Source organism: Helicobacter suis (genome assembly GCF_902196125.1).
In the GTDB taxonomy this organism is placed as follows: domain Bacteria; phylum Campylobacterota; class Campylobacteria; order Campylobacterales; family Helicobacteraceae; genus Helicobacter; species Helicobacter suis_B.
In genome coordinates, this window is record NZ_CABIKG010000005.1 from 56,729 (window position 1) to 100,800 (window position 44,072).

Sequence of the window (44,072 nt, forward strand, 5' to 3'; positions counted from 1 at the left end):
AAACAACTCTACCAAGATAACCAAGAACTAGGTAAAGTCTTTGAGCAATTTATTACATTCCACTCTTTTTCTGGGGGCGTTTTAAGGTGGCATTCTAGCGCAGATGAGCCGGCTAAAAAGATTTTTAAGCAACATTACCATAGTTTGATCGAACCATGTATACAAAAATTCTATGGTAAAGAAGTTAAAATAGAAGCTATTAAAGTGCAAGCTAAGCCAGAAGCAGAGATTAGCCATGCATTTATGCAAGATCACCAAGACCTCATGAAAGCCATGCAGGAGAATTTGGGCACTACAGATTGTGAGGTTGAAGATAGTTAATGTTAGACATGCAGGCTAATTTAGATCAAATCAATCAGGTTGTACTAGCTTTAGGGGAGTACACCCAATCTCTTCCCTGTATTTTTTTATTACAAGGCGATCTAGCCAGTGGCAAGACGACTTTAATCCAGCATTATTGCAAAGCCTTAAACGCCCCTCTAGCCACTTCGCCTACTTTTACTCTTTTACATGTCTATCAATCCCCCACTCTTTGTATCTACCATTATGATTTTTACCTTAAAAAAGTAGAGGAATTATTCACTCTAGGCATTTTAGAAAATTTAGAATTACCCGGAGTGCATTTTATTGAGTGGGGAGGGGAGGCTCTATATTCTTTATTGCACTCTTTTGGATTTGATCCTTTTATTTTGAGTTTAAAGCGTACACAACACACATGCCATTATAAGTTAAGACATGGATAAATTAAGAGCGGAAAATCTAAGCAAACAAATTAAGAAAACAAAGATCGTCTTTGATGTTTCTTTAGAAGTAGAAAGCGGGCAGGTGGTGGGTTTATTAGGCCCCAATGGTGCGGGTAAAACCACAACCTTTTATATGATTTGTGGTTTGTTACAGCCAAGCGGAGGCAAGGTGTATTTAAACGATCAAGACCTTTCAAATTACCCTTTGCATCAGCGATCTAACATGGGCATAGGCTATTTGCCCCAAGAGTCTAGTATTTTTAAAGATTTAAGCGTACAAGATAATTTAATGCTAGCAGCCCAAACCACCTTTAAAACCTCTAAAGAGGCTTCTTCTAAGATTGAGGAAATGTTAGAGGCCTTTAATATTCAAGGGATTAAAGATCGAAGGGGCATGTCTTTAAGCGGAGGGGAGCGGCGGCGGGTAGAAATTGCTAGGGCGTTGATTAAAAACCCCAAATTTATTTTACTAGATGAGCCTTTTGCGGGGGTTGATCCCATTGCTGTACTAGATATTCAAAAGATCATTGAGCATTTAGTGGAGAGAAAAATAGGGGTACTCATCACCGATCACAATGTACGCGAAACTTTAAGCGTGTGCCACCGCGCGTATGTGATTAAAAGCGGTACTTTGCTAGCTAGTGGCAATAGCGCCCAGATTTATGAAAATGCCTTAGTGCGTAAATATTATTTAGGCGAGCATTTTAAGGCTTAAGATGGGCTCTTTACGCGCCAGACCTTCGCCTAAAAATAAACTTTCTGCAACTCTTAAAAGCTGGTTACCCATTTTACAAAGCGATCCCTTAGAGCTTGAGCAAACTTTGCAAACCTGTGCTAAGGATAATCCCTTTGTACATGTGCAAAGCGGTTTACAGGAGGATTTTAGCGCGTTTAAATCTAAAGCGCGCCGCTCTTATTCTTTAAAAAATGCTTTGGGCACTAAAATAGAGATGTTAAGCACCTACTCTAAAACCCTGTATGAAAGCTTGCATGAACAAATTCTCCCCCCTCTCTTCCCAACACCTCTATCAGTACAAATTGCTAATGACATTATAGATAATCTAAATAGCGAGGGGTATTTTGAGGGCAATAGCACATTACAAGCCACCCATTTAGGGGTGAGTACCCAAACCTATGAAAGTGTGCGCCAACGATTTGCTTATTTAGACCCCCCGGGTATTGGCGCGTGCAATGTACAGGAGAGTTTTTTATTCCAGCTAGATCACCACGATGAACTAGACGCCTCTATTTATGATCTTTGTGTCAAAATTATCCACAACCTAGAAGATCATAAAAATTTTAGCCACTTATCCCATTATACAAAGGCTATGCAAATCATCACTTCTTTTAAAAACCCTCCCGCCCTAGATTTTAAAGAAAATCTACCCCCAGTTATTCCGGATATTTTAGTGCTTGAACAAGAGGGGGGCATTTATGTACAACTTAATGATAGTTATTATCCAAAGGTGCTGATAGAGGAAAAACATATCCGGGAAAACCATGCCTATTTGCGTGAAAAACTTAAAGAAGCTAGGGATTTAGTAGATGCTTTGCAAATGCGCCGGCAAACTATCCAAAAAATTGGCTTAATGTTAGTGGAGTATCAATACGATTTTTTTAAAGGGAAGGCCATTAAACCTATGCGTTTGGTAGATATTGCTAATGAATTTGGCTATTCAGCTAGCACGATCTCTAGGGCAATTTCTAATAAGTATCTAGCATGCTCGCGGGGAGTTTTCCCGATTAAAAGCTTTTTTACCACCGCCTTAGAGGGGGATATTTCTAATGCCTCTATTAAAGAATTTCTTTTAGAACTGATTAAAAATGAAGATCACCAACAACCCATGAGCGATTTACAAATCTTAAAACTAGTAGAACAAAAATTTAGGCTAAAAATGGTTCGCCGCACCATTACAAAGTACCGCAAACTTTTAAACATCGCTAGCTCTTCAGAACGCAAAAAGCTTTATCGTTTATCTCTTTAACTTTAGTAGCAATCTAGCTTTAGCGGTGAATAGGGAGTATTAAGTTGTGCTTTTAAAAATTAATGTCTTTAGTTTAGGTACTTTGTTGCTTTTTGCGCATCTGTTCAATATGGGCAACTTGGGCAAAGACAATTGCCACCGCTTCAAACAACACCTTAGGAATCACCTCATCTACATCTACCTCTTTATAAAGTTCACGGGCTAATTGGGGATTTTCTATAATTTCTACCCCATGTTCTCTAGCAATGCCTTTAATACGGATAGCTAAGTGATCAATGCCCTTAGCCACCACCACCGGAGCCGGATCTTTTTCCTCAAAGCGCAGGGCAATAGCATAGTGGGTAGGATTAGTTACCACAACATTAGCACTAGGAATAGCTGCCATCATCTTACTCATGGAGTTTTTAAGCATGAGCTGTTTGATCTTAGCCTTCATTTCAGGGTTACCCTCTTGTTGTCTGTATTCATCTTTGATCTCTTGCTTACTCATCTTTAAGGACTGGATATATTGCCTGCGTTTGAGTAAAAAATCTAATAAAGAGGTGATTAAAAATAAAAATAACAAACTAGCGATGAGTTCTAAAGCCTTTCCCCTAAACCACAGCGCTTGATCTTTAAAGTTAAACCGCGCCACTCCGCCTAACTCATCTATAAATGAATACACCAGCACAAAACCTAAAACAAAGGCAATACAAACCTTAGCCGTGATGAGTAGCCCCTCTAAAAGCCGTTTGAAACTAAAGAGATTTTTAAAGCCATGAATGGGATTAATTTTCATCAATTTAGGCGCAACGGCCTTAGGGCTAAATAAAAAGCCAAATTGCAACACATTAGATAAAAACGCCACTAAAGCTAGCAAACAAAGAATGGGTAATAAAATCCATAAAATATCTTTGAGTAATTGCAGCGCAAGAACATGCAAATTATGGGGCGTGAAATCTAGGGCTATATAACGCAAAGACTGCCTAAACATGCTTTCAAAGCCATCTAACCAAAATTTAAAAAGAGCAAAAACCCCCCCAAAGCCAGCTAATAATCCTAAAAACCCTAAAACCTCAATACTTTTAGCAACATTGCCCTCCTCGCGGGCTTTTTCTATCTTTTTAGCTGAAGGGAGTTCGGTTTTTTCCTCATCTGTCATGGCTATCCTTTACATGCGCTAGGGCGTTTTGGTAATCTGTATAAGTGTTGCAGTTACTAAACTCTAAACTCTCTTCTACCTCTAGGGCTAAACCCTGTGTGAGGATTTGGTACATGGGCGTATTAATCTGTAAGTGTTGTAAAACCTCTAACATGCTAGGTTGCCAACACCCGATTAAATAAAATGTCCGTGCACTTTTAGCATAGATCACACTTGCTTTATTAGCATTATTACAGAGTTTTAAAATAGTTTCTTCTTTAACAAGGGGCATATCTACTGGGAGAATAAAAATACTTTGCTTAAGCATTTTAAGAGCGCTATAAACCCCAAGTAAAGGGCTGAAAAGATCGATTCTTTCATCTAAAATATAATTGGCTTGGAGTGCGTAGGGTTTTTTAGCGCTGATATAAACTTGATTAAAAAGATGCGCCATTTTGGCATGTTGGTAGGCTAAAAGACTAGGATAAGTGCCAAAGGGAAGCAAAGCCTTATCTTGTTGTTTTCCTTGAACTTGCATGCGCGCGCTTTTGCCTCCGGTTAAAATCACACAAGCAATCTCTATTTTTTCCATTAATCTATTATCCCTATTTTTTGTGCATATTTTTTAAATTCGCTAAAACGCGTATCTAAATCCTCTTTGCGCCGGATAGAAAGATCAATAAAAGCCTTTTCTTGCTCCATACCCACAAAAGATCGCCCCAAAAGATTAGCCGCAATGCCTGTACTGCTCGATCCACTAAAAGGATCGCCAATGAGACTTTCCTTGTTGCTAGCCATTAAAAGCAGGCGCAAAAGCAGATTTAAGGGTTTTTGGGTTGGGTGCTTGCCACATTTCTTTTCAAAAGATGCAATGGAGGGCAAAGTCCACACATCGCGCATTTGTTTACCTTGATTTAACGCTTTCATGCGCTCATAGTTAAAGATATGAGCATGTTTAGGGCTTTTTCTAGCCCATAAAATCTGCTCACTAGCATGCACTAGAGTACGGCAAGAAAAATTAGGTGGGGGATTGCTTTTATGCCAAGTGATTGTATTTAAGAGTTTAAAACCTAGAGTTTGCAAGGCTAGTCCTAAAGAAAAGAGATTATGCTGGGTAGCGCTAATTAAAATAGAGCCACTGGGTTTAAGCGCGTGCTTGGCTAGATTAAGCCATTCTAAATTAAACGCATGGATTTGATCAATTCCCTCTAGTTGATCCCAACTGCCTTTATTCACACTCACAATTTGACCGCTTTCAATGGTAAGGCCATTATTAGAGAGAAAATAGGGCGGATCGGCAAAGATCAAATCAAAGCACTCTTGCATATGTACTAAAATTTCTTTGCAATCGTTATGGTAGAGAGTGAATTTAAAATCCTTACTTACAAAAATGGGTTTAGGCATGGCTTAATTCACCTATTAAGTTATCTAACTGATTTAAATTATAAATACAAACACTCCTATAGGCTTCCTCAAGTTTATTTTTAGCATTAAGCCACCCTTGAACAGAAACAAACTTTTTGATGTCTCTTTATACTCACTTGTGTTTTAAAATTTAGCCCCGCTTGTTTGGAGGCTGTTCTAAATGTGCCTCCATTAATAAGCCACTGCGGTTTTTACGCGCCTATCTAATCCTACTTCAACACCTAAAATAAAATCCTCTAATTTGTGGATACGCCCCGAACTTAAAATATCTAAAAGTCCACTTTCTTTTAAAAAGGCACAAACCCCCGTAGCACTATCTAAATAACTTTGTAGTGGTACTTCCTGGGGTTTAAAACGATCTCTAAAAGGTCTCTAATGGCTAAAAGTAATGGCAAGATTTGGAAGGCTTGGGGGTGTTGATCAAATAGTGGGGCGATTTTTTTCAGTAGGTCTTGCGGGCTTACCCCTAGCAAAGAGTTTAAATGTTTACAAGCAAGACAAAAGCCATCCCTGTGCGCTACACATTTACCCCAATCCACAAAGAAATCTAGCGTGCGGTTGGTTTTTCTTAGAGTTTTTATAAAATCATCAAAGGGTAAATTATTTTCCATATTTTTAGCCTAACATGTTAGATTGGTACCCTCTTAAATGGTTTCAGGGCAAATTGGGAGTGGTTTTGCTATTTTATCAAAAAATTGGAGGTGCTTTATGTTAGTAGATACCTTTGCGCGCCAAATAGATTATCTGCGGGTATCTGTTACAAAGCAGTGTAATTTTAGATGCCAATATTGTATGCCCACCACGCCTATGGATTTTTTTGATCGAGAAGAATTATTGCCACTAGATAAGATGTTAGAATTTCTCAAAGTAGCCATTGATGAGGGCATTAGAAAAATCCGCATTACCGGGGGCGAGCCTTTAATCCGCAAGGATTTAGCCCCCTTTATTGCAAAAATCCATGCCTATAACCCGCAAGTCTCTTTAGGGCTTACTACAAATGGTTTTTTACTCAAAGCACAAGCCCACCACCTTAAAGAGGCCGGTTTAGAGCGCGTGAATATTTCCTTAGATTCTCTTAAAGCTCAAAGGGTGGCTAAAATCTCTCAAAAAGATGGGTTAAAGGCTGTTTTAGAGGGCATTGATGCGGCCTTAAAAGTGGGCTTAGGCTTAAAATTTAACATGGTTGTTTTGCAGGGGATTAATGATGATGAAATTATAGAGCTTTTAGAATTTGCTAGATCCAAAAACGCCCAGATTCGCTACATTGAGTTTATGGAAAACACCCATGCCAACCGCCAACTTAAAGGTTTGAATGAAACCCAAATTTTACAAGCCATTTGTACAAAATACCCCTCTATTACACTCAAAGAAGAAGGCTTAAGCCCCTCTAAGATTTATGCTTTAGAAGATGGCTATTGTTTTGGAATCATCGCCCCGCATAATGATAATTTTTGCAAACACTGTAATAAAATCCGCTTGAGTGCTGATGGGATAATTTTCCCTTGTTTGTATTATCAAGATAGTGTCCAAGCTAAAGAGGCGATCATGCAGGCTAATCCAGAGCAAATGCGCCAAGTATTAAAGCAATCTGTATATAACAAGCCTGAGAAAAATTTATGGCAAAGAGGGTTACAAAACCAAGTTTCAGAACGCGCCTTTTATAAAACCGGGGGCTAACTAAAACACAAGGAAGACAATGGATTTATTACAACTTGCTTTTAATCAGGCAGATTTAAGCCCTACACAACTTGTTAAACTCTATGACTATGATCTATATTCTCTAGCAGAAGTAGCCCATACTATCCGCACACAACTACACCAAGATCAGGTTTATTTTAACACCAACCGCCACATCAACCCTAGCAATATTTGTAAAGATAGCTGTAAATTTTGCGCCTTTTCAGCTAGCCGTAAAAATCCTAACCCTTATGAGATGAGCCATGAGCAGATTTTAGAACAAATTGATCAGTCTTATAAACGGGGCATTAAAGAAGTACATGTAGTGAGTGCGCACAACCCACATTACACTTATGAGTGGTATTTTGATCTGTTTAGAGAAATTAAAGCCCGTTTTGTAGGGCTACATTTAAAAGCCATGACCGCAGCTGAGGTGCATTTTTTAAGTACTAAGTTTAATAAGCCCTATGAGCAAGTTTTAGAAAACATGGCAGAGGCAGGGGTGGATTCTATGCCCGGGGGCGGGGCAGAAATCTTTGATGAGACAGTTAGAAAGCACATTTGTAGCGGTAAGGTGAGTTCTAAGCGTTGGATTGAAATCCACCGTTATTGGCATTCTTTGGGCAAAATGAGCAATGCAACCATGCTTTTTGGGCATGTAGAAGATAGAATACACCGCCTAGATCACATGCACCGGCTTAAAATGGCACAAAGCGATCTAGCAAAAGTAAAAGCAAAAGAGGGGGGGTTTAATGCTTTTATCCCATTGCTTTATCAGCGGGATAATAATTTTTTAAAGGTAGAGAAGAGTCCTAGCGCGGTAGAGATTTTAAAAACTATTGCTATTGCGCGCATTGTTTTATTTAATATCCCCCATATCAAAGCTTATTGGGCAACTTTGGGGCTTAATTTAGCCCTTGTAGCCCAAGAATTTGGGGCTGATGATTTAGACGGGACCATTGAGGTAGAGATGATTCAATCAGCCGGAGGGGCTAAAAGTAAAAGAGGGATTAATAAAGAGGATTTGATTTATCAAATCCAAGATGCGCGTTTTAAACCCGTTGAGAGAGACAGCCTATACAATCCTATCCAAACCTGTTGACATACTCCCCATAGCTAAAGCTAGGGAATTCTGGGATCATCAAGGCTTGGTAGCTAGGCGCGGTCTATCAACCTCTACTCCAAGAGTTGATGCCCCAACTCTGTGGTGGACATTATAACACAAAAACGCCTTATGGCGCAATTGTGTAAATATTTTTTTATTTTTGTTTACTCAAGGTTATTTTTTGGTATAATGCGCTCACTACAAGCAAAAATAATACTTAAGGGTTTACATCAAAAAGTTTTTCACGGTTATTTTGGTTTGTATTGGCCAGTTTTTCCTGCCATTAGACGCAGAGGAGAGAATTGACAGTATAGAATATAGAGATCTCTCCTACATGTCTGACATGCTGGCAAGTGAAATTGTTAAAATTAAAGAAAATGATCCCCTAGATCTGAAAAAAGTTGATGATGCTGTTTTGGCTCTATATAATCAAGGCTATTTTGAAGATGTTTATGCCACCTTTGATAAAGGGCATTTGGTTTTCCATTTTAAAGAAAAGCCACGCATTGCTGGGATTGAAATTAAGGGTTATGGTACAGAAAAAGAAAAAGACACCCTTTATACCCAAATGGGGATTAAAAAGGGCGATACCTACGATGAAACAAAACTAGAGAATGCTAAATATATCCTAAGAACGGCTTTAGAACAACAAGGTTATTATGGAAGCGTAGTAGAAGTGCGCACAGAGAGTCTATCCGGCGGGGGGGCGTATCGCATTATCTTTGATGTTAATCGTGGGAGCAATATTTACATCACTAAGTCTTCTTATGAGGGGCGTAAACAACTCAAATCCCGCGTTGTAGAATCTTTAAGCGCCAACAAACAACGCGATTTTATGGGTTGGATGTGGGGGTTAAATGCGGGTAAATTACACTTAAATGACTTGGAGTATGATTCTATGCGTATCCAAGATGTGTATTTGCGCAATGGCTTTTTAGATGTCAATGTCTCCGCTCCCTTTTTAAACACCAATTTTAGTACCCATAAAGCCAAGCTTTATTATAAGGTTAAAGAGGGTATCCAATACCGCGTCTCTGGGGTTGAGATTCAAATTAGTAAACCTGTAGTGCCCATTGCTAAACTATTAAAGTCTGTTAAAGTCCGTAAAAATGGGATTTTTAACATTGAACACATGCGCGCTGATGCCCAGACTCTTAAACGCGAGGTTGCCGATCAGGGCTATGCTTTTGCGGTGGTTAAACCCGATTTAGATAAAGATGAAAAACATGGCACTGTTAAAATCATTTATCACATTGAAACGGGGGATTTAGTCTATATCAATGATATTATCATCTCAGGTAACCAACGCACGAGTGACCGGGTGATTCGCCGTGAAGTGTGGTTAAATCCTAAAGAACGATATAGCCTTTCTAAGGTGGCTAGTTCTGAAAACTCCCTACGCCGTTTGGGTTATTTCTCTAAGGTTAAGATTGAAGAGCGGCGTATTAATAGCCAGTTGATGGATTTGTTAGTTAATGTAGAAGAAGGGCGCACCGGACAACTCCAATTTGGGCTAGGGTATGGGAGTTATGGGGGGCTCATGCTTAATGGGAGTGTGAGTGAGAGAAATCTATTTGGTACGGGCCAAAGCATGAGTTTATATGCCAATATTTCTACTGGTGGGGGGTATAGGCACTATGGGATTCGCGGGAGTGGGCGCATGTTCTCTGGGAATTTAACCTTAAGAAACCCGCGGGTTTTTGATAGCCGTTATAGTTCCTCTATTAGTCTTTTTGCCGAGTATCTCATTAGTTATAACTATATCCAACAAGGGGGGGGATTTAGTTTGAGTGTGGGGCGCATGCTTACAAATACCTTTAGCATGAATGTGGGTTATAACTTTAGTTTAAATAAAATTTTAGGCTTTAGTAGCCCCTTGTATGAAATGTTTTATAGCAGTAATAAGACCATTATCACATACCCAGATGGCCAGCCAATTATCGGGATAAATGGCCAACCTTTACGCGGGCTTTGGGATCGTGATTACAGTACGCCTACTACAAGCTCTTTTACGCTAAGTACTAACTTTGATAATACAGATGATTATTATTTCCCTAAAAATGGCTTTACCTTTTCTAACTACACCAGTATGGCCGGTTTGCCCTCAAGTGAGCCACTTAATTCTTGGAATGGTTTAGGCGGAAATGTGCGCAACACTAAAATTTATGGTAAATTTGCCGCTTATAAACATTTACAAAAATACCTCTTAATTGACTTGATTGCCCGTTTTAAAACACAGGGGGGTTATATTTTCCGCTACAATAAAGAGGATTATTTGCCCCTTAACTCAGTCTTTTATCTAGGGGGCGTAACCACTATTAGAGGCTTTAGAAATAGTTCTATTACACCTAAGACCGCATATGGCATGTGGGTGGGAGGTGATGGGCTTTATACCGGCTCTGTAGAGTTAAGCTATGGGTTACTCAAGTCGGCCAAAATGCGTTTAGCTTGGTTTTTTGACTGGGGCTTTTTGACCTTTAAAACCGCTGCCCGTACGGGGGGCTTTTGGCAAAACCAGCCCTCTACTGATGTGCAGTTTAAAGATTATGGAGTCGTAGGGGCTGGATTTGAACATGCCACTTGGCGGGCTTCTACCGGGATTCAAGTTGAATGGATTTCACCCATGGGTCCATTAGTGCTAATCTTTCCTATTGCTTTCTTTAATGAATTTAGCGATAAAAAAGGTTTATGGTTTAACCCCAATCTGGGCGATTTAACCCAGCGCTTTGAATTTTCTATGGGAACGCGTTTTTAGGAGAATATGATGCAACGATTGAGCCGTACAGAATTATTAGATTTTTTAGCAAATAAGCCTCTAAAAGAATTAGGCAAAATGGCCCTAGCCAAAAAGCAAGAATTACACCCAGAAAACACCACAACTTTTATTGTAGATCGCAATATCAATTACACCAATATTTGTTTTGTGGATTGTAAATTTTGTGCGTTTAAAAGAGATTTGAAAGACTTAGAGGCTTACATTTTAGATTTTGCTACCATTGATCAAAAGATTGAGGAGCTTTTAGCCATTGGAGGTACACAAATTTTATTTCAAGGGGGGGTACACCCTAAATTAAAAATAGACTATTATGAAAATCTAGTCTCTCATATTGCACAAAAATTCCCCACCATTACCATTCATGGTTTTTCAGCTGTAGAGATTGACTACATCGCTAAGGTCTCTAAACTTTCTTTGCAAGAAGTGCTTATGCGATTAAAACAGGCCGGGCTTAGCTCTATTCCGGGGGCTGGGGCTGAGATATTAAGCAACCGGGTTAGAGCAGTAATCGCGCCTAAAAAGTTAAGCGCTAATCGCTGGATTGAAGTACATAAAGAGGCGCATAAATTAGGGATTAAAAGTACGGCGACTATGATGTTTGGCACGGTGGATACAGATGAGGATATTGCAGAACATTTAGAAAGAGTACGCAATTTACAAGATGAAACGGGGGGCTTTAGGGCTTTTATTTTATGGAGTTTTCAGCCGGATTTTACCCCTTTACAAAAAGAAATGCCCCAAATTAAAAAGGCTAGTTCTAATCGCTATTTGCGGCTTTTAGCCTGTAGCCGTTTGTTTTTAGACAATGTGAAAAATATCCAAAGTTCTTGGGTTACTCAAGGGGCTTTTATCGGGCAATTAGCCCTTCTCTTTGGTGCTAATGATTTAGGGAGTGTGATGATGGAGGAAAATGTGGTCAAAGCAGCGGGTACAAGTTTTTGTCTGAATGAAAGGCAGATGGTTGATCTCATTGGAGATATTGGGAGTAAGGCTGCTAAACGCAATACCGCTTATGAAATTTTAAAGTACTACCATGTCTAAAGGGCTTAAAAAAATCAAGAGCGTACGCTATGTTGTTTTACTAGTCTTATTTGTGGTGATTCTCATGATAATTGGCATATGGAAGGAAAAAAACATGCAAGAGAAAAGCAATCAAACACAAGCACAGGTGATCAAAAGAGATCAAGTTGGCAAGGGGCTTACCTATTTTGAGGTTAAGGGCATTAAAATCCCTGTTATCTATGAGGATAACCATTTATTGCCTATGGGAACGATTAGATTGATGTTTATGGGCGGGGGCAATATCATGGATAAGGATAAATTCGGGCTCTCTAAACTTAGCGCTAATTTGTTAAATGAGGGTACAAAAGAATTAGGCAGTGTGGCCTTTGCTGAAAAACTTGAACAACTTGCTATCACTTTAAGCGCAGATATCCGCCTAGAGTCTTTGCACATTGATTTGGGTTTTTTAAAAGAATATCAAGATAAGGCCATTACTTATTTGCATGATTTATTACTCTCGCCAAATCTTACCCCCGGTGCTTTAGAAAAGGTACAACAACGCATGGTAGCCGCTGCTCTTAATAGAGAGAGTAATTTTGACTATGTAGCCCAGTTAGGATTAAATAAAATTCTATTTGCTAATACGCCTCTGGCTAATCCAGCCATTGGTACACCCAAAAGCATTAAATCCATCTCTTTAGAAGATGTTAAAAAACGCCTAGAAGATGATTTAGATATTGAGCGGCTTATTATTGTGATGGGTGGGGATTTAGATGTGAATAAGACCTTAGAATCTTTAAAACCTATTTTAGAAATTTTGCCTTCTAATAAACCCTTCTTCACCCCTTATTTTAGCGCCGCTAAAGAACCGCAAACTAAAGTAGTTTACAAAGATAGCCAACAGGCTTATATTTACTTTGGTTCTCCTTTTGTCATGAAAAATTTAGCCCAAGAGTTGCCTTTGGCTAGGGTTATGGGTTTTGTGCTAGGTTCTAGTGGGTTTGGATCGCGTCTAATGGATACAATCCGTGTTAAAGAAGGGCTAGCATATAGCGCTTATATGCGAATCCAGCTCTCTCGCATCATTAATTGCACCACAGGGTATTTACAAACCAAGTTAGAACACCAAGATAAGAGTATCGCCCTTGTTAGAAAGGTGATTAAAGAGTTTGTAGAAAATGGCATCACTCAAGAAGAATTAGACGGGGCTAAGAAATTTTTACTAGGTTCTGAACCCTTAGCCAATGAAACGATTGGAAAAAGGCTCACTAATAAGTTTCATGATTTCTATTTAGGTCTTCCTTTGGATTATGAAAAAATCATGCTAGATCGCATCAAGCATTTGAGCTTGCAAGAAATTAATGATTACATCAAATCCCATACAGAGATTAACGATCTAAGTTTTAGTATCGTAACTATGGACCCTAAAAATCCTAAGTATCAAAAACTTGTGGGTAAAAAGGGGGCTTAGCTGAGATATCTAAAATAGGCCGCACAGGCCCCCTCAGAGCTCACCATGCACGCGCCCACTGGGTGATCCGGGGTGCAAATCTTATTAAAGAGTTTACAATCTATGGGTTTGGCTTGGCCTCTTAGTATTTGCCCGCATAAACAATGTTTGTGATCTTGATTAGAAGTAGTGGGCAATATCTCTTTAAAAACAAGTTCTGCATCAAAGCTTGCATAATTAGAATTAATCTGCATCGCTGAAAAGGCAATTTGGCCTAGCCCGCGCCACTCAAAACTAGAGCGCACCTGCATGGTCTCTTGGATTAGGCGCTGTGCTTTTAAATTACCCTGCATATCCACCACACGGCTATACTGGATTTCTAATTTGGTCTCTTGATTAAGCACCTGTTTAACTATCCATAAAATACCCTCTAGCATATCTACCGGTTCAAATCCAGCCACTACAATAGGGATATTAAAGCGTTTTAATAAGGGTTGATAAATCTTAGCCCCTGTGATCACACTTACATGGGAGGGAGCGATTAAAGCATTAATAGAGGTATTTTCTAAAACAGCTGTTACGCTGGGAGGCACAAGTACATGGTTATTATGCACAAAGAGATTTTTTAAGCCTTGCTTTTTAGCCTGCAAAAGTAAACTAGCACTCATCGGGGTTGTGGTTTCAAACCCAATAGCTACATACACAATATTTTTTTGCGGGTTTTGTTTGGCAATTTCTAAAACCTGCAAGGGAGAGTAAACAAAGCGCACATCTTGCCCTTGCGCTCTAACTTGTTGCAAGCTTGCTTGACTGCCCGGTACGCGCATCATATCTGCTAGGGTGATTAAAATAGTTTGGGGCATGTTTGCTAGGGCGATGGCTTGATCGATGCGTAGCTTTGGCATCACACATACTGGACACCCGGGGCCATGAACAAATTCTAAATTTGTCTCTTTAAGCAAGGATAAAAGCCCATAGCGCATTAAAGTATGGGTATGCCCCCCGCATACTTCCATGATTTTAAGCGGGTTTTTAAGTTTTTTAGCCTGTGCTTTGATTTGGGCAATTAAAGCTAAAATGCTATCTTTATCTCTAAAGGCATCTATAAAATTAGGCATCATCGCCCATGTTAGCTACCATTTGTGCATAAAGCTCTAGCGATTCAAGCGCATTAGCTGTATCAATTTTACTCACCACAAAACCAATATGCAAAAGCACAAAATCCCCCACCTTTACCTCTTCTTCCATAAGATCTAAACTAGCTTCTCTTTGCACACCCATAGTTTCTAAGATAGCTATATTGCCCTTAAGGGCGATGACTTTAGAAGGGATAGCCAAACACATTAGAATACATGGGTAGATTGGTAATTTTTAGCCCGTTGTTCTGCTAGAAAGTCTTTAAAGACCTCTAAACTATTTTTATCTTTACTGCTGAGTGTAAAAATAGGGGTATTGGGTTTGAGTTTGCCCATATCCTCTTGGACTTGAGAGAGTCTAAAATTAAACACTTCCATTAAATCAGCTTTACTCACCACCACCGCATCGGCGCATAAAAACATGGTGGGGTATTTAAGGACTTTATCATCACCCTCAGGTGTGGAGAGTAAAACAATATTCATGGCCGCGCCTAAATTGTAGCTAGAGGGGCAAACTAAATTGCCTACATTTTCAATAATCAAATAATTACTTGAACTAAGCGCGCCCTTTTCTTTTAAAATATCATAAGCCCCCTCTAGCATGCTTGCCTCTAAATGGCAGGCCTCGCCGGTGGTAATTTGCTGGGCTTGTACATTCTTTTTTAATAGACGATTAGCATCTCTATTAGTTTGCAAATCCCCCTCAATAACACAAAATTTAAAATCCTCAAATTCTGCCAAATTCTCTAAAAGCGTGGTTTTACCACTTCCGGGTGAACTCATAAAATTAAGTACATACAACCCATCAACTTGGTAACGCTTTTTCATCTCCAAAGCTTTTAGATCGTTTTTACTTAAAATCCTTTCAACCACCTGTACATCTTTTTTACTCAAGTTAGGGTTATTATTAAGACTTTGGGTTCTTTGTGCATTTTCTACCATGCTTAAATCCTCCTTAAAAGTTTGGGTCTCCCATGCTAGCACAAAAGGTTAAATAATGCCTTTTAAGTAGAAAGCAACAAAAGCTCAAATTAACCCTTTAGTCATCATCACTAAATTTACAATATTTCTTATCAACACTATCTAGCAATAGCTTTTGCATGGGTTTCTCTAACCACATGTACAACCACTTCCCCGGGGTACTGTAAATTAGCTTGGATTTCTTTAGCAATATCGCGGGCTAAAAGCGTGATTTTGGCATCATTAATTTTATCCGGACAAACAATTACGCGTACCTCCCGCCCCGCATCCATTGCAAAGACCTTTTCTACACCGCTTTTTTGGCTAGCGATGCGCTCTAAATCATGCATGCGGGCTAAAAAGTTTTCCGCTTCCTTACGCCTTACTCCGGGGCGCGCGGCTGAAAGCGCATCGGCTGCACACACCGCCGCACATTCAATGCTTTTAATCTCTTGGCGATCGTGGTGGGCATAGATTGCATTAATCACTACTGGGTGTTCGCCATGTCTTAAACACACCTCCGCGCCTAATTCTACATGATCGCCTCCATGTTCTTGGGTTAGCGCCTTGCCAATATCATGTAAAATGCCCGCGCGCCTAGCTAGTTTGGCATCGCCTCCTAATTGTGCGGCAATGCTATCGGCTAAAATGGCCACTTCAATAGAGTGGGTTAGCGCGTTTTGCCCATAACTGGTACGATAACGCATGCGCCCTAAAAGCGTTTTAAGTTCTTGATCCATCGAGTCTAATTGTAAATCTAAAATGATCTCTTCGGCTTGCTTTAAAATATTTTCTTCCATGTTAGCCTCCACCCGTTTATAGATAGTTTCAATACGAGCCGGTTGGATACGCCCATCTTCAATTAAAAGTTTTAAAGTTTGGGTGGCAATTTCGCGCCGGTAAAGATTAAAACAGCTTAAAGTAACGATTTTAGATTCCTCATTAGGAATAATTTCTACCCCGCTAATGCGCTTGAAAGCCTCAATATTTTTTCCATCTTTACCGATGATACGGCCGATAAAATCAGCGCTAGGCAAAGAAAGCACACTGGTTAAATTTTCCACCGCAAAATCACTTGCAAATCTGGAAGTGGCCTCCGCTAAAATAAAATTAGCCCTCTCTTTGGCCTCTTTCTTGGCTTGTTTTTCATAACGGCGTACTAAAGCCCCCTTTTGTAAAATTAACTCCTCCTCTAATAGACGCAAAACCATATTTTGGGCTTCTTCTTGGGTATAACCCGATCGTTCCATTAAAGTATCTAGGGCTTGTTGTTTGAGTGCTTTATATTCTTGGCAGATTTGATCTTGGAGTTTTTTTTCCTCCTGTAATTGTGTTTTTAAATCATCTAGGGCTATTTTGTCTTGATCTAGCTTTTTATGTTTGCTATTCCAGTGTTGCTGTTGTTGTTGTTCGTAAGATTTTAAATCATTGAGTTTTATTTGGTAAGAAGTGTTATGGGTTTGAATCTGTTCTTCATATTGCTGTTTTAATTGGTAGGCTAGTGTTTCTGATTCTACTTCCTTTGTTTTATAAAATACTTGGGCTTGATAAAGAAGCATATCTGCTTTAGCCTTAGCCTGCTTGATTAAAGATCGATGCTTGGAGGTCAGCGATCTTTTTGTGATCCAAAAAACACTAATGCCGGTGAGTAAGCAAGGTAGCAAGCTGTTTATAAAAATTCTTTCCATTTAATTTCCTTTTAAAGGTGTAATGATAAATCCCCTCATGATCGATGCAATAATCCCCCTTTATATCATGGGATTCTCCTAAAATATGGGTGGATACAAGAATCTCTTTAGCGATAAAAACATTCAAGGGTGGTTTTTTAAACCGTGCAAAGAGGCGATCAAATAACCCTTTGCCAAAACCCACCCGCTTAAAATGATTATCTGCCCCTAAAATAGGGATCAACGCTAAATCTAAGTTTGTTTTATAAAATAGGCTAAATTTGGGTTCATAAATCCCATAGGCATTTTTAATCAGAGGCAAACGGTAAGGAACTGCTAGGCAAAATTGATCTTGCATAAGGGGTGCAAAAAGCTTGATTTTTTGCCGCCTTGCCCATTTGATAAAGGGCGTTAAATTAACTTCATAGGACATGGCAGAATAAATCAGCACATTAAGCCTAGCATAGGGTTTTATTGCCTTGATTAAATGGGTGGTAATTTTATGATCCCTAATATTCCATGCGCGCTTTGCATATAAAATACCCTTACAAGCGGTGCGAAATTGCGCCTTAGTGTTTATATCTAAAGTCTTAATGTGATGCCTTTACTTAAATCTAAAAACTAAACTTTGCGGGGCTATTATTCGTATCTTTGGCTTAGAATAGGATTAATGCAAAACCTAGTTGGGGTGTTTTAATAGCCCTTTAACCATGCTTTTTATATAATGCCCCTCTTACTACAAGGAGTAAAAAAATGAAAGAACCTATGAGCGCATATGGTTATGAAAAAATATGCGCTGAGTTAAAACGGCTTAAAGAAATAGAAAGACCGGAGATTGTTAGAGAAATCGATCGCGCCAGAGAACATGGCGATTTAAAAGAAAATGCTGAATACCACGCGGCTAAGGAAAAACAAGCTTTTATTGAAGCACGAATCAATGATTTAAGCCGCATTTTAGCCAACGCTCAAGTGATTGACCCTTCAACTTTAAGCCACCAAAAGGTGAGTTTTGGGAGTACGGTTAGGATTTTGGATTTAAATAATGATAAGGAATTTAGCTACACCATTGTAGGCAGTATGGAGAGCGATCCAAGCCGGGGGCTTATTTCCTTTGGATCGCCTGTTGCTAAAAGTTTAATGGGTAAGTCTAAGGGCGATGAGGTAACGGTACTTTTGCCCTCCGGTGAAAGCGAGTTTGAAATTTTAGACATTTGCTATAAAGATATTGTCTATGGTTAAGCTTTTGCTAAAAAAGCTACACCCAAAGGCTAATTTACCGGCTTATCAAAGCGTTGGGGCTAGCGGGTTTGATTTGCACGCTTTAGAGGATTTGATAATTGCGCCTAAAAGTGTGGGGTTAGTTAAAACCGGTCTAGCTATTGGCTTAGAAGAGGGTTATGAAGTGCAAGTGCGATCGCGCAGCGGTTTAGCTCTCAAGCATCAAATTATCGTACTTAATTCTCCGGGCACGGTTGATAGCGATTACCGGGGCGAATTGCAGATTATTTTGATGAATTTATCTGATACACCTTTTCATATTCATCAAGGTGATCGCATCGCGCAGGGTGTGCTTTGTCAGGTGGTGCGTGCAGATTTTAAAGAGGTAGAGCAATTAGATCAAACAAAGCGAGGCGCTCAAGGCTTTGGGAGTAGCGGGATTTAATGGCAATCAAACAAGATTTAAAACAGATTCAAGAGGAATTTAAGAGCGATGAGAAGCTTTTAGAGGGCGCTTTTAAACTGGAGCGATTTTATAAGCAGTATAAATATGTGTTATGGGCTATTTTAGCTTTTTTACTTTTGTGGTTTGGGTATACAAAATTTTTAGACATGCAAAAGGAGAGTCGGATTAAAAAAATCACCGCTGTTTACAATGAAGTTTTACAAAACCCACAAAATGTGGCGGTATTAGCCCGTTTAAAAACCCTTGCACCCAAACTCCACGATCTTTATCTTTACGCTAAGGCTCTTAAAAATCAAGATGAAAAAACCCTAGAGAGTTTAAAACAATCCACTAGCCCTTTGATTCGATCCCTAGCTAGCTATTACTCTGCCTCTTATGCGCAGGATTTAAAAACGCTACAAAGCCTTAACTTGCCCGGTTTAAGCGATTTTATCACACTCCAAAAAGCCTATTTACTCCAAAATAAACCCAATGCAGCTAAACAAATCCAACAAATCTTAGCCACGATCCCCCCTACATCTAATCTATACCAAATTGCTACTTTAATGAGACATTACCCGGCTACTGGTAAACAACCCACTAAAGGCCATCCATGAGGACTTTACGGCTACTCATTGTGGTAGTTTTAGCCTTGCTTTGTTTGGGATGTCATGATCGCAAAAACTTCCAGCCGCCTAAATCTAAGATCAAGGGCGATATTAGCTTTAAATACCAACTTAAAGACCCCATTATTTTTACTAACCGCTATGGGGCTATCTTGAATAATGGGGGTGTGATTGATTTACAGGGTCTAACCCAGCTAAAATTAAGCAAGCACACGGATAAAGAAATCTCTTTTCTTAACCAAAGCCAAGATTATTATATCCTCGCTCAGGATTGTTGGCGTAGCCATAAACAAAATGGTAAAAAAGTCAAAAAACGCAAGAAAAACGCCACGCTTACAGATAAACAAGCTGAGGCTGAGATCGTGGGCAATCTTGAGGGGAGTGATCAAAATGTGATCTTAAATGATCATTGCCACCACATTGAATTAGTCAGTACCGCTATAAACGCTAAACCCTCTATTATTATCCCATTAGAAACCTATCCTTTAAGTGCAAGTATTAAAGGCAATAGTCTAGCTGTGGTGATGGCGGATAATTCGGCTAATATTTATGACATCACGACTAAAAAGTTAATTTTTAATGAAAAGGGTACTTCTAGTCCGGCGATTAATTCTTTAGTGGCCGCTCCGGTGTTTTTAGATACGGTGGTGGTCTTTCCGATGTTAGATGGCCGTTTGCTTGTGGTAGATGTGAGTCAAAAAGAACCAACCATTGTACGCAATATTGTGCTAAATAGTGAAAAATTCTTTAATAATGTAACTTATTTAAGAGTAGATGGAGAAAACATGTTTGCTGCTACAGGCAAGCGTTTAGTTTCTGTGATCTCAGGACAAGAATTTAATTTTGATACAGATATTGTAGATGTACTGTATAAAAACCACCACCTTTATGTACTCACTCTTGATGGGCGCATATTAGAGATGGATCAAACCCTTAATGATCAAAGCATGGGGGTTGTCAAACTGCCCTTTGCCATGTTTGCTACCATAGTTGTTACAGATAAAAGGCTCTATACTTTAGAAAAACGGGGCTATTTAGTAGAGGTGGATTTAGATCACTTTGATGATTACCGCGTTTATAGACTCAAAGGCGCTTCTAAGGATTGGGGCGGAAAACTCAATAAGATGAGTTTTTATAGTACCGATAAAATCTATTATGATCGCTACTACCTTGATTTAAGCCATGATCACCCATGATTTTATGCGATATTGGCAACACCTATTTACATTTTTATAATGGTTCTAAGGTGTGGAAAAGCAAGGTAGAGCAACTACAAACTGTTTTTACAGAGACGCTTTATTATATCAGTGTTAACACCACCCACACACAAGCCCTTTTAAAAGTTTGCCCCCATGCTCAAGATTTAGCCCCCTTGCTTATTTTAAAAAGCAAATATGAGGGTTTGGGTATAGATAGAAAGGCGGCATGTTTAGGGTTAGGAAATACAAGCGCTGTAGTCATAGATGCCGGAAGTGCCATTAGTGTAGATGTGATGAATCAGGGAGTACATTTAGGCGGTGTTTTATTACCCGGATTAAAAGCCTATCATAAAGCTTATAGCCAGATTTCTAAAGCGCTAAATTATCCAATCAATGCGCGTATCAATTTAGATACCCTGCCTCAAAGTACCCAAGAAGCTTTAAGTTATGGTGCGCTTAAATCCATATTGCTTTTACTTAAAGACCTCATTAGAGATCAAAAAGCCTATTTTACTGGGGGCGATGGGAAATTTTTAGCCACTTTTTTTACACAAGGCATTTACCATGAATTGCTAGTTTTTAAGGGCATGCAAAGTGTTATCTCTAAGATTTAAAATCTAAATGGAATTTTTCTACCTTTTTTTAAACGCCTCTTTAATGTCTCTGGGGCATTGTGTGGGCATGTGTGGAGGGATTGTACTAGCTTACTGCCAAGCTAAGTTTACACAAAACACCCCCCTAAAATCACAAATTTTAGGGCATGGACTTTATAGTCTAGGGCGTATTAGTACTTATATCCTTGTAGGGTTATTGGCTTTTGTAGGTTTTAGAGGGTTTTTAGAATTGGCTAGCCGCATTTGGCATCTTAACCGCATGCACTTACAGGCTATCGTCTTTATTGTAATGGGTGGGCTATTAATTGGCCTTGCTTTGGGCTATGTGTTTAAGCTTAAAATGGGAAAGGGCTTGATTTTAACGCGTCATTTTAAAAATCTTTTAACCACCCCGCAACTCTCTAGCTTTTATATACTAGGTCTTTTAAACGGCTTATTGCCCTGTTCTATGGTTTATTATTTTGTGCTCAACGCTTTAACCCAGCCTAATATAGAACGCGCATTTTTTGTACTCTTACTTTTAGGTTTGGCTACCTTTGCTCCCATGTTTATCTTTGGGCTAGTTTTTGGTAAATTTTTAAGCTCTGAACTGAGGGCGTTATTTCTTAAAATTGCTTTTGTAATGATGCTAGGGTTTGGGGGTTATAATATTTATATGGGTGTGCAAATGCTAACAACTACACATATGGGGCATGTATGAAAGCCTTATTTTTAGATCGCGATGGGGTGATTAATGTAGATTATGGTTATGTCTACACCCCTAATAAGTTTGAATTTATGCCCGGAATTTTTGATCTTTTAAAACATGCTAAGCAAAAGGGTTATTTACTCTTGCTAGTTACTAACCAATCAGGGATTGGGCGCGGGTATTATAGCAAGCAGGATTTTTATCATTTAAGTAACTATATGCAAACTAAATTACAAGAAACATTGGGTTTTAGTTTAGATCGCATCTATTTTTGCCCCCACGCCCCAGAAGAACAATGTTTATGCCGCAAACCAAAACTAGGCATGTTAGAACAAGCCCTTCAAGATTTTAGGCTAGATTTAAAACAAAGTATCATGCTAGGGGATAAATATAGCGATATGCAATTTTCAATCACCGGAGGCATAGGTACTAATTTATGGCTACAAGCCCCTAAAGAATTGGAACACACAGGGTTTTTTAATATAAAAACCCTAAAACAAGCACAAGATTTTTTAACCCCACTTAATAAGGATTAACATGCCCTATATTCCATACACCTTAGAAGACAGAACCATTGTTATTACGGGAGGAGCGGGTTTTATTGGGAGTAATTTAGCTATGTATTTCCAAAAGCACCACCCTAAGGCTCGTGTTATCGTGTTAGACAAATTTAGAGACCCTAGTTTAAGCAGTTTGGGACATTTTAAAAACCTCATCGGATTTAAAGGGCAGATCATCACCGCAGACATCATACAAGATTTAAGCGTATTAGAAGAAATAGATTTTAATTATCTCTTCCATTTAGCCGCTATTTCAGATACTACCTGCCTTAACCAAGAATTAGTCATGCAAACTAACCACCAAGCCTTTTTAAAACTCCTTAAAATTGCACGGAATAAAGAGGCGCGCGTGATTTATGCCTCCTCAGCTGCTGTCTATGGCAATACAGCTGCACCAAACCGCGTAGGTTTAAACGAAGTGCCTGAAAATGTTTATGGCTTTTCTAAACTGTGCATGGATAGAAGTACTTTAGAGTTTAAACATTTAATACCCGTTGTGGGTTTGCGCTATTTTAATGTCTATGGTCCGGGGGAATTTTATAAAGGTAAGACTGCTTCTATGATTTTACAACTAGGTTTACAGGCCTTGCAAAACAAAGAAGTTAAGCTTTTTGAATTTGGAGAACAACAACGCGATTTTGTCTATATTGAAGATGTGATTCAGGCTAGTATAAAAGCTATGCTAGCAGAAAAAAGCGGGGTTTATAATGTAGGTTATGGCAAGAGTCATAGCTACAATACAATTATAGAAATTTTACAACAAGAATTAGGCGATTTTAAAACCACCTATATTAAAAACCCTTATACTTTTTTCCAAAACCACACCTGTGCAGATATTCAGGCCACTCATAGAGACCTAGATTACACTCCAAATTACGATCTAGTAAGCGGCATTAAAGCCTACTTGCCCACCATTAAAAAACTGGCTAAAGCCAATGCTTAGCGCATTTTTAAACCACTCTAAAAAATCTGTACGCGTGTTGGTGGTGGGCGATATTATCGTTGATCATTATATTTGGGGGAATAGTGAGCGGCTCTCCCCTGAAGCCCCTGTTCAAGTAGTAGAGGTGATAGAAGAAACTTACCGTTTAGGCGGGGCGGCTAATGTGGTGAGTAACTTAGTGGCTTTAGGGGCGCAGGTAGATTTATGCGGGATAGCAGGCGCTGATGAAGCTAAAGATCGTTTATTTAACATCTTACAGGATTTAGGCGTTGGAGTAGATGGGATTTTAATAGATTGTACACGCCCCACTTGCTTAAAAAGCCGTGTGATGGTTGGTAAACAACAAGTTTTGCGTATAGATCGTGAAAAAAGTACGCCCATTAGTTCTAATTTGCGTACCTCTTTATTAGAAGTAGCCAATACTTTCTTACAAAATGCAGATGTACTTGTTCTTTCAGACTATTTAAAAGGCGTATTAGATCATAACCTATGCCAAGAGCTCATTGCAAGCGCTAAAAAGCAGGATAAAATGATTCTTTGCGATCCTAAGGGTAAGGATTATTCTAAATACGCCCATGCCACTTTACTAACCCCTAATAAAAAAGAAGCCCAGATGGCTACAGGGTTAGATATTACAGATGATGCTAGTTTACTTAATGCTCTAACTACTTTTAAAAACAGCCACCACATCACTACCCCGCTTATTACTCTAAGTGAGCAGGGCATGGCATTTTTAGATCAAGACAATCTAGTTAAAATCCCTACCATTGCCAAAGAAGTTTATGATGTAAGCGGGGCTGGAGATAGCGTAATTGCTGCGCTTGCTTTTTGTTTAGCTTTGGGCTTAGATTTAATGCAGGCTTGCAACTTTGCTAACGCTGCTGCTGCGGTGGTGGTGAGTAAGGTTGGGAGTGCGTGTTCTAGTTATGGTGAGGTGTTAGAATTTTTGCGGCTTCACCATCAAGGGCAAAAAATTTTAGATAAATACACGCTTCAAGCGATCTTAAGTTCTAGCACTAAACGGGTTGTTTTCACTAATGGCTGTTTTGATATATTACACAGAGGGCATGTACAGTATTTGCAAGAGGCTAAAAAACTAGGCGATGTTTTAGTTGTTGGGCTTAATAGTAATTCCTCTGTAGCCGCTTTAAAGGGCAATAAGCGCCCTATTTATCACCAAGAAGATCGCGCTTTTATTTTAGCAAGCTTAGAATGTGTGGATTTTGTGGTGATCTTTGAAGAGCAAACACCTTTAGAACTGATTAAAACCCTTAAGCCTCATATTTTGGTTAAAGGCGCAGATTACAAGGATAAAGAGATTATAGGTAGCCATTTAGTAGAACAAGTGGTTTTAATTGATTTTATAAAGGGGCGTTCTACAACAAATACTATTCAAAAGATACAAGAGCTTTTATAAGCATTGCCCTTTTAAGCCTAATAAAGCGCCCAGATATTAACACACTCCTCTTAAGCATTGAGAGATTTTAAAGCTAGCTTAGAGCTTTTCCTCTAAGAGTATAGCCCAGTTATAGTGCAAAACATTTAGCAAGCGTCTTTAACCGTTTTTCTGCAGAGATCCCACTTATCTTTAGCGGGTTGAAAATGCCACCTATTCCACTTTTGTGGTACAACACCCGCATACATCTATACCTACAGCAGGGAGTGCTAAAAAGTTAGCCAGAGATTAATGCGATTTGACCTGAGAGAATGCGTTGGTAGCTTAAACTCCGTAAAATCCCCACTATAGGGGTACAGAGTGAGAACCACTCTTCCTACGGGCAACATTAGCAAGCCCAAATATCTTTAGCATTTGGGCACTTCACCTTGTAGGCTTTTATCCCTAGTAGTAAAATTATAATTTTCTACGCCTAATACCTTGTTTGTGGAGCGCATTAAAAAGTTCTGCCAGAGATTAGGGGGTGGTGTGGGATACTGGGTTTGTGGTTTGTAAATAACCACCCACCGGAGACAAATAGCTTTACTGAAAAAAAGTTTAATTAAAGTAAATCCAATACCTTTTGGGCATGCCCTTTGGCTTTTACATAATAAAATACATGTTTGATTATCCCTTCTTGATCAATGATAAAAGTGGAGCGAATCACCCCCTCAATCCCTTTATGCATGCTTTTAATACCATAAGCCCCATAAGCCTTTAACACTTCTAAACTAGGATCGCTTAATAATTCAATGCTTAGCTTTTCTGATTGTACAAAATGACAATGGCTTTGTTCATCATCTGGACTTATCCCTAAAATCACCGCCCCCTTAGCCTCAAATTCTGCCTTGAGTCTGCTAAAATCCTGCGCTTCTGTTGTACAGCCCGGGGTATTATCTTTAGGGTAAAAATAAAGCACCACCCACTTGCCTAGAAAGTCTTTTAAACTAACACTTTCATGGCGGGTGTTATATAAAGTGAAAGAAGGGGCGGGGGTATTGGTTTGTAATCGCATATTTTTCCTTAGTATAAGATCACATGCACTTCCATAGGTCCATGCACACCAAAGACGGTTTTAAGCTCAATATCAGCTGTACGGCTAGGCCCGCCGATAAAAAGCATGTTAGTAGGCAAGCGCCCCTCTTTTTGGGCTTTTAAAACCTCTATCCCCTGATCCAAATCCTTAACAATCTGGCTTTTTTCAAGCAAAATAATGCATTTAAGCGTGATCAAAGAAATTAAACGGGGGCTAGAGGGCGAGGATACCACCCCCACCATTCCTAAATTAGCAATCCCACAGCTAGCTTTTAAAATAGCTGTATCTATACTAAAAATTTCCTCTCTAAACTCCTCTACTGGCCTATTGTAAGGAATTTTTTCATAGAGATTTTCAGAATCAATTTGTTCTAAAGTACAAGGCAAATCCATTGCGTATAAAACCTTTTGGCTTGCAAAATCTTTTAAAGCCTCCTTTATGGCGGTGGCTAAATTCTCCGGGGTAGAATCTGTAAGTTTAGCGCGATTAAGCTCTTGGAAGTATTTATACTCCTCTAATAAATCATCTTTGGCGTCTAAAAGGATATTTTCAAAGGGCATGTCTGTGTGCGCGATGCTATGTCTTTTTAATGCGCTTTCTATGCGCTCAAACACCACCTGTTTGCTACTCATAAATCACCCCCTCTAAAGCTTTAACTTGGGCATGTAAATTTGCATGTACAATGGGCATTTCGCGGTGTTTAAGCCAGTTTTTAAGCACGGGTGTATAATGGCCAAACCACTTTCCAAGCGGGGCAAACCACCCAGCCATTTTTAAAGACAAACGCCACAAATCCCCGCTACAAGCCATTTTAGCAAAGAATTTCATGCCCAATTCTTCAAGTTTGCTGTGTTTAGTGTTTTGATAACCCTGTACCACACCCCGCCCCTCATGGCTTTTTTCAGCCCGCAAATCTCTAATCAGCTCAGGCAAGGGGATTTTCACCGGGCACACCTCCCCACAGCGCCCGCATAAACTACAAAGATTAGCGATATGGCTATAGGTGTCTAAACCAAAAAGTTGGGGGGTGATGACTACACCAATGGGTCCGGGGTAGGTGGCTAAATACGCATGCCCGCCGATTTTATCATAGACCGGGCAGTGATTTAGACATGTCCCACAACGGATACAACTTAGCGCTTTATAGTATTTTTCATCGGCTAGGATATTAGAGCGGTTGTGATCAAGTAAAATAATATGCGCTTCTCTTGGGCCATCTAATTCGCCCTCTTGTCTAGGGCCACTGATGATATTTTGATAGCAGGTTACAGGTACACCCACCGCACTAGGACAAAGTAAGTTATTTAAAGTTACCGCATCCTCAAAGTTCTCTACCATTTTTTCAATCCCACAAATGGCCACATGGATATCACAGGCTGTGGTACACATGCGCCCATTGCCCTCATTTTCTACCAGCCAAATCGCCCCCTCATTAGCGATTGCAAAATTTACGCCAGAAATCCCCATTTTAAAGCCCTCAAATTCCTCGCGCATGTGCTCTCTGGCAATCCCATTAAGCTTTTCTGGTTCGCTCTCTAAAGGCGCGCCTAATTTCTCTTGAAAAATTTGCCCCACTTGGTAGCGGTTTTTATGAATAGCCGGAGCTACGATGTGTACCGGACGCTCATCAATAAGTTGGATAATCAGCTCGCCTAAATCGGTTTCTTTAGAGACAATGCCCTTTTCATGCATATACTGATTAAGCTCGATCTCCTCGCTAGCCATAGATTTGCCCTTTAAAATCTTGCTAACCCCTTTTTGCTTAGCAAGGTTATAAATAATCTCATTGGCATCCTTAGCCGTGCTAGCATAGTGTACAATAAAGCCGTTTTGAGTGGCCTTTTGCTCAAAGGTTTGTACATAGTGATCTAGCTTAGCTAGTACTTTAAGCTTAGCATTTTGCCCGATTTGGCGCAGGTGTTCCCATTGTGGATAACGATTAGCTAGTAAATTCTTGCGGTTGTGGATAAGAGTATCCATAGCCGATCGTAAATTGGTGCGTAGCTGTGTATCGGCTAGATTTTCAGAAATGATTTTTTCATAGGCTTGATCAGTATGTGCTTCTGTCATGTTAAATCTCCAATCCCCACTCTTTGGGCTAAAAAGTCATAAAAGTGCATGGTTTTTGTGCGAGCTTGCATTTTAGCCATCGCCCCGCTAATATTAAGCAAACAACCCGCATCAGCTGAAAGAATATAATCTACTTGGCGGCTTTCAATGTCTTTAATTTTCTCCTGCACCATCGCATAAGAAATCTCCGGCTCTTTTATAGCAAAAGTCCCCCCAAACCCACAACATTCCTCTTCGCGTTCTAGCTCTACTAATTCCACATTTTCTAATTGAGAGATGATTTTTTTAGCGCTCCCAATCACTTTAGAAACCCGCAGGGCATGGCAATTTGAGTGCCAAGTAACTTTAATAGGCGCGCCCACATCTTTATAGTGAATGTCTAGTTTTTTATCTAAAAATTCTGAGAGTTCAAAGACCCTAGAGGAGAAGTTTTTAACCGCCTCATAATCCTTATGCCCTTCAAAGAGTTCAAGATAATCATGGGCCATCATACCCACACACGATCCACTAGGCACAATTACCGGATAATCCTCTTTAAATAACCCCACATTGTGTAACACAATCTCGCGGCTTTGATCGTAGTAGCCTGAGTTATAGCTAGGTTGCCCACAACAAGTTTGATCTTTTTTAAAGATCACCTCCACCCCCTCTTTTTGCAAAAGTTTAATGCAATTAATCGCCGTTTTACTAAAAACAGCCCCCCCTAAACAGGTTGCAAAAAAATACGCTTTCATTAAGTTTCCTTTGGCTTTCTATAAAAAACACTAGCTAATCATTATAACTTAACTAAGGCAATGGATGGGTAAAAAATTGCGCTAATATCTCGCCCTCTTTAGGCACGGGAAAGAAAATATCTAAATTAGGCGCGATAAAAACTCTACTCCCCTCTCTGATGATAATAATAGGCTTGAGATTGCTTTTATCTTTAAGAATCTGGGCTACAATTTGGTTTAATCCCATGCCTGTTTGGCGCGTCATTTGCATTAAAAGATAATCGCCAAAGAAATTATTTTTACCCGTTTTATTAGCAATGGCTGAGGTAAGCGCAATAAGTAGGCCATTAGAAATAGTAGAAACCAAAAGAGGCATGCCATAGCGCTGGAAATTATGCGTGATCATTTCACCTACTAGTCCGCTATAACCCTTGACATCTGCGCCTTTGGCATTGGTGAGCATGATATTAACCCCTTGTGGGGTAAGAATACGAGTCCACACAATATCAAGGCGGTACTCGCCTATTTTATTGTTGTTGTTATAATAGCCTATAACTTTAGAACCTTTGGGGATTAAAATAGCCCTGCCCATGTTAGCAAATACATCGCTTTCTACCTGCGCGATGACTTTACCGCCTAACTGGGAGCTAATAGGCGTGATCAAAAAGGCGGGGATCATTTTATCAGCGGTGATCGTGCGCAAAAGCCTATTTTCATGGCTAGCCATATCTTTAGCTTTGAGATTTTCAAAATGATCAACTCCATAATCTAGTACTGAAATTGGCTTTTGCTCTTTAGACTCATCTTGAGAAATATCAAAGCCTTTAATACGAGAGGCTAATATATCTTGCGTGCTATCTATTTCTTGTGGGGGTGGGGGGGGTATTTGAGGCGGGGGTTTTTCTAATGCCTGTTTAAGCTGTGCTTTAAGCGCTGTGATTTGCTTAGCATTTTCCTCTAGCGTTTGCTCTAGGCGTTTATAATCCTCTAAATCTCTAGGGTCTTCTTTTTGTTGTTTAGGCACAAATAAATAATCAGAAAGCGGATAGTTAGACTCTTCTACTTCTAAAACTTCCTCCGGTTCTTTATCTTTTTTATGCCACCAAAGAGAAGAGGCCATGATCACCACGCCCATACTAAACCCAACAATTAATTTTTTAAAAAGAGCATTCATGGGCGAGTACGGCGGATACAGGCATGGAGTTTGCCCTCTCTAAGAGTCCATTTATTAGCAATATCCTCAGCAATGAGATAATCCCCTACAATGCGGGTATTAATGGGGTTGTCATACCCATCTACAACTTTATAGGCTACAGGAAATTTAACTTGGGAGGCTTTGCGATCAAATTTGAAGTAAGTAAAATGCGCGTCGTTAAAAATATCTAGGGGTTTGATTAGTTTAGCCCTATCAATTCTACATAGCCACAAACAAAACCAAGCCCTTTTTCTACTCCCTAAAACTTTATAATTCCTCTTAATTTGGGTTTTATCAATCCACATGGCATTACTCACATCTCCAATTTTAAAATAACGCGTAGAATCGGGTGTGTTTTTTTTACTCTCTAAAACTTTACTCTCTAAAACTTCTTTTTTTTCAAACTTAACTAGGGGTTGATCTGGGCTAGATTGGAAAAAATGTTTGTTGGAAATATAGACATTTAAAACAGGGTGTTTAGGGCTTGTAAAGGTGGTTGAAAAGATATAAAAGGTATAAATCTTACCACTCTTACCCACCACATTTAAATTAGAATCAATGCCAATTTGTAGGGGTTTAATAAGTAAGACATTGCTATTTTGGTGGCGCTCATGGCCTAGCATTTTAGTACTAAAGCCTACACTATCGCCCAAAATCACCTCTTCAATGGGTTCATTAAAAACTAAGGTGGTGATCATCGCATAACGCAGGCGCAATTTAGGGGTTTGGCCTAAGCGATAATCAATAAATAAGGTGTTGTCTAAATCATCTCGCTCTCTTTTAAAAAAACTACCTTGAATGGCATGCAAATCTTGCATGGAGTAAATGGGGGGTTCTTCCTCCTCCTCTTCTAATGGCTTAGGGGTAGAATTAGCCACTAATAAACACCCTAAGAAAAACAAAAACCAAATCCTTAAATACATCTAACACCAACTTCTTTAAAATCCATTATAACAAACTTTCTATGCTAAAGACTTGTGATATTTTTAAGATATTTGGGTAGAATCTAGGCATGCAAGTGTACAAACTTAGCTTTTTATTGTTATCTCTCTTGTGGGTTTTACATGCAGAGAAGATTGAAGATGTGGCCAATATCGTAGGGGTGCGTGATAACCAGTTGGTGGGCTATGGGCTTGTGATTGGGTTAAATGGCACGGGGGATAAATCTGGCTCTAAATTTACCATGCAATCTATTGCTAACATGTTAGAAAGCGTCAATGTTAAGGTCTCTCCTGATGATATTAAATCTAAAAATGTAGCCGCCGTGATGATTACCGCTAGCTTGCCCTCCTTTGCTAGACAGGGGGATAAGATTGATATACAAATTTCTTCTATTGGCGATGCAAAGTCTATTGATCACGGGGTTTTAGTGATGACACCACTAAGTGCTATTGATGGCAATATTTATGCTATTGCACAGGGTAGTGTAAGTTTGGGTAATTCCTCTAATTTGCTCTCAGGCACTATTGTTAATGGTGCGACAATTGAGCGCGAGGTGGCCTATGATTTGACACGCCAAAATAACATGACCTTAAGCCTTAAAGAGCCTAATTTTAAAAATGCGGTAAAAATCCAAGAAACTCTTAATAGAGTCTTTAAAGAGCCCGTAGCTTTGGCTATCGATCCTAAAACTATCAAGTTAAAAAAACCTGCTAAGCTTACAATGGTGGAGTTTTTAGCCTTGATTCAAGAAGTTAATATTGATTACACCCAGCAAAATAAAATTATCATTGATGAAAAATCTGGCACGGTGGTAGCGGGGGTGGATATTGTGGTACACCCTGTGGTGGTTACAAGCGGAGATGTTAGCATTAAAATTACAAAAGAACCTCTTGAACCCAAAAAAGGTAAGGCTAAAAAAGATATTGAAAAACTTGATGCCACAACTTCCTTTGATACTAAAGAGAATATTTTAAGCGCACCTAAGGCCACAGTAGCCAGTGTGGTTAAGGCTTTGCAAAAAATCGGGGTGAATGCTAAGGGCATTGTTTCAATCTTAGAGGCGATGAAAAAAAGCGGGGCGATTAGCGCTCAAATGGAGGTCATATGATTAAAAATAACCTAGATATTTACAACCAATATTTAGCCAACAAGCTAGATGCTAAGAAGTTAAAAAGCAAAAAAAATAACGATCAGCAACTCAAAGTACAAACTGATGCCTTTGAATCCTTGCTTTTAAAGTTTATGCTAGATACCGCGCTTAAATTAGATAATCCGCTTTATCCTAAGCAACCCGGAAGCGAGATTTATCAATCCATGTATAAAGAATCGCTTTCTAACCAGCTTAGCGGGCATTTTGGCTATAGCGAATTACTCTTTAATTTCCTCAAAGATCAAGAGGCACAGAGAAAAGGGTGAGTAAAAAAAACACTTTGCAATTTGAATCAGGGGAGGGGTTAGATCAAAAAATCCTAGATGGCATTGAAATGCAGGATCGCCAAGAGCTTTTGCGCCTGCTTAATGAGTTTATTTTGCAAAGTTACAAGGTTGAAAAAGAATTTAAAGATTACAAAGCGCTTTATGAATGGGTGATTGAAATTTTACCCCAAGCCATTTGGGTACTTAATGAGAATAAAAGCTTTTTTTATAAGAATAGCAAGGCTATAGAAAGCCAAGAGGTGTTTGAAAAAGCAAGATTAGTAGGGTTTAATAGCGAGATCGAGCATGGGGGCAAAAACTACCTTTTTCAGAATAATAAAATACAGGGCAAGGAGATCATCACCGCTACAGACATCACCAAACAAAAGCGCCAAGAGCGGCTTATTTCTATGGGCAAGATTTCAGCCCACTTAGCCCATGAAATTAGAAACCCTGTAGGCTCTATTTCTTTACTCACCTCTGTTTTACTCAAAAAAGTAGAGGAAAAAACTAAGCCTATTGTTTTTGAGTTGCAACGATCGCTGTGGCGGGTTGAGCGTATTATCAAGGCAACTTTGCTTTTTTCTAAAGGTGTGCAGGCTAATAAAATCCCCCAAAGTCTCTCTTTATTAGAAGATGAAATTAAAGAAGCGCTTAACCAGTATAGCTATACCAAAGACATTACTCTTAAAACCCAAATCGCGCCTCTTATTGTCTCTTATGATCTAAGTTTACTCAGCATTGCCCTACAAAATTTCCTTTATAACGCTATAGATGCCATTGAAGAGGGTAGCGCCGAAGAAGGGCATGTAGAAGTGGTGGCGTTTGAAGAGGGGGAGTGGGCTATTTTTCATATTAAAGATGATGGTAAGGAAGTTGTGGATAAAGAATTGCTCTTTGAACCCTTTGAAACCACCAAATTAAAGGGCAATGGGCTAGGTTTAGCGCTCTCTTTACAGGTAGTAGAAGCACATGGAGGGCAAATCACGCTTTTAGACACGCCTACAAAAACCTTTGAAATCCGCATTCTCAAGGACGCGTAAAGGTATGTGTTAATCATTTTAAGCTAGAATTTCCCAGCTGGCTAAGATCAGTGGAATTAAAAAATAAGGGAATAGATGAAAGCAAAAACAGTTGATTTACTCAAACAACTTCAGGCCGATAGCATTGTTTTATTCATGAAACTCCACAACTTCCATTGGAATGTAAAGGGCTCTGATTTTTTCCCCGTACATAAATTCACCCAAGAAGTGTATGAGGGATTTGCCGGTATGTTTGATGATTTAGCCGAAAGGATAGCTCAACTAGGCCATGTACCTGTAATTACTCTATCAGAAGCCCTAGAGCTAGCCCATGTCAAGGAGGAAAGCAAACACCATTTCCATTCTAAGGAAGTGTTTAAAGCTATCTTGCAAGATTATGAACATTTGGAGGCGCATTTTAAAGAACTCTCTGAGGTAGCAGGCCATGCAAAGGATAGCGTAACTACAGCTTATGCTGATGAACAGCTGGCTAAATTACAAAAATCTATCTGGATGCTCAAGGCAAGTTTGGATTAATGGATAATTTAGAAGTCTTTGAGGGCGATCCATTAGAAAAATGGGCGGAGGTGATCGTGCATGCGAGTTTTAAGCGCTCTTTTGAGGAATTAGACAAACTTTTAGAGATACGCGCGCTGTGCGAACTTTTGCTAGAGGATGAGGGGCTTTTAGAAAAATTTGACGCCCTTTGTAAACAAAACCGCCTTGATCCCACCCTACAAGATCGCATACACGCCCGCAAGGTGGATTTGGCTATTGATTCTATGGCGCGCATTTTAAGCGGGCATGAGTAGGCTTTTGCTCGTGTTGTGTTGTGCTTCCTTGCTCTTTTGCAAATCTCTTAACCAGCGCATCACTCTTAAAAAAGATCAAACTTTTAGCGGGACTTTGCAGCTACAAAAATTTAAAAAACCTTTATCTGTGCGTTGGACACTCTACAAAGATAAGGGGTTAGTGGTGCATTTGCATTTTAACCAATTCCCCTACCAGTTTATTTTGTATAAAGATTTCCAGCGCAATAGCTTTAGAAAAGAGATTTTTAAAGAGGAGCAAATAAGCACAGATAAAACACCGCTTTTTTTTCTCATCACCTTTAAAAATTTTGATAGCAAAGAGGAAAGCGCTACTTTGTATTTGCGCGCCTCTGAAAAGCTCCAATGGTTGCAAAATTAATTCCGGCTATTCAGGCCAGAATACAAAGCTTTTTAGAGGAGGTTAAAAGCCCACAGGTTTTAAAGATGGTACAAAATCTAGGGCAGGGCAAGATGTTAAGAAGCCAACTTATTTTAGCGATCTGTTCTAATCACCCAAAGATTGTAGACTTTTGTGCCATTATAGAGATGATTCAAAGCGCCTCTTTACTCCATGATGATGTAATCGATCACGCTAAAACTAGGCGGGGTAACCCCTCGCTTAATACCACTTTTGGAAACACCAATGCGATCATGTTAGGCGATGTGTTTTACTCTAAAGCCTATTATGAGCTGGCTAGCTTTAATAAAGAAATTGTATGGCTTGTAGCCCAAAGTGTGGTGGAACTCTCACGCGGAGAGATCAAAGATGTACAGGGCTGTTTGGCTTTTAATCCGGATAAAACACTTTATTTAGACACTATACAAGATAAAAGCGCTTCTTTAATTGCGGCTAGTAGTTGTGGGGCTGCGCTTTTGCAGGGTTTAGAGCCTTCTAAATATAGAGATTTTGGGCGGCATTTTGGAATGGCTTTTCAAATGGTAGATGATTTGCTAGACATCACCCAGCCTGAGGAGGTTTTAGGCAAACCTGCTTTGAGTGATTTTAAAGAGGGTAAAAGTACTCTGCCCTATATTCTTTTACACCAAAAATTAAGTAAAGCCGATCAAAAAAAATTAGCCTCTTATTTTAAAATAGAGAGTGAAGAGGCACAAGAGTGGTGTTTAGAGAAGTTTAAAGAATTTGGCATTGCTCAAGAGGTTTTAAAAGAGGCAAGGGGTTATGTTGACTTAGCGCTAGAGGCCATTGATGGCGAGGGTAATGGGGCTTTAGAGCGCATGGCTAATGCTATTTTAGAAAGAACATTTTAGGGGGTTTATTGTGGATAGTGGGTATTTGGTTGTGAGTTTTACCCATCAAAATCTCCCCGTTGAGTTGCGCGAGCAGCTTGCTTTTTCAGAAAAAAGTCTTTTAGAATTTCTAAGCGCGCTTAAACAGCATAGCTCTATGCAAGAGATCATGGCCCTTGCAACCTGTAATCGCATGGAATTTTATATTTTTGGGGCTTTAGAGAGTGTACCTGTGATCTTAGAATCTCTAGGGCGTGCTAAAAATATGCCCCTTAGCTTGTTACAAGAAAAAAGCGTTGTACATACCCATAATCAGGCAATCCACCATGCCTTTTCTGTGGTGAGTAGTTTAGAGAGCATGGTGGTGGGTGAAACCCAAATTACCGGACAATTTAAGAGTGCGTATAAAGCATGTTTAGAGGCTAAGCTTTGTGGTAAGCATTTAAGTAGGCTAGCTCACTTTGCTTTTAAATGCGCGGCTAGCGTGCGCAACACCACCGCTATTTCGGCCCAAGTGGTCTCTATTGCCTCTATGGCTGTAAAACAGGCCTTAGAAGTCTTAGAGAGTGAAAAACTGCCTAAAAAAGCCTTAGTTGTGGGTGTGGGAGAGATGGGACAGCTGGTGTGTAAACATCTACTTTCTAAGGGTTTTGAAGTGGCGCTATGTAATCGCAGTGTGGAAAATGCCCGCACTTTTGCCCAGATACTTGGAGCAGAAAATTTAGAAGTACACGGGCTAGAAAATCTGAGCATACTTTTAAATGCCTGCCCTTTTGTTTTTAGTGCCACAAGGTCTAAAACCCCCTTGATCACGCCTAATATGCTAGAATCTACAGCATTTCGGCGCTTTTGGTTTGATTTAGCCGTGCCCAGAGACATAGAAGATCCAAAAGATGCACAGATTTGGCTTTATAGTATTGATGATTTAAAAGGCGTGATAGCTAAACACCTAGAGGAGCGCGAACAAGATAGAAGAAAAGCTTACGCGGTTGTGGGTACTTACACGATGAAGTTTTTAGAGTGGCTACAAACCTTAGAGCTCGATCCACTTATTAAAGGGCTTAGAGAACTGGCTAAAGAAGCCGCTTTAAAAGAGCTTAACAAGGCGCTTAAAAAGGGTTATATCCCCCAAGAACAAGGCGAGAGTGTGGCCAAGATTTTACACAACGCCTTTAACACCTTTTTACACCACCCCACCGCCGTTTTAAAGAAAAACGCCCACAAAGAGGAGGGAGATATGCTGAGCGAATGCCTTAAAAACCTCTTTAATTTAGGAGGCGAAAACATGTTTTTAAACGCTTATCACTGCGAATATAGCAAAGGACTTTAATGCGCTACTCTACTCTTTTTGCCCCCTCCCTTAAAGAACCCCCCAAAGATGCGCTTTTAAAAAGCCACCAGTTTTTAATCCAAGCAGGCTTTGTTAAACAAGTAGGCAGTGGTATTTATAGCTTTTTACCCTTAGGCCAAAAGGTGCTTTCTAAGATTAAAAACATCATTAAAGAGGAGATGGATAAGCACGGCGCACAGGAGTGCATGTTTAATTTTATCACGCCTGCAAGTTTATGGGAACAGAGTCAAAGGTTACATAAATACGGGCAGGAGTTATTAATTTTTAAGGATCGCAAAGCTTACCCCTTTGTACTAGGCCCTACCCATGAAGAAGTAGCAGTGGAGGTAGTAAAGGGCTATGTGCAAAGTTATAAACAACTGCCCTTACATCTTTATCAGATTCACACCAAATTTAGAGATGAGATTCGCCCCCGTTTTGGTCTTATGCGCGCGCGTGAATTTATCATGAAAGATGGCTATAGTTTTCATGTAAATGAGCAGGATTTAGAGCGCGAATTTAACGCGATGGAAAAAGTTTATAGTAGAATTTTTACACGGCTAGGTTTAGATTTTAGAGCTGTGCAGGCTGATAGCGGGGCTATTGGGGGTAATAAAAGTAAAGAGTTTGTGGTACTAGCAGAGTGTGGGGAGGATAGCATTATTGCTTGTACAAATTGCTCGTATGCGGCCAATATTGAAATTGCTAGGCGTGCTAGACGCTCTGAACCAAATAATATCCCCAAAGCCTCTTTTGCTAAATTTTCTACCCCAAATACCCCCACTATAGAAGCTCTAAGCGCCTTTTTTAAAGTAGATCCCTTTTTTACAATTAAAGCCATTGCTAAGCAAATTTTATTTGAGGATAGTAGTACCCAAATTGTCTTTTTCTTTCTAAGAGGAGATGATTTTTTAGAAGAGACTAAAGCTTTAAATGCTATTAATCGCCTTTGTACTTCGCGGGCTTTAAGTTTAGAGGAACTTAGCGCTGAGACTTTAGAACAAGTAGGCATGTTCCCCGGCTACATGGGACCTTATGGGCTTAAACATATCTTACCAGATGCTTTAGTGATCTTTGATTGTGATTTAGAGGAAGCTAATAGCTTAATTTGTGGGGCTAATGAGAAAGAAATGCACTTTGTGGGCGTGGATTTAGCCACCTTTAAAGACTTGATCTACCAAGACATCGCCGCTGTCAGAGTACAGGATTTATGCCCGGAATGTCAGGGAAACTTGGAGCAACATAAAAGTATAGAAGTGGGGCATATTTTCCAACTAGGAAATATCTATGCTAAAAATTTAGGGGCTAGCTTTTTAAATGCAAAAGGGGAAGCGAGCTTTTTTGAAATGGGTTGTTATGGGATTGGGGTGAGCCGTTTACTCCCTGCAATTTTAGAACAAAAGAGCGATTCAAAGGGTTGTGTGTGGAGTTTAGAGAGCGCGCCTTTTGAGGTGGTGGTGGTGATAGCCAATAATAAAGATACAGAATTAGTAGCCCTAGCTGAAACACTCTATTTAGAATTATTAGAGGCGGGGATAGATGTACTTTTAGACGATCGCAACCTGCGCTTTGGGGCTAAAATGATAGATTTTGAGCGTATCGGCAGCTCTTACGCCCTTATTGTAGGTAAAGAAGCCAAATCAGGTAACTTTGAACTCATCAAACGAGAGGGGCTTAGCAAACAAATAGTACAGCGCATACAACTTGTAGATATTTTAAAGGCGCGCTAAATGCCCCTTATCTTCATTGTGGGTTTGTTTTATATTGTAATAGAGTTTTTGTTGGTGCTTAGTGTTATCCAGCATTTAGGCTTATTTATCTTTTTGCTAGAGGTGGCTATTAGCGGGTTTATAGGGGGGGTCTTACTTTTTAAAAACCCCTTTGAGGATTTAAAAAACATCAGGAATATCTCTTTTGCTGAGGACTTTGTTTTACGCAGTTTTGGCGGGCTTTTATTGCTTTTGCCCGGGGTGCTTTGTGATATTTTTGGAATCATTTTAATTTTAATAGCCTCCATACGCCCCCAAAGAAAAAACCACGAGGAGGGGGTTATTGATGTGGAAGTACTGGATAAAGAGAAATGAAACCTCTTATTATTGGGAGTCGTGGGAGTGCTTTAGCTTTATGGCAGGCGCGCTATGTCCAAACTCAGCTAGAAAGTTTGGGGCTTTCAAGTGTTATTGAGGTGGTTAAGACAAGGGGGGATAAAATTTTAGATGTGCCTTTGGCCAAAATTGGAGGCAAGGGGCTTTTTACTAAAGAACTTGAAGAGTTGCTACTTAGCAAAGATATAGACTTAGCGGTACATTCGCTTAAAGATGTACCTGTAGAGTTTGTACAACCTTTGGATTTGGCTTGTATCAGTGCGCGCGCTGATGCTAGAGATTGCTTTTTAAGTTTTGAGTACCCAAATTTTAAGGATTTGCCACAGGGGGCTAAAGTGGGTACGACCTCCTTAAGGCGCTCTATGCAACTTAAAAAAAAGCGCTCCGATTTAGATACCTTGAGTTTGCGAGGAAATGTACAGACTCGTTTAAAACGGCTAGAGGCAGGGGAGTTTGATGCAATTATACTAGCCTGTGCGGGGGTGGAGCGTTTACAAATTAAAGTACCTTATCAAGTTCCCTTTGAGCTTGAGGAGATGATTCCTTGTATGGGGCAGGGGGCTTTGGGGGTACAAATGCGCACAGATCACCCCTTGTTTAATACAATAGCTAGCCTTAATGATTCTACTAGCGCGTTTCTTTGTAGTGTGGAGCGCTTATTTGTTAAAAAACTAGGGGGTGGGTGTCAAGTCCCCATTGGAGTACACGCCTCTTTAAAAGGAGAGATAATAGAAATATGCGCAGTTGTGGGGCTAGTTGATGGGAGTTTAGTTATTAAAGAAAAGATTCAAGGATTAGCAAAACAGGCTAATACACTTGTTCAGACCCTACTAGATCAATTTTTAGCTCAAGGGGCTGAAGAAATTCTAGCCCAAGTACTTTAGTTGTACCATGTTGCTTTTTACTTTGACAGAGATTCTTAGTTTACCAAAGCCTCTAACTTCTTAATAATTTTCTCATAGCTATATTCTTGGATCACGCCATGCAATTCTTGTGTTATCTTGTTGTAATAGTCTGGATTATCTAAAAGCGCATTGATCTTATCTGCCATTTGTTCTATAGTGTTAGCAACAAGTTCTGCACATAAATCTTTAACATTACCCACATCGGTACAAATAAAGGGGATACCAAATTGCATTGTTTCTAAAATGACCATAGGAAAGCATTCATAAAGAGCTTGGCTGCCATGTAAAAACAAAGTGGCTTTTTTAAAGACTTCTAACACTTGTTCTCTTTTGATTGCTTGAAAAAAATACACTTCTTTAAATCCGTGTGTTAAATCAAGCTGTTTTTTAAGTTCTTTTAACTCTTCTAAAAAATTTTCTGTACTCAAAGAACCGATAAAGATTAGAGGAATTTTAGCCTGACTTAAATAGTAGGCTCTAAGTACAAAATCCTGTCCTTTTTCTTTGTAGTAGTTAGAGACATTAAGCACATAGGGTTTTAAAAGAAGGTCGGCTAGTTGTTCTGTTGTTCTGTTGTTCTGTTGTTCTGTTGTTCTGTTAGGGCGCTTGTAATGGTTTTAGGCGGGCAAATATCCTTTTCAAATACACCATTTGGCAGAATATCTACAGAACAATAAGGTTTAAGATAAGTGTAGGCATGGCTATTTTTGTGCAGAAAGTAAACACAATCGTAATATTTAAGAGTTTTCTTTAATTTGTGCCGTAGCCAAGCAATGTAGTACTTTTGCTTGTAGCGCTTAGAGTTAAAATAAAAACGCCTAATAATATCTTTAATCCTCTCTTTATTTCCTAATGTCCACCCATGCATAAGACTATACTCCCCATGGCTTCTTAAGATTTTCTTTTTAGCATGGCACTTAGGAAGGTAGTCATAAATAAAATCTGTATTCCATGTCAAAATAGCTGAATTGATGAGTAAATCACACTTAAAATTTTGTACAAATTTTTGATACTCTGAAATTTCACCCTCCCATTCTCCTCCTTTATGATAAATCTTAAACTCTAGCACAAATAAATTTGGTGCAATTTCTACTATCTCTTTAGATAAATTCCCACTAGAGATAGAACTTAAATTTCCTTCTCTGCTAATTTTTGTTTCCCCATACATGCCCGTTGTAATCACATACACTAAATGCCCCGCTCTAGCAAGTGCTAAAGTCAACCCATAATCTGCGCTAGCTAATCCAGTTTGTAGGGGGTGGTATTGTTCGGTGGTAAAAAGAATGATCATAAAAATTCCTTGTTTTTAGACGATTATAGCCACTACAATCTGAAAGGATACCCGTGCTAGATTCCCTAGATATTTATATTATCTCTCTAAAAAATAGCAAAAGGTACGCCACTTGCCAAGCTGTTATAGACAATCCACCGCCAAACAATCACCCTATTAAGTTTAATTTCCACATGCTTGATGCTATTGACAAACACAGCCACTATTTTAAAAAAGATTTGGGTTATACCGGGCTTATTGAAAATGTTTATAACCCTAAGTGGTTGAAGGGAAATGCATGGTTTGAAAGCTACGATGGTAGAGAGATGCTACCTGAGGAACTAGGTTGTTATGCCAGCCAATATATGCTTTGGATCAAATGTATAGAGTCTAATAAACCTATCTGTATTTTAGAAGATGATTTTGGATTACAATCCAATTTTTATGAGAGTTTGATAGACTGTCTTTCAAGTCCGTTTGATTTAGTACGGCTTTGGGCGGGGTTTAGCTATGGAGCAGATGGTTTTACCTCTATCGTTAGTACCCAACATGGGGAGCAAGTGTGCTTAACAAATCCGGAAAAAGAAATTATTTTCTTAAAGCATTTCTACTTTTCTGTGCTAGACACTTATGGCAACATGGCCTACTACATCACCCCTAAAGCGGCAAAAATCCTAGTGAGTCTTAGTCTTCACTGGTGCGAACCAGTCGATCAATTCTTTAATAAAATGCATGCCCACAAACTCCCTTGCATGCTTTATATCCCTTTTAGCGTGCTTCCTGACACCCATAACACACAATCTACAATCTACTCCCAAGAAAATGCTACTTTACTCAAAAACGATCCTATCTATAAGAAAAAAACAAAAGTAAGTTACTGGAGAATTTTATTTGAAAGAATACGCAGAATATACTACTACCACTATTTTGTGAGAAAATACGCATCCTTAGTGGATTAGAGAATCAATTCTTGAGAAATTTTTTCGTAAGTGTAGTTTTTGACTCTAGCGTGCATGCCTTTAGCTATGCCGTTGTAGTAATCGGGGATATTTAATAAATGATCGATCATGTGAGCCATTTCTAAAGAATTTTTAACTACTAAGCCTGAGTCAACACTCTCCCCTATACAGATAGTTGGCACTCCAAAAGAAAGACTCTTCAAAACCATAACAAAAAAACTTTTATAAGAATACAAAGAAGCAGCGTGTAAAAATAAGGTAGCACCTTGGAGCAACTCAAAAGCGCGCTCCTCTCCTACATGGAGAAAATAAACTTCTTTATAACCATGTTGTGCATCTAGTTTAGATTTATAAGCTTGCACAGATTGCAAGTTATAACCTGAAACCTGGCCACCAGCTAGTATGAACGGAAGTCTTGTACTGCTAGCATAGAAGGCATCTAAAAGTAAAGTGTGCCATTCAACTAGAAAGTGTGCCAAAGCTAAAAGATAGGGGCCTTTTTCCCAACCTTGGTTAGGGGTAGTACCTTTTAAAATCTTAGCAGGATAGATGTCTTTTTCAAAAATACCATTTGGCAAAACACCTATATTGGAGCAATAAGGGATAAGATAGGTATCAATGCGGCTTTGTGGGTGTGGTAAGAAAAAGACCTTATCAAAATATTTCAAAGATATTTTAATTTTGTGCCTAAGTGTGGGGAGAGTGAAAATTTTGTTATAAACATCAGGCTTATAAAAGAAGTACTTCAGAGCTTTTCTAATGGAGTTGAGAATAATTTTTCTGATGTAAGCCTTGCGCCCTCTGCTTTGAAATCTAACTAAAATATATTCCTCATGGACTCTTAAAACCTTCCTCTTAGCTTTAAGGGTGTGCAGAGAGTCTAAAATTAACAAGAAAACCCATGAACAAAGCCCAGAAATCACTAGCAAATCACATTCAAAAGATTTTATAAAATTTTGATAGGCCTCACATACGCCCACATAACCCCCGCAAGAAGACTTTAACGCAATATCAAATTCTAATACAAATAGGTTAGCTTCTATTTCTATGGCCTCTTTGTCATAGACACAATGGGTTGTCCCCTTCCTCTCTATCTTAAAGCCATCTGCAGAGTGGCTAGAAGTGATCACATAAACTTGATGTCCTTGTCTGGCAAGCACAGAGGTTAAACCATAATCTAGCATGGCTGCTTCAATAGAGAGAGGATAGAATTGCTCCGCACAAAAAAGAATGATCATTGTATTCCTTTAAAAACGGCCATTCTACAATGAAAACTATTAAAAAACTAGTAGTTTCTTAGTAGTGGTGTACCCAAACCCTAAGTATATTAACTACATGTGTGTGAGTGAGTTGTGTTATAATCGGTGAAAATTTAAAGGCAACTGTGTTGAACTCCATTGATATTTACATCATCTCTTTAAAAAATAGCTCTAGGCGTACTTACTGCCAAACTATGGTAGAAAACCCTCCACAAAATTACTATCCTTTGGATTTTCGTTTCCATCTCTTTGATGCCATTGACAAACACAGTTGTTACTTCCAAAAAGATTTAGGTTATACAGGATTTATTGAAAATTCCTACTCACCTCAAAAGTTAAAATACAGCAGTTGGTTTTTAAGTGGAGAGGGTAGAGGAGAAATATTGCCTGAAGAGCTGGGTTGTTATGCTAGCCATTATTTTTTGTGGCTAAAGTGTATTACACTTAATAAGCCCATAGTGGTATTAGAAGATGATGCAGAATTGTTACCCAATTTTTACCAGAGTTTAATAGATTGTCTTAACAATCCGTTTGATTTTGTACGCCTAGTTACGCGGCTTGAAAAACCTGAAGAATCTGCAATACTTGGTACAAAAGGCACAGAAATTATGCCAAATCCAAATTCAGAAATAATTTTAAATGAGTATTTTTATCTAACACATATGGATGTCAGAACAACACTTGCCTACTACATCACCCCAAAAGCGGCTCAAGCTTTTATCAGTGCAAGCCAGTATTTTATAGAACCTGTAGATATGTTTTTACTAGAATCTCATAGGCACAAAATCCCTTGTTTTACCTATGTCCCCATGAGTGTGTGTTGGCATTCTAATCACTCAGACTCTTCAATCGTTACTCCAGAAAATGTTGCAACTATTGTTGCGCTTCAAAAAGAACTGAAAGGACTGGTAAGAAATTGTAAGGTTGCCTTATGGCCACGCATTGCTGATTTTAGAAGGTGGTGCTACTACCGCTATTTCTTGAAAAAACTGGGGGGGGGGGGGGGGGGGGAAGGA

48 protein-coding genes and 1 pseudogene (1 of these 49 cut by a window edge) are annotated in these 44,072 nt (G+C 39.3%); 31 read left to right on the forward strand and 18 right to left on the reverse strand.

What is annotated here, in order from left to right:
* The 4 genes in view from dnaX to G6Q00_RS02720 are tightly spaced (at most 1 nt apart) and all read left to right on the forward strand, a layout consistent with a single transcriptional unit that may run on beyond the window.
* Window positions 1–321, forward strand: the 3' portion of a protein-coding gene (gene dnaX / locus G6Q00_RS02705; RefSeq protein WP_240330945.1) for a DNA polymerase III subunit gamma/tau. The gene continues 1,077 nt to the left of window position 1, outside the view; only the last 321 of its 1,398 coding nucleotides appear in the window; its start codon lies off the left edge, out of view; its stop codon occupies window positions 319–321.
* Window positions 321–743 (forward strand): tRNA (adenosine(37)-N6)-threonylcarbamoyltransferase complex ATPase subunit type 1 TsaE, encoded by a 423-nt coding sequence (tsaE, locus tag G6Q00_RS02710; RefSeq protein ID WP_163531904.1) that lies wholly within the window; start codon window positions 321–323, stop codon window positions 741–743. The genes dnaX and tsaE overlap by 1 nt, the downstream gene beginning before the upstream one ends.
* Entirely contained in the window at window positions 736–1,458 is a 723-nt protein-coding gene (gene lptB, locus G6Q00_RS02715; RefSeq protein ID WP_163531905.1) for an LPS export ABC transporter ATP-binding protein, read from the forward strand. The genes tsaE and lptB overlap by 8 nt, the downstream gene beginning before the upstream one ends.
* Before the next feature lies 1 nt (window position 1,459).
* Complete coding sequence (locus G6Q00_RS02720) at window positions 1,460–2,728, forward strand: RNA polymerase factor sigma-54 (protein ID WP_163531906.1); 1,269 nt, start codon at window positions 1,460–1,462, stop codon at window positions 2,726–2,728.
* A gap of 73 nt (window positions 2,729–2,801) precedes the next feature.
* Here G6Q00_RS02720 and flhB read toward each other — a convergent pair whose 3' ends face one another.
* From flhB to G6Q00_RS08440, 4 genes and pseudogenes are all read right to left on the reverse strand, one after another.
* A complete protein-coding gene (flhB, locus tag G6Q00_RS02725; RefSeq protein WP_163531907.1) occupies window positions 2,802–3,869 on the reverse strand; it encodes a flagellar biosynthesis protein FlhB in 1,068 nt (355 codons plus the stop codon).
* Window positions 3,859–4,440 (reverse strand): NTP transferase domain-containing protein, encoded by a 582-nt coding sequence (locus G6Q00_RS02730; protein ID WP_163531908.1) that lies wholly within the window; start codon window positions 4,438–4,440, stop codon window positions 3,859–3,861. The genes flhB and G6Q00_RS02730 overlap by 11 nt, the downstream gene beginning before the upstream one ends.
* The gene (locus tag G6Q00_RS02735) at window positions 4,440–5,252 is read right to left on the reverse strand and encodes a DNA-methyltransferase (RefSeq protein ID WP_163531909.1); all 813 of its coding nucleotides are present in this window, start codon (window positions 5,250–5,252) and stop codon (window positions 4,440–4,442) included. The genes G6Q00_RS02730 and G6Q00_RS02735 overlap by 1 nt, the downstream gene beginning before the upstream one ends.
* A gap of 192 nt (window positions 5,253–5,444) precedes the next feature.
* Window positions 5,445–5,884: pseudogene (locus tag G6Q00_RS08440) on the reverse strand (DpnII family type II restriction endonuclease).
* A gap of 97 nt (window positions 5,885–5,981) precedes the next feature.
* Between G6Q00_RS08440 and moaA the strand changes: the two are divergent.
* From moaA to G6Q00_RS02765, 5 genes are all read left to right on the forward strand, one after another.
* The gene (gene moaA, locus G6Q00_RS02745) at window positions 5,982–6,950 is read left to right on the forward strand and encodes a GTP 3',8-cyclase MoaA (RefSeq protein WP_163531910.1); all 969 of its coding nucleotides are present in this window, start codon (window positions 5,982–5,984) and stop codon (window positions 6,948–6,950) included.
* A 19-nt stretch (window positions 6,951–6,969) separates the two neighbouring features.
* Window positions 6,970–8,052, forward strand: coding sequence for an aminofutalosine synthase MqnE (gene mqnE, locus G6Q00_RS02750; protein ID WP_163531911.1), 1,083 nt, complete (start codon window positions 6,970–6,972; stop codon window positions 8,050–8,052).
* A gap of 280 nt (window positions 8,053–8,332) precedes the next feature.
* On the forward strand, window positions 8,333–10,810 hold the full coding sequence (gene bamA / locus G6Q00_RS02755) for an outer membrane protein assembly factor BamA (RefSeq protein WP_163531945.1): 2,478 nt from the start codon (window positions 8,333–8,335) through the stop codon (window positions 10,808–10,810).
* Between the two features lie 9 nt (window positions 10,811–10,819).
* Window positions 10,820–11,872 (forward strand): dehypoxanthine futalosine cyclase, encoded by a 1,053-nt coding sequence (locus G6Q00_RS02760; RefSeq protein ID WP_163531912.1) that lies wholly within the window; start codon window positions 10,820–10,822, stop codon window positions 11,870–11,872.
* 94 nt (window positions 11,873–11,966) lie between these two features.
* Complete coding sequence (locus tag G6Q00_RS02765; protein WP_275896761.1) at window positions 11,967–13,304, forward strand: M16 family metallopeptidase; 1,338 nt, start codon at window positions 11,967–11,969, stop codon at window positions 13,302–13,304.
* Here the strand turns inward: G6Q00_RS02765 and hypD are convergent.
* The 5 genes from hypD to G6Q00_RS02790 all read right to left on the reverse strand — a co-directional run bounded on the left by hypD (window position 13,301) and on the right by G6Q00_RS02790 (window position 17,641).
* Entirely contained in the window at window positions 13,301–14,401 is a 1,101-nt protein-coding gene (gene hypD, locus G6Q00_RS02770) for a hydrogenase formation protein HypD (RefSeq protein ID WP_163531913.1), read from the reverse strand. The two genes, G6Q00_RS02765 and hypD, sit on opposite strands and share 4 nt — an antisense overlap.
* Entirely contained in the window at window positions 14,394–14,627 is a 234-nt protein-coding gene (locus G6Q00_RS02775) for a HypC/HybG/HupF family hydrogenase formation chaperone (RefSeq protein ID WP_163498609.1), read from the reverse strand. Before G6Q00_RS02775 ends, hypD begins: the two co-directional genes overlap by 8 nt.
* The gene (gene hypB / locus G6Q00_RS02780; RefSeq protein WP_163531947.1) at window positions 14,627–15,361 is read right to left on the reverse strand and encodes a hydrogenase nickel incorporation protein HypB; all 735 of its coding nucleotides are present in this window, start codon (window positions 15,359–15,361) and stop codon (window positions 14,627–14,629) included. Before hypB ends, G6Q00_RS02775 begins: the two co-directional genes overlap by 1 nt.
* A 137-nt stretch (window positions 15,362–15,498) precedes the next feature.
* A complete protein-coding gene (rny, locus tag G6Q00_RS02785) occupies window positions 15,499–17,067 on the reverse strand; it encodes a ribonuclease Y (protein WP_163531914.1) in 1,569 nt (522 codons plus the stop codon).
* Window positions 17,015–17,641, reverse strand: a complete 627-nt coding sequence (locus G6Q00_RS02790) for a 5-formyltetrahydrofolate cyclo-ligase (protein WP_163531948.1) — start codon at window positions 17,639–17,641, stop codon at window positions 17,015–17,017. The genes rny and G6Q00_RS02790 overlap by 53 nt, the downstream gene beginning before the upstream one ends.
* Window positions 17,642–17,799: 158 nt before the next feature.
* On the opposite strand from G6Q00_RS02790, the gene greA reads away from it, so the two are divergent.
* The 9 genes from greA to rfaE1 are packed head-to-tail and all read left to right on the forward strand — an operon-like array spanning window position 17,800 to window position 24,756.
* Window positions 17,800–18,285: a transcription elongation factor GreA gene (gene greA, locus G6Q00_RS02795; protein ID WP_163498606.1), complete on the forward strand. Its 486-nt coding sequence runs from the start codon at window positions 17,800–17,802 to the stop codon at window positions 18,283–18,285.
* Window positions 18,278–18,709, forward strand: coding sequence for a dUTP diphosphatase (gene dut / locus G6Q00_RS02800; protein ID WP_163531915.1), 432 nt, complete (start codon window positions 18,278–18,280; stop codon window positions 18,707–18,709). The genes greA and dut overlap by 8 nt, the downstream gene beginning before the upstream one ends.
* The gene (locus G6Q00_RS02805) at window positions 18,709–19,326 is read left to right on the forward strand and encodes a hypothetical protein (protein ID WP_163531916.1); all 618 of its coding nucleotides are present in this window, start codon (window positions 18,709–18,711) and stop codon (window positions 19,324–19,326) included. The genes dut and G6Q00_RS02805 overlap by 1 nt, the downstream gene beginning before the upstream one ends.
* Complete coding sequence (locus G6Q00_RS02810) at window positions 19,323–20,531, forward strand: hypothetical protein (RefSeq protein ID WP_163531917.1); 1,209 nt, start codon at window positions 19,323–19,325, stop codon at window positions 20,529–20,531. The genes G6Q00_RS02805 and G6Q00_RS02810 overlap by 4 nt, the downstream gene beginning before the upstream one ends.
* Window positions 20,528–21,148, forward strand: coding sequence for a type III pantothenate kinase (locus tag G6Q00_RS02815; protein WP_163531918.1), 621 nt, complete (start codon window positions 20,528–20,530; stop codon window positions 21,146–21,148). The genes G6Q00_RS02810 and G6Q00_RS02815 overlap by 4 nt, the downstream gene beginning before the upstream one ends.
* 7 nt (window positions 21,149–21,155) lie before the next feature.
* Window positions 21,156–21,848, forward strand: a complete 693-nt coding sequence (locus G6Q00_RS02820; protein WP_163531919.1) for a sulfite exporter TauE/SafE family protein — start codon at window positions 21,156–21,158, stop codon at window positions 21,846–21,848.
* Window positions 21,845–22,372, forward strand: coding sequence for a D-glycero-alpha-D-manno-heptose-1,7-bisphosphate 7-phosphatase (locus G6Q00_RS02825; RefSeq protein ID WP_163498601.1), 528 nt, complete (start codon window positions 21,845–21,847; stop codon window positions 22,370–22,372). Before G6Q00_RS02820 ends, G6Q00_RS02825 begins: the two co-directional genes overlap by 4 nt.
* Window position 22,373: 1 nt before the next feature.
* Window positions 22,374–23,339: an ADP-glyceromanno-heptose 6-epimerase gene (gene rfaD / locus G6Q00_RS02830; protein WP_163531920.1), complete on the forward strand. Its 966-nt coding sequence runs from the start codon at window positions 22,374–22,376 to the stop codon at window positions 23,337–23,339.
* A complete protein-coding gene (gene rfaE1, locus G6Q00_RS02835; protein ID WP_163531921.1) occupies window positions 23,332–24,756 on the forward strand; it encodes a D-glycero-beta-D-manno-heptose-7-phosphate kinase in 1,425 nt (474 codons plus the stop codon). The genes rfaD and rfaE1 overlap by 8 nt, the downstream gene beginning before the upstream one ends.
* 580 nt (window positions 24,757–25,336) lie before the next feature.
* Here rfaE1 and G6Q00_RS02840 read toward each other — a convergent pair.
* Genes G6Q00_RS02840 through G6Q00_RS02865 form a run of 6 tightly spaced genes read right to left on the reverse strand, consistent with a single transcriptional unit; the run spans window position 25,337 to window position 30,711 of the window.
* Window positions 25,337–25,789 (reverse strand): peroxiredoxin, encoded by a 453-nt coding sequence (locus tag G6Q00_RS02840; protein ID WP_205426466.1) that lies wholly within the window; start codon window positions 25,787–25,789, stop codon window positions 25,337–25,339.
* An 8-nt stretch (window positions 25,790–25,797) separates the two neighbouring features.
* Complete coding sequence (locus tag G6Q00_RS02845; protein ID WP_163531922.1) at window positions 25,798–26,442, reverse strand: LutC/YkgG family protein; 645 nt, start codon at window positions 26,440–26,442, stop codon at window positions 25,798–25,800.
* Window positions 26,435–27,880, reverse strand: a complete 1,446-nt coding sequence (locus tag G6Q00_RS02850; RefSeq protein ID WP_163531923.1) for a LutB/LldF family L-lactate oxidation iron-sulfur protein — start codon at window positions 27,878–27,880, stop codon at window positions 26,435–26,437. The genes G6Q00_RS02845 and G6Q00_RS02850 overlap by 8 nt, the downstream gene beginning before the upstream one ends.
* The gene (locus tag G6Q00_RS02855) at window positions 27,877–28,614 is read right to left on the reverse strand and encodes a (Fe-S)-binding protein (protein ID WP_163498596.1); all 738 of its coding nucleotides are present in this window, start codon (window positions 28,612–28,614) and stop codon (window positions 27,877–27,879) included. The genes G6Q00_RS02850 and G6Q00_RS02855 overlap by 4 nt, the downstream gene beginning before the upstream one ends.
* A 52-nt stretch (window positions 28,615–28,666) precedes the next feature.
* Window positions 28,667–29,767: a DNA type IV secretion system protein ComB10 gene (locus tag G6Q00_RS02860; protein WP_205426467.1), complete on the reverse strand. Its 1,101-nt coding sequence runs from the start codon at window positions 29,765–29,767 to the stop codon at window positions 28,667–28,669.
* Window positions 29,764–30,711, reverse strand: coding sequence for a TrbG/VirB9 family P-type conjugative transfer protein (locus G6Q00_RS02865; protein ID WP_163531924.1), 948 nt, complete (start codon window positions 30,709–30,711; stop codon window positions 29,764–29,766). Before G6Q00_RS02865 ends, G6Q00_RS02860 begins: the two co-directional genes overlap by 4 nt.
* 89 nt (window positions 30,712–30,800) lie before the next feature.
* Here G6Q00_RS02865 and G6Q00_RS02870 point away from each other — a divergent pair, with 89 nt between their 5' ends.
* From G6Q00_RS02870 to hemC, 11 genes are all read left to right on the forward strand, one after another.
* Complete coding sequence (locus tag G6Q00_RS02870) at window positions 30,801–31,838, forward strand: flagellar basal body P-ring protein FlgI (RefSeq protein WP_163531925.1); 1,038 nt, start codon at window positions 30,801–30,803, stop codon at window positions 31,836–31,838.
* Window positions 31,835–32,146: a hypothetical protein gene (locus G6Q00_RS02875; protein WP_163498593.1), complete on the forward strand. Its 312-nt coding sequence runs from the start codon at window positions 31,835–31,837 to the stop codon at window positions 32,144–32,146. Before G6Q00_RS02870 ends, G6Q00_RS02875 begins: the two co-directional genes overlap by 4 nt.
* 68 nt (window positions 32,147–32,214) lie before the next feature.
* Window positions 32,215–33,189 carry a sensor histidine kinase gene (locus G6Q00_RS02880; protein WP_163498668.1) on the forward strand — a complete coding sequence of 325 codons (975 nt, stop codon included), beginning with the start codon at window positions 32,215–32,217 and terminating at the stop codon, window positions 33,187–33,189.
* 75 nt (window positions 33,190–33,264) lie between these two features.
* Window positions 33,265–33,705 (forward strand): Dps family protein, encoded by a 441-nt coding sequence (locus tag G6Q00_RS02885; protein WP_163498592.1) that lies wholly within the window; start codon window positions 33,265–33,267, stop codon window positions 33,703–33,705.
* On the forward strand, window positions 33,705–33,980 hold the full coding sequence (locus G6Q00_RS02890) for a DUF2018 family protein (RefSeq protein WP_163531926.1): 276 nt from the start codon (window positions 33,705–33,707) through the stop codon (window positions 33,978–33,980). The genes G6Q00_RS02885 and G6Q00_RS02890 overlap by 1 nt, the downstream gene beginning before the upstream one ends.
* Window positions 33,973–34,359, forward strand: a complete 387-nt coding sequence (locus tag G6Q00_RS02895; RefSeq protein WP_163531927.1) for a hypothetical protein — start codon at window positions 33,973–33,975, stop codon at window positions 34,357–34,359. The genes G6Q00_RS02890 and G6Q00_RS02895 overlap by 8 nt, the downstream gene beginning before the upstream one ends.
* Entirely contained in the window at window positions 34,344–35,249 is a 906-nt protein-coding gene (locus tag G6Q00_RS02900) for a polyprenyl synthetase family protein (protein ID WP_163531928.1), read from the forward strand. Before G6Q00_RS02895 ends, G6Q00_RS02900 begins: the two co-directional genes overlap by 16 nt.
* Before the next feature lie 10 nt (window positions 35,250–35,259).
* Window positions 35,260–36,558, forward strand: a complete 1,299-nt coding sequence (gene hemA, locus G6Q00_RS02905; RefSeq protein ID WP_163498588.1) for a glutamyl-tRNA reductase — start codon at window positions 35,260–35,262, stop codon at window positions 36,556–36,558.
* Window positions 36,558–38,288, forward strand: coding sequence for a proline--tRNA ligase (locus G6Q00_RS02910; protein ID WP_163531929.1), 1,731 nt, complete (start codon window positions 36,558–36,560; stop codon window positions 38,286–38,288). Before hemA ends, G6Q00_RS02910 begins: the two co-directional genes overlap by 1 nt.
* Entirely contained in the window at window positions 38,289–38,642 is a 354-nt protein-coding gene (locus tag G6Q00_RS02915; protein ID WP_163531930.1) for an FxsA family protein, read from the forward strand.
* On the forward strand, window positions 38,639–39,547 hold the full coding sequence (hemC, locus tag G6Q00_RS02920; protein ID WP_163531931.1) for a hydroxymethylbilane synthase: 909 nt from the start codon (window positions 38,639–38,641) through the stop codon (window positions 39,545–39,547). Before G6Q00_RS02915 ends, hemC begins: the two co-directional genes overlap by 4 nt.
* A 35-nt stretch (window positions 39,548–39,582) precedes the next feature.
* On the opposite strand, the gene G6Q00_RS02925 is transcribed toward hemC, so the two are convergent.
* Entirely contained in the window at window positions 39,583–40,098 is a 516-nt protein-coding gene (locus tag G6Q00_RS02925) for a glycosyltransferase family 4 protein (protein ID WP_163531932.1), read from the reverse strand.
* A gap of 23 nt (window positions 40,099–40,121) precedes the next feature.
* Window positions 40,122–40,859, reverse strand: coding sequence for a glycosyltransferase family 4 protein (locus G6Q00_RS02930; RefSeq protein WP_163531933.1), 738 nt, complete (start codon window positions 40,857–40,859; stop codon window positions 40,122–40,124).
* A gap of 53 nt (window positions 40,860–40,912) precedes the next feature.
* On the opposite strand from G6Q00_RS02930, the gene G6Q00_RS02935 reads away from it, so the two are divergent.
* Window positions 40,913–41,797: a glycosyltransferase family 25 protein gene (locus G6Q00_RS02935; protein WP_240330946.1), complete on the forward strand. Its 885-nt coding sequence runs from the start codon at window positions 40,913–40,915 to the stop codon at window positions 41,795–41,797.
* Here the strand turns inward: G6Q00_RS02935 and G6Q00_RS02940 are convergent.
* On the reverse strand, window positions 41,794–43,035 hold the full coding sequence (locus tag G6Q00_RS02940) for a glycosyltransferase family 4 protein (RefSeq protein ID WP_163531934.1): 1,242 nt from the start codon (window positions 43,033–43,035) through the stop codon (window positions 41,794–41,796). The genes G6Q00_RS02935 and G6Q00_RS02940 overlap by 4 nt on opposite strands.
* Before the next feature lie 146 nt (window positions 43,036–43,181).
* Between G6Q00_RS02940 and G6Q00_RS02945 the strand changes: the two genes are divergently transcribed.
* A partial coding sequence (locus tag G6Q00_RS02945; protein ID WP_163531935.1) for a glycosyltransferase family 25 protein occupies window positions 43,182–44,072 on the forward strand: 891 nt, incomplete at its 3' end.

Excerpts from the sequence above, each read along its gene's own strand:
- tsaE (WP_163531904.1), top strand. The coding sequence starts at position 321 with ATGTTAGACATGCAGGCTAATTTAGATCAAATCAATCAGGTTGTACTA.
- lptB (WP_163531905.1), top strand. The coding sequence starts at position 736 with ATGGATAAATTAAGAGCGGAAAATCTAAGCAAACAAATTAAGAAAACA.
- G6Q00_RS02720 (WP_163531906.1), top strand. The coding sequence starts at position 1,460 with ATGGGCTCTTTACGCGCCAGACCTTCGCCTAAAAATAAACTTTCTGCA.
- flhB (WP_163531907.1), bottom strand. The coding sequence starts at position 3,869 with ATGACAGATGAGGAAAAAACCGAACTCCCTTCAGCTAAAAAGATAGAA.
- G6Q00_RS02730 (WP_163531908.1), bottom strand. The coding sequence starts at position 4,440 with ATGGAAAAAATAGAGATTGCTTGTGTGATTTTAACCGGAGGCAAAAGC.
- G6Q00_RS02735 (WP_163531909.1), bottom strand. The coding sequence starts at position 5,252 with ATGCCTAAACCCATTTTTGTAAGTAAGGATTTTAAATTCACTCTCTAC.
- moaA (WP_163531910.1), top strand. The coding sequence starts at position 5,982 with ATGTTAGTAGATACCTTTGCGCGCCAAATAGATTATCTGCGGGTATCT.
- mqnE (WP_163531911.1), top strand. The coding sequence starts at position 6,970 with ATGGATTTATTACAACTTGCTTTTAATCAGGCAGATTTAAGCCCTACA.
- G6Q00_RS02760 (WP_163531912.1), top strand. The coding sequence starts at position 10,820 with ATGCAACGATTGAGCCGTACAGAATTATTAGATTTTTTAGCAAATAAG.
- G6Q00_RS02765 (WP_275896761.1), top strand. The coding sequence starts at position 11,967 with ATGCAAGAGAAAAGCAATCAAACACAAGCACAGGTGATCAAAAGAGAT.
- hypD (WP_163531913.1), bottom strand. The coding sequence starts at position 14,401 with ATGCCTAATTTTATAGATGCCTTTAGAGATAAAGATAGCATTTTAGCT.
- G6Q00_RS02775 (WP_163498609.1), bottom strand. The coding sequence starts at position 14,627 with ATGTGTTTGGCTATCCCTTCTAAAGTCATCGCCCTTAAGGGCAATATA.
- hypB (WP_163531947.1), bottom strand. The coding sequence starts at position 15,361 with ATGGTAGAAAATGCACAAAGAACCCAAAGTCTTAATAATAACCCTAAC.
- rny (WP_163531914.1), bottom strand. The coding sequence starts at position 17,067 with ATGGAAAGAATTTTTATAAACAGCTTGCTACCTTGCTTACTCACCGGC.
- greA (WP_163498606.1), top strand. The coding sequence starts at position 17,800 with ATGAAAGAACCTATGAGCGCATATGGTTATGAAAAAATATGCGCTGAG.
- dut (WP_163531915.1), top strand. The coding sequence starts at position 18,278 with ATGGTTAAGCTTTTGCTAAAAAAGCTACACCCAAAGGCTAATTTACCG.
- G6Q00_RS02805 (WP_163531916.1), top strand. The coding sequence starts at position 18,709 with ATGGCAATCAAACAAGATTTAAAACAGATTCAAGAGGAATTTAAGAGC.
- G6Q00_RS02810 (WP_163531917.1), top strand. The coding sequence starts at position 19,323 with ATGAGGACTTTACGGCTACTCATTGTGGTAGTTTTAGCCTTGCTTTGT.
- G6Q00_RS02815 (WP_163531918.1), top strand. The coding sequence starts at position 20,528 with ATGATTTTATGCGATATTGGCAACACCTATTTACATTTTTATAATGGT.
- G6Q00_RS02820 (WP_163531919.1), top strand. The coding sequence starts at position 21,156 with ATGGAATTTTTCTACCTTTTTTTAAACGCCTCTTTAATGTCTCTGGGG.
- G6Q00_RS02825 (WP_163498601.1), top strand. The coding sequence starts at position 21,845 with ATGAAAGCCTTATTTTTAGATCGCGATGGGGTGATTAATGTAGATTAT.
- rfaD (WP_163531920.1), top strand. The coding sequence starts at position 22,374 with ATGCCCTATATTCCATACACCTTAGAAGACAGAACCATTGTTATTACG.
- rfaE1 (WP_163531921.1), top strand. The coding sequence starts at position 23,332 with ATGCTTAGCGCATTTTTAAACCACTCTAAAAAATCTGTACGCGTGTTG.
- G6Q00_RS02840 (WP_205426466.1), bottom strand. The coding sequence starts at position 25,789 with ATGCGATTACAAACCAATACCCCCGCCCCTTCTTTCACTTTATATAAC.
- G6Q00_RS02845 (WP_163531922.1), bottom strand. The coding sequence starts at position 26,442 with ATGAGTAGCAAACAGGTGGTGTTTGAGCGCATAGAAAGCGCATTAAAA.
- G6Q00_RS02850 (WP_163531923.1), bottom strand. The coding sequence starts at position 27,880 with ATGACAGAAGCACATACTGATCAAGCCTATGAAAAAATCATTTCTGAA.
- G6Q00_RS02855 (WP_163498596.1), bottom strand. The coding sequence starts at position 28,614 with ATGAAAGCGTATTTTTTTGCAACCTGTTTAGGGGGGGCTGTTTTTAGT.
- G6Q00_RS02860 (WP_205426467.1), bottom strand. The coding sequence starts at position 29,767 with ATGAATGCTCTTTTTAAAAAATTAATTGTTGGGTTTAGTATGGGCGTG.
- G6Q00_RS02865 (WP_163531924.1), bottom strand. The coding sequence starts at position 30,711 with ATGTATTTAAGGATTTGGTTTTTGTTTTTCTTAGGGTGTTTATTAGTG.
- G6Q00_RS02870 (WP_163531925.1), top strand. The coding sequence starts at position 30,801 with ATGCAAGTGTACAAACTTAGCTTTTTATTGTTATCTCTCTTGTGGGTT.
- G6Q00_RS02875 (WP_163498593.1), top strand. The coding sequence starts at position 31,835 with ATGATTAAAAATAACCTAGATATTTACAACCAATATTTAGCCAACAAG.
- G6Q00_RS02880 (WP_163498668.1), top strand. The coding sequence starts at position 32,215 with ATGCAGGATCGCCAAGAGCTTTTGCGCCTGCTTAATGAGTTTATTTTG.
- G6Q00_RS02885 (WP_163498592.1), top strand. The coding sequence starts at position 33,265 with ATGAAAGCAAAAACAGTTGATTTACTCAAACAACTTCAGGCCGATAGC.
- G6Q00_RS02890 (WP_163531926.1), top strand. The coding sequence starts at position 33,705 with ATGGATAATTTAGAAGTCTTTGAGGGCGATCCATTAGAAAAATGGGCG.
- G6Q00_RS02895 (WP_163531927.1), top strand. The coding sequence starts at position 33,973 with ATGAGTAGGCTTTTGCTCGTGTTGTGTTGTGCTTCCTTGCTCTTTTGC.
- G6Q00_RS02900 (WP_163531928.1), top strand. The coding sequence starts at position 34,344 with ATGGTTGCAAAATTAATTCCGGCTATTCAGGCCAGAATACAAAGCTTT.
- G6Q00_RS02910 (WP_163531929.1), top strand. The coding sequence starts at position 36,558 with ATGCGCTACTCTACTCTTTTTGCCCCCTCCCTTAAAGAACCCCCCAAA.
- G6Q00_RS02915 (WP_163531930.1), top strand. The coding sequence starts at position 38,289 with ATGCCCCTTATCTTCATTGTGGGTTTGTTTTATATTGTAATAGAGTTT.
- hemC (WP_163531931.1), top strand. The coding sequence starts at position 38,639 with ATGAAACCTCTTATTATTGGGAGTCGTGGGAGTGCTTTAGCTTTATGG.
- G6Q00_RS02930 (WP_163531933.1), bottom strand. The coding sequence starts at position 40,859 with ATGATCATTCTTTTTACCACCGAACAATACCACCCCCTACAAACTGGA.
- G6Q00_RS02940 (WP_163531934.1), bottom strand. The coding sequence starts at position 43,035 with ATGATCATTCTTTTTTGTGCGGAGCAATTCTATCCTCTCTCTATTGAA.